48 protein-coding genes and 1 other RNA gene are annotated in these 50255 nt (G+C 60.1%); 20 read left to right on the top strand and 29 right to left on the bottom strand.

What is annotated here, in order from left to right; genetic code table 11:
* Positions 1–924 precede the first annotated feature (924 nt).
* Together BV034_RS25485 and BV034_RS25480 are read left to right on the top strand one after the other, a co-directional pair.
* Positions 925–1446 carry a DUF4142 domain-containing protein gene (locus BV034_RS25485; protein ID WP_081888107.1) on the top strand — a complete coding sequence of 174 codons (522 nt, stop codon included), beginning with the start codon at positions 925–927 and terminating at the stop codon, positions 1444–1446.
* A 149-nt stretch (positions 1447–1595) separates the two neighbouring features.
* Entirely contained in the window at positions 1596–2393 is a 798-nt protein-coding gene (locus BV034_RS25480; protein WP_050029778.1) for an SDR family NAD(P)-dependent oxidoreductase, read from the top strand.
* Between the two features lie 55 nt (positions 2394–2448).
* Here BV034_RS25480 and BV034_RS25475 read toward each other — a convergent pair whose 3' ends face one another.
* From BV034_RS25475 to BV034_RS25455, 5 genes are all read right to left on the bottom strand, one after another.
* A complete protein-coding gene (locus tag BV034_RS25475) occupies positions 2449–2829 on the bottom strand; it encodes a hypothetical protein (RefSeq protein WP_050029777.1) in 381 nt (126 codons plus the stop codon).
* A gap of 222 nt (positions 2830–3051) precedes the next feature.
* On the bottom strand, positions 3052–3837 hold the full coding sequence (locus tag BV034_RS25470) for a creatininase family protein (protein WP_050029776.1): 786 nt from the start codon (positions 3835–3837) through the stop codon (positions 3052–3054).
* Positions 3838–3875: 38 nt separating this feature from the next.
* Entirely contained in the window at positions 3876–4613 is a 738-nt protein-coding gene (locus tag BV034_RS25465) for an amino acid ABC transporter ATP-binding protein (protein WP_050029775.1), read from the bottom strand.
* Between the two features lie 38 nt (positions 4614–4651).
* Positions 4652–5416, bottom strand: a complete 765-nt coding sequence (locus BV034_RS25460) for an amino acid ABC transporter permease (protein ID WP_050029774.1) — start codon at positions 5414–5416, stop codon at positions 4652–4654.
* Between the two features lie 49 nt (positions 5417–5465).
* Entirely contained in the window at positions 5466–6431 is a 966-nt protein-coding gene (locus BV034_RS25455; RefSeq protein WP_050029773.1) for an N-acetylmuramoyl-L-alanine amidase, read from the bottom strand.
* Between the two features lie 79 nt (positions 6432–6510).
* Between BV034_RS25455 and BV034_RS25450 the strand changes: the two genes are divergently transcribed.
* Positions 6511–8043, top strand: a complete 1533-nt coding sequence (locus BV034_RS25450; protein ID WP_050029772.1) for a LysM peptidoglycan-binding domain-containing protein — start codon at positions 6511–6513, stop codon at positions 8041–8043.
* 184 nt (positions 8044–8227) lie between these two features.
* Here the strand turns inward: BV034_RS25450 and BV034_RS25445 are convergent, their stop codons facing one another.
* The 4 genes from BV034_RS25445 to BV034_RS25430 form a co-directional block, all read right to left on the bottom strand.
* Complete coding sequence (locus BV034_RS25445) at positions 8228–9229, bottom strand: DUF1080 domain-containing protein (protein WP_050029771.1); 1002 nt, start codon at positions 9227–9229, stop codon at positions 8228–8230.
* Positions 9230–9323: 94 nt separating this feature from the next.
* On the bottom strand, positions 9324–10223 hold the full coding sequence (locus BV034_RS25440; RefSeq protein WP_050029770.1) for a transglutaminase family protein: 900 nt from the start codon (positions 10221–10223) through the stop codon (positions 9324–9326).
* Entirely contained in the window at positions 10220–11302 is a 1083-nt protein-coding gene (locus BV034_RS25435) for an alpha-E domain-containing protein (protein ID WP_050029769.1), read from the bottom strand. Before BV034_RS25435 ends, BV034_RS25440 begins: the two co-directional genes overlap by 4 nt.
* A gap of 87 nt (positions 11303–11389) precedes the next feature.
* On the bottom strand, positions 11390–12841 hold the full coding sequence (locus BV034_RS25430; protein ID WP_050029768.1) for a circularly permuted type 2 ATP-grasp protein: 1452 nt from the start codon (positions 12839–12841) through the stop codon (positions 11390–11392).
* Positions 12842–12955: 114 nt separating this feature from the next.
* Between BV034_RS25430 and eboE the strand changes: the two genes are divergently transcribed.
* The gene (gene eboE / locus BV034_RS25425; RefSeq protein ID WP_050029767.1) at positions 12956–14122 is read left to right on the top strand and encodes a metabolite traffic protein EboE; all 1167 of its coding nucleotides are present in this window, start codon (positions 12956–12958) and stop codon (positions 14120–14122) included.
* A gap of 205 nt (positions 14123–14327) precedes the next feature.
* Here the strand turns inward: eboE and ruvC are convergent, their stop codons facing one another.
* From ruvC to BV034_RS25390, 7 genes are all read right to left on the bottom strand, one after another.
* Positions 14328–14852: a crossover junction endodeoxyribonuclease RuvC gene (gene ruvC, locus BV034_RS25420; protein WP_050029766.1), complete on the bottom strand. Its 525-nt coding sequence runs from the start codon at positions 14850–14852 to the stop codon at positions 14328–14330.
* A gap of 173 nt (positions 14853–15025) precedes the next feature.
* Positions 15026–15490 carry a DoxX family protein gene (locus tag BV034_RS25415; RefSeq protein WP_050029765.1) on the bottom strand — a complete coding sequence of 155 codons (465 nt, stop codon included), beginning with the start codon at positions 15488–15490 and terminating at the stop codon, positions 15026–15028.
* A 34-nt stretch (positions 15491–15524) separates the two neighbouring features.
* Entirely contained in the window at positions 15525–16193 is a 669-nt protein-coding gene (locus BV034_RS25410; RefSeq protein ID WP_265593464.1) for an SLBB domain-containing protein, read from the bottom strand.
* Between the two features lie 99 nt (positions 16194–16292).
* Positions 16293–16514 carry a hypothetical protein gene (locus BV034_RS25405; RefSeq protein WP_009960066.1) on the bottom strand — a complete coding sequence of 74 codons (222 nt, stop codon included), beginning with the start codon at positions 16512–16514 and terminating at the stop codon, positions 16293–16295.
* Positions 16515–16538: 24 nt separating this feature from the next.
* Positions 16539–16739 (bottom strand): hypothetical protein, encoded by a 201-nt coding sequence (locus BV034_RS25400; protein WP_156345905.1) that lies wholly within the window; start codon positions 16737–16739, stop codon positions 16539–16541.
* A 158-nt stretch (positions 16740–16897) separates the two neighbouring features.
* On the bottom strand, positions 16898–17794 hold the full coding sequence (locus BV034_RS25395) for a sugar phosphate isomerase/epimerase family protein (RefSeq protein WP_050029763.1): 897 nt from the start codon (positions 17792–17794) through the stop codon (positions 16898–16900).
* 42 nt (positions 17795–17836) lie between these two features.
* Complete coding sequence (locus tag BV034_RS25390; protein WP_050029762.1) at positions 17837–19045, bottom strand: Gfo/Idh/MocA family oxidoreductase; 1209 nt, start codon at positions 19043–19045, stop codon at positions 17837–17839.
* 523 nt (positions 19046–19568) lie between these two features.
* On the opposite strand from BV034_RS25390, the gene BV034_RS25385 reads away from it, so the two are divergent.
* Positions 19569–19850: a DUF2164 domain-containing protein gene (locus BV034_RS25385; RefSeq protein WP_063768901.1), complete on the top strand. Its 282-nt coding sequence runs from the start codon at positions 19569–19571 to the stop codon at positions 19848–19850.
* Positions 19851–20298: 448 nt separating this feature from the next.
* Positions 20299–20814, top strand: a complete 516-nt coding sequence (locus tag BV034_RS25380) for a hypothetical protein (protein WP_050029760.1) — start codon at positions 20299–20301, stop codon at positions 20812–20814.
* Positions 20815–21011: 197 nt separating this feature from the next.
* Here BV034_RS25380 and BV034_RS35185 read toward each other — a convergent pair whose 3' ends face one another.
* From BV034_RS35185 to BV034_RS25365, 4 genes are all read right to left on the bottom strand, one after another.
* Positions 21012–21302, bottom strand: coding sequence for a hypothetical protein (locus tag BV034_RS35185; RefSeq protein WP_081888106.1), 291 nt, complete (start codon positions 21300–21302; stop codon positions 21012–21014).
* On the bottom strand, positions 21299–22147 hold the full coding sequence (locus tag BV034_RS25375) for a thioredoxin family protein (RefSeq protein WP_050029759.1): 849 nt from the start codon (positions 22145–22147) through the stop codon (positions 21299–21301). Before BV034_RS25375 ends, BV034_RS35185 begins: the two co-directional genes overlap by 4 nt.
* Before the next feature lie 153 nt (positions 22148–22300).
* Complete coding sequence (locus BV034_RS25370; RefSeq protein ID WP_050029758.1) at positions 22301–22792, bottom strand: SRPBCC domain-containing protein; 492 nt, start codon at positions 22790–22792, stop codon at positions 22301–22303.
* Entirely contained in the window at positions 22773–23135 is a 363-nt protein-coding gene (locus BV034_RS25365; protein WP_050029757.1) for a metalloregulator ArsR/SmtB family transcription factor, read from the bottom strand. The genes BV034_RS25370 and BV034_RS25365 overlap by 20 nt, the downstream gene beginning before the upstream one ends.
* Before the next feature lie 131 nt (positions 23136–23266).
* Here BV034_RS25365 and BV034_RS25360 point away from each other — a divergent pair, with 131 nt between their 5' ends.
* Positions 23267–23584 carry a hypothetical protein gene (locus tag BV034_RS25360; protein WP_265593463.1) on the top strand — a complete coding sequence of 106 codons (318 nt, stop codon included), beginning with the start codon at positions 23267–23269 and terminating at the stop codon, positions 23582–23584.
* 208 nt (positions 23585–23792) lie between these two features.
* A complete protein-coding gene (locus BV034_RS25355) occupies positions 23793–24242 on the top strand; it encodes a VOC family protein (RefSeq protein WP_050029755.1) in 450 nt (149 codons plus the stop codon).
* Positions 24243–24432: 190 nt separating this feature from the next.
* Here the strand turns inward: BV034_RS25355 and BV034_RS25350 are convergent, their stop codons facing one another.
* Positions 24433–25233 (bottom strand): NmrA family NAD(P)-binding protein, encoded by an 801-nt coding sequence (locus tag BV034_RS25350; protein ID WP_050029754.1) that lies wholly within the window; start codon positions 25231–25233, stop codon positions 24433–24435.
* Positions 25234–25305: 72 nt separating this feature from the next.
* Between BV034_RS25350 and BV034_RS25345 the strand changes: the two genes are divergently transcribed.
* The 5 genes from BV034_RS25345 (at position 25306) to BV034_RS25325 (ending at position 28750) form a co-directional block, all read left to right on the top strand.
* On the top strand, positions 25306–26229 hold the full coding sequence (locus BV034_RS25345; protein ID WP_050029753.1) for a LysR family transcriptional regulator: 924 nt from the start codon (positions 25306–25308) through the stop codon (positions 26227–26229).
* A 239-nt stretch (positions 26230–26468) separates the two neighbouring features.
* The gene (locus BV034_RS25340; protein WP_050029752.1) at positions 26469–26903 is read left to right on the top strand and encodes an SRPBCC family protein; all 435 of its coding nucleotides are present in this window, start codon (positions 26469–26471) and stop codon (positions 26901–26903) included.
* 57 nt (positions 26904–26960) lie between these two features.
* On the top strand, positions 26961–27332 hold the full coding sequence (locus tag BV034_RS25335; RefSeq protein ID WP_265593462.1) for a hypothetical protein: 372 nt from the start codon (positions 26961–26963) through the stop codon (positions 27330–27332).
* 7 nt (positions 27333–27339) lie between these two features.
* Positions 27340–27774 carry a DUF4279 domain-containing protein gene (locus BV034_RS25330; protein ID WP_050029751.1) on the top strand — a complete coding sequence of 145 codons (435 nt, stop codon included), beginning with the start codon at positions 27340–27342 and terminating at the stop codon, positions 27772–27774.
* 274 nt (positions 27775–28048) lie between these two features.
* A complete protein-coding gene (locus BV034_RS25325; RefSeq protein WP_050029750.1) occupies positions 28049–28750 on the top strand; it encodes a hypothetical protein in 702 nt (233 codons plus the stop codon).
* Here BV034_RS25325 and BV034_RS25320 read toward each other — a convergent pair.
* The 3 genes from BV034_RS25320 to BV034_RS25310 all read right to left on the bottom strand — a co-directional run bounded on the left by BV034_RS25320 (position 28732) and on the right by BV034_RS25310 (position 33656).
* Positions 28732–29697, bottom strand: coding sequence for an FAD:protein FMN transferase (locus BV034_RS25320; RefSeq protein ID WP_063768898.1), 966 nt, complete (start codon positions 29695–29697; stop codon positions 28732–28734). The genes BV034_RS25325 and BV034_RS25320 overlap by 19 nt on opposite strands.
* 120 nt (positions 29698–29817) lie before the next feature.
* Positions 29818–31533: an FMN-binding protein gene (locus BV034_RS25315; RefSeq protein ID WP_050029749.1), complete on the bottom strand. Its 1716-nt coding sequence runs from the start codon at positions 31531–31533 to the stop codon at positions 29818–29820.
* A gap of 359 nt (positions 31534–31892) precedes the next feature.
* Positions 31893–33656 (bottom strand): glycine--tRNA ligase, encoded by a 1764-nt coding sequence (locus tag BV034_RS25310; RefSeq protein ID WP_050029748.1) that lies wholly within the window; start codon positions 33654–33656, stop codon positions 31893–31895.
* A gap of 108 nt (positions 33657–33764) precedes the next feature.
* Between BV034_RS25310 and BV034_RS25305 the strand changes: the two genes are divergently transcribed.
* A complete protein-coding gene (locus BV034_RS25305; protein ID WP_081888104.1) occupies positions 33765–34634 on the top strand; it encodes a carbon-nitrogen hydrolase in 870 nt (289 codons plus the stop codon).
* A gap of 337 nt (positions 34635–34971) precedes the next feature.
* Positions 34972–36033 carry an agmatine deiminase family protein gene (locus BV034_RS25300; protein WP_050029746.1) on the top strand — a complete coding sequence of 354 codons (1062 nt, stop codon included), beginning with the start codon at positions 34972–34974 and terminating at the stop codon, positions 36031–36033.
* A 134-nt stretch (positions 36034–36167) separates the two neighbouring features.
* Here BV034_RS25300 and BV034_RS25295 read toward each other — a convergent pair whose 3' ends face one another.
* Positions 36168–37568 (bottom strand): replication-associated recombination protein A, encoded by a 1401-nt coding sequence (locus tag BV034_RS25295; RefSeq protein ID WP_081888103.1) that lies wholly within the window; start codon positions 37566–37568, stop codon positions 36168–36170.
* Between the two features lie 115 nt (positions 37569–37683).
* On the opposite strand from BV034_RS25295, the gene BV034_RS25290 reads away from it, so the two are divergent.
* Both BV034_RS25290 and ssrA read left to right on the top strand, forming a co-directional pair.
* Positions 37684–38097, top strand: a complete 414-nt coding sequence (locus BV034_RS25290) for an Rrf2 family transcriptional regulator (RefSeq protein ID WP_050029745.1) — start codon at positions 37684–37686, stop codon at positions 38095–38097.
* A gap of 195 nt (positions 38098–38292) precedes the next feature.
* Positions 38293–38648: a transfer-messenger RNA gene (ssrA, locus tag BV034_RS34270) on the top strand.
* Between the two features lie 1276 nt (positions 38649–39924).
* Here ssrA and BV034_RS25285 read toward each other — a convergent pair.
* Both BV034_RS25285 and BV034_RS25280 read right to left on the bottom strand, forming a co-directional pair.
* Positions 39925–42396: an Amuc_1098 family type IV pilus outer membrane protein gene (locus tag BV034_RS25285; protein WP_050029744.1), complete on the bottom strand. Its 2472-nt coding sequence runs from the start codon at positions 42394–42396 to the stop codon at positions 39925–39927.
* Positions 42397–42514: 118 nt separating this feature from the next.
* Entirely contained in the window at positions 42515–43273 is a 759-nt protein-coding gene (locus BV034_RS25280) for a hypothetical protein (RefSeq protein ID WP_265593461.1), read from the bottom strand.
* 576 nt (positions 43274–43849) lie between these two features.
* On the opposite strand from BV034_RS25280, the gene BV034_RS25270 reads away from it, so the two are divergent.
* Together BV034_RS25270 and BV034_RS25265 are read left to right on the top strand one after the other, a co-directional pair.
* The gene (locus BV034_RS25270) at positions 43850–45037 is read left to right on the top strand and encodes a histidine kinase (protein WP_081888102.1); all 1188 of its coding nucleotides are present in this window, start codon (positions 43850–43852) and stop codon (positions 45035–45037) included.
* Positions 45034–45789: a LytTR family DNA-binding domain-containing protein gene (locus BV034_RS25265; RefSeq protein ID WP_050029740.1), complete on the top strand. Its 756-nt coding sequence runs from the start codon at positions 45034–45036 to the stop codon at positions 45787–45789. The genes BV034_RS25270 and BV034_RS25265 overlap by 4 nt, the downstream gene beginning before the upstream one ends.
* Before the next feature lie 490 nt (positions 45790–46279).
* On the opposite strand, the gene BV034_RS25260 is transcribed toward BV034_RS25265, so the two are convergent.
* Both BV034_RS25260 and BV034_RS25255 read right to left on the bottom strand, forming a co-directional pair.
* Positions 46280–48472, bottom strand: a complete 2193-nt coding sequence (locus BV034_RS25260) for a TonB-dependent siderophore receptor (RefSeq protein ID WP_050029739.1) — start codon at positions 48470–48472, stop codon at positions 46280–46282.
* Positions 48473–48604: 132 nt separating this feature from the next.
* On the bottom strand, positions 48605–49684 hold the full coding sequence (locus BV034_RS25255; protein ID WP_050029738.1) for a hypothetical protein: 1080 nt from the start codon (positions 49682–49684) through the stop codon (positions 48605–48607).
* A gap of 208 nt (positions 49685–49892) precedes the next feature.
* Here BV034_RS25255 and BV034_RS25250 point away from each other — a divergent pair.
* The coding region (locus tag BV034_RS25250) for a hypothetical protein (RefSeq protein WP_265593460.1) at positions 49893–50255 on the top strand (363 nt) is incomplete at its 3' end.

Here is a 50255-nt window from a genome sequence, read left to right as displayed (position 1 = left end):
TTGAAGGAGCGTAGCGACTGACACCTCCGGATGATCAGCATAGGAATTGCATCCCGGAGCGGATGCCAGCGACGTCCCTTTGCAGGCGCCTATGGCTGTCACCCCTCCGGGGTGAACGCGAGGTTGTTGCTTTCCGGGGGTATCGCTACGCTCAACCCCCGGCTAAGGGCTGGGATGCCTCCGGCATCCAATTTCCCTGTCACACTGTTCCGATCGTAATCGGTTAAGCGAGTCAACGTTGGGTGCCTTGCGTAGAGAATGGTCGGGTGGGGAAAGCCCACAGCATCCGCTTCCTCCCCAGCGCCATCAACACCTCCACGTCAGTCCCCCCGAGGTTCCTTGGCAGGCACTAGCTGAAGCGTCTGCAAGCTTCGCCTCCTCGCCGATGTCACCAAGTTTCGACAGGCTCTGGTCCTCCACGCGCAGGACGCTGGAGCAGGCTACTTCCCAGGTCACTGCTCCGATTTCAATCAGTTATCGACGCTGAAGGGGATATCTACCACAGCCCAGTGTTGGACGAGTCCTAGACAAGTCAACTCTGGGTACCTCCGCGGAGGACAGTCAGGTGGGAAAGCCGACAGCATTCGCCTTCTCCCCACCGCGATCAACACCCACGTCTGGCGAATGCGATGTCGCGCACTGCATGCGCTCCCCAAACTTCCCCGGCACAGGCTATTCTGAGGAAGCGACAGACTACTGGCAGGAGGTGGAATACACGTCGGACTTTTCCCTGAGCCGGCCATCAGGTTAAAGGAATTGACGAATATAAGTTGATCAAAGACTCCGTTCGCGGGGGCATCTATTGTGGCTGGCAACCAATAAGCCTCGCTCAAAAAAATGTGGGATAGATCCATCCATGCGGAGGCAAGAGGGCGATCCCCGGGTGTTGTCGATGACGTCAACAACACCAAAACAGACTGACCCATGAAAACACTGACCCTACCTACTATCGCCGCAGCTATGCTTGCCGGCTTTGCCATGCTCGCCACGGCTTCTGCCGACGAGAAGAGCGCGCTGAACGCTGCTGACCAGAAATTCGTGAAGACTGCCGCGCAGAGCGGTATGAGCGAAGTGAAGGTTGCCGAATTGGGCGTGAAGAAGGCGGAACATGCCGATGTGAAGGCCTTCGCCGAGACGCTGATCAAACATCACACCGCCGTGAACAACGAGTTGACATCTTTCGCCGAGAAAAAGGGTGTACAGCTCTCTGCTGCCGCCCCGGCAGATGCCTCAGACAAGGTGCAGGGCTTGGAGAAACAAAGCGGCAAGAACTTCGACAAGGAGTTCCTCCAGGGCTTGATCTCGAGCCACAAAAAATCCATCAAGAACTTTGAGAATGCCTCCGCAGACTCCAAGGATGGTGAGCTGAAAGCCTGGGTGGACAAAACCCTCCCGACGTTGAAGTCGCACCTCGAAGAAGCTCAGGCACTGGAAGCGAAGCTTTAACGCTTCCTCAGAGTCTGGCGATATCGCCAGGCTTCCGTAGATAAAATTCCCCGGCCCCCTTGCTGATCTGCATAAGTGATTGGTGAGGGGGCTTTTTTTTGCAGCGAGGACAGAGTACTCACGAAAGGCAAACTTGACCCACTGAGACTATGGTCATTCCAGCAGACAGCTTGAAGGGAAAAGTCGCCGTGGTGACGGGGGCCGGTTCCGGACTGGGCAAGGCCGCCGCAAAGATCCTGGCACATGCCGGGGCCAGAGTGATGGTGCTGGGACGCACCCCAGATGAGATTCAGTGTACGGCAGAGGAGATTCTCCACAATGGCGGCGAGGCGGTGCCCATCGTGGCGGACGTGGCCAAGGACGCGGAAGTGAAGGCCGCCATGGCTCAAGCGGCAGGGATGGAGGGGCGGATTGACGCGGTGTTTGCCAACGCCGGAATCAATGGCGTCTGGGCACCCATTGAGCTGATTGAGGAAAAGGAATGGGACGAGACCCTGGCGATCAATCTCAAGGGGACCTTCCTGACGATCAAGCATGCGGTGCCCTTCATGAAGCAAGAGGGCGGGTCCGTGGTGGTGACGGCGTCGATCAACGGCACCCGTATTTTCAGCAACTCCGGAGCCACGGCCTATGCGTGCTCCAAGGCGGGGCAGGTGGCGCTGGTGAAGATGCTGGCGCTGGAGCTGGCGCGGCACCGCATCCGGGTGAATGTGATCTGCCCCGGAGCTATTGAGAGCAGGATCGATGAGTCAACCGAGAAGCGGGAGCTTGAAGGGATCCATCTGCCGGTCGAGTTTCCGCAGGGGAGTGTGCCGTTGACAGGAGGGGGGGCGGGTTCTGCGGGCCAGGTGGCGGAGCTGGTGTGGTTTCTAGCCTCGGATTTGTCTTCCCACATTACGGGGACGGAGGTCTATATTGATGGGGCGCAGTCGTTGTTGCAGGGGTGAGGGGGAATTAGAATGATGAATTAGGAATTAGGAATTAGGAATTAGGAACGAGGGGCTAGCTAAGGCTGTAGAATGTGATTTCGTGACCGTCAGGGTCGGTGGCTTCAAAGCATGAGTAGCCGTGTGGCCAATGAGTGATCTGCGCCACGGAGGGATGTTCTGACAGTTTGCAGGCGTTGTGGAATGCTTTCACGTCAGAAACGTGAATCCGAAACTTTTGAGGTGAGATCTTGTTGTAAACCTCTTTGAGTATGATGGTGATTCCGTGGTGAATGAGGGTGTGGTTTTCCGTGATGTAGCCTGTTCTCATCCAGGCACCTTGGTGCTCCGGCTCAAGTGGGCTATCCAGCTTGAACGACAGCAATTGGTAGAATTCCACTGATCGAAGGAGGTAGGAGCATTGAATGGTCGGTTCGATGGAATAGAAGATAGCCATTGTGCCTGATCGGGTGGCTGGAACAGTGGAAATGCGGGGGTGGTTGTTTCTCAGACACCCTCGACGCACTCGCGATGGGTTCCAGAGTTTGTCAGGATCGGGAGAATATGTTGTCGGCCTCCACACCTGACGATGTGCGGTGGGCGGTACCCAGGGTAGACTCGCTTAGGGCTCGTCCAACCCTGGGCTGCGTTAAATATCCCTTTCAGGGATAACGGCGCCTCACCGCTCATACAAATCCGCCGCATCCGCCGCGGCGAGTTCGACTAAATAACTCGCAAGACGGCTGGAGAGCAGGGCGGCGTATTGGGCGCCTTTTCCAGCGGTGGATGCCGCAGGAGTGCCGCTGCCGGTGTCGTGCGTGGCCTGGGTCCAGGCGCGTTGGGCCCAGGCCCACTTCTCCTTCATGGCCTGGAGCTTCCAGGCGTTGGCCTTGCCGTCGCCCCAGGTCTCTTTGGGCAGCACCAGCTCGGGATGAAAGTGGAGCATGAGACTGGTCTCGCGTTCGTCGGCGTGGTCGCCCAGCACGTCGAAGATGCCGGCGCCGCTGTCGATGTTGGGCCAGAAGACGGTGCTGAGGAAGATCTGGGGCCACTTGGCCTGGAGTTCACGAAGCATCTGCTTGAAGTCATTTCCACCGTGCCCGTTAAAGACCACCAGCTTGGGGATGCCTACGCCGACCAGCGAGGCGATGACATCGTTCAACAAGGCCAGCTGGGTGCTGGGATTCATGTTGATGCAGAAGGGGATGTCGAGCTGGCCGGTCTGCACGCCGAAGGGGATGTTGGGCAGGATGGCGACGCGAGCGCCTTGTTCCCAGGCCTGTCGACCGGCTTCAGAGCAGAGGGCGACGTTCTGATAGCTGTCGGTTCCGTAGGGAAGGTGCCAGTTGTGGGCCTCAGTGGCTCCCATGGGGAGGACGGCCACTTCATACTTGGTGGACTGGACCTGCTTCCAGTTGGTCTCGGCGATGATCCAGGGGCGGGGGGCGGAGGATGAGGTGGACATGGCGGGAAGAGCGTGGCGGACCGGAGGGCTGTGAGTGCCTACCGGTATCGGGTCAGGGATTCGAGGAAATGACGAGCCAGGTCGGTTCCGGGCTGGTCGAAGAACTGGCTGGCAGGTGCCGACTCGACGACAACACCGTGGTCAAGAAACACCACCCAGTCTGCAACCTTGCGGGCAAAGGTGATCTCATGCGTGGAGAGCACGGTGCGCTGGCCGTCTTCCGCCAGGCGGAGGATGAGGTCGAGAACCTCCTGCGTCATGACCGGATCGAGCGCGGAGGTCGGTTCATCCAGCAGGAGCAGGCCGGGCTTGGGAGCGATGGCACGGGCCAGGGCGACGCGCTGCTGCTGGCCGCCGGACATTTCTGCTGGCCGCTTCTTCACATGCTCGGCCAGGCCAAACTTTTCGAGCGTCTCATGGGCCTGGTGAAGGGCCACCCGGGCGTTGATATCGTGAACCTCCCGCAGCGGCAGGGCGACATTTTCCTCGGCGCTGAGGTGGGGAAAGAGGTTGAAACTCTGGAAGACGAACCCATTGCCGCGTCGCTGCCTGAGCATGGCCTCGTCTGTCCAACCCAGGGCGGTTCCGTTGATGTGGATGCTGCCCGAGTCGGGAGTGAGCAGCGAGCCGAGCACTCGAAGCAGGGTGGACTTGCCGCTGCCGGAAGCCCCCAGCAGGACGAGGCAGTCCACATCAGCGGGCACCTCAAAAGAGGCCCCGTCGAGAGCGACGTGGCTGCCGTAGCGTTTGACGAGCTGGCTGACCTGAATGTGCATGCAGCGAAAGGTGGTGGGTCGGGAGCGGCGAGCGGGACCTAGGTTTCAAACTTGTAGCGTTCCTCGATCCGACGGGTCCACCAGGAAAGGGGGATGGTGAGCAGGATGTAGAGCACGGCCAGGGGGATGAACCCCTCCAGCGCCGTGTAGGCCTGGGCGTTGGCGGCACGCACCATTTGCGTTAGCTCCTCGACGCCAATCACGCTGAGCAAGGAGGAGTCCTTGATGAGCGAGACCATCTGGCCGGCGGTGCCCGGCAGGGCGCGGCGGAAGGCCTGGGGAAAGATGACAAAGCGCCAGGTCTGCTGCTGATTGAAGCCGACGGCGCGAGCCGCCTCCAGCTGGGAAGCGCCGATGGACTCCCAAGCACCGCGGAAGATCTCGGAGAGGTAGGAACTGTGGAACAGTGCTAGGAGGCAGACCCCGGGCAGCCAGGGCTTGGCGATGCCGAGAGCATTGGCCACCCCATAATAGCCGATGAGCAGCAGCACGAGCAGCGGGGTGCCACGCACCAGCTCCACACATCCCCGGCAGGCCAGTCGCACGGGGATCCACCGGCTACGCTGCCCAAACATGAGGAGCAGCCCCAAGGGCACACTGACAATGAGGGCCAGTGCGGAGACCACGACGGTGGCACCCCAGCCACGGAGAATGAGCCACCGCCACTTCCACAGCGATTCCCAGTGCCAGTTGTACTTGATGGCGTGGAAGACGAACCAGATTCCGAGGAGCATTCCCAAGCCCAGAAGGAGGTTCCAGAAAACCTCTGCGAGAAGGGTTCGAGGTTTGGTTTCTGGGCTCATGAAGGAAGGCGGGCCACGGTGAAGTTGGCCCGGCGGATGGTCAAGCGATTCAAGGGGGCGGGGGCTCGGGCACCGGAGAGGCACCCGCTGCCACGGGGGGCAACGCCCCTGGCGAAGGGGTTCCTTCTGGCGGGGACACCGGCGGTTCCGGCGTAGCGGGGTTTTCTGGATCAGGTTTGGGCTCCGGTTCCATGGCGGGGTCTCGTTCGTCCACCAGTACAGGTGGGGGCTCGAACCGCAGTCCCCGACGGGGATTCATCTGGATGGCGCGCAGGTACTGCACGACGCCGCTGGCGACGGCCCCGATCACGCCGTCTTTGTACCCGTTGTCCGTGAAACAGAGCGACTCTGCCTGATTGGTGAGGTAGCCGCACTCCACGAGGATGGCGGGGCATTCCGTCTGCATCACCACGATGAACTGGCTGTCCCGCACATTCCGATCCGGCGCCCCGGTGGTACGGCAGACCCGGCTGTGAACCATTCCGGCGAGCCATTCACTGCGCACGTCTCGCACCGGGATGTCATGCCTCAAGCCCAGAAGCTCTCTGAGAGGGGCCATGCTGCCCAGCTTTTTGCGAGAACTGTAGTAGGTCTCGACGCCGTGAGTCTCGTCCGACTTGGGATCTGCGTTGAGATGCAGACTGACGAAAACTGTTGCCTTGGCCTGGTTGGCCACCTCGCAACGCTGCTCCAGGGTGAGGTAGGTGTCATCTTTGCGGGTCATGAGCACCCGACAGCCCGCCTCCTGCAGGAGTTTCTCCAGGCGGAGCGCCAGATCCAGGGAGATTTCTTTTTCCAACTGGCCAAAGCCCTGGGTGCCCCCGTCATTCCCACCGTGGCCTGCGTCCACCACGACCAGAAAGGGCAGAGGATCCGCCGCTGCGGCCTCGCTCAGCTGCTTTACCAGTCGTTCCTGGTCCCGGTCCCAGCTCTGTCCCACCATCCACAGGCAGGCAATTGCCCCCAGCAGAGCGCTGGACGACAGGATCAGGCGGATGACACCACGGGGTGACATGAAGGGGGAAGACTTAAGCGCGATGGGAGCTTACAAAATTTCCGGTGGATTTGATGATTAAATTTTATAAAATGGTCCCATGCGTCCGCCTGGTCTCCACCTTTGCGGCATCGTGGCTCTGGCGTTCATGGTCAGCCCGATTCATGCCGCCAGCAAAAGCTCCTCTGCCAAACCCAAAACCCCGGCAAAGAGCAGTACGGTGAAGGCCGATACCGCGAAGTCGAAGTCTGGAAAGGACTCCGACGCGACGGAACATGTCGTGAAAAAGGGGGAGACGCTCTGGAGCATCTCCCAGAAATACAGCACCAGCGTGGGCGAGGTGATGGAGCTCAACAAGCTGCCCAAGGAGTACGTGCGGGAGGGCATGAAGCTCAAGATTCCGCCGAAGGGGGGGCTGGTGGATCCTCGCACAGAGCGGCGCAAGGTCCACGTGGTGGATGATGACGAGACTTTTTGGAGCATCGCGGGGACCTACAACGTCACCCCAGAAGCTCTGGCCAATGCCAATCCGAATGTGAACCCCAACCGGCTGCACCCGGACATGGAGCTCATCATCCCTCCTTCCGACGGGAGCAAAACGGCCAAGCCAGGCACACCCCTGAAGCCAGCGGTGACCCTCAAAGATCCCGATGGCGAGAGCCCGGCAGACAAGTCACCCGTGAAGCCTGGTGAGGTCAAACCGACGGCCAAGCCTGCCAGCACGGCGCTGGCGAACTCTTCTCCGGCATCGGGCAAGGAGTACGTCATTGAGGAGGGCGACACCTTCTACGCTTTGGGCCGGAAGTTCGGAGTCTCCATGGAGGCCATTCTGGCGGCCAACCCCCAGGTGGATCCCCGCCGGATGAAGAATGGCACCAAGATCGTGATCCCTGACAAGGTGGACAAGCCGGTCAAGTCTCCCACAGGGACTGCGCCAGCAGAGGAGGGGCACGCGGGCTCCAAGCCTGGTACTGAGCCCGCCTCAGTTCCGGCCGCCAAGCCCTCCGCTCCCGCGCCGACGACGGTGGCCAAGATCACGAAGCCACTGCCGTCCATTCCAGCGCCGAACACATTGCCGATCCCCAAGCCGAAAGTGACTGCCCTGGCCTCTGAGCAGGTGAAAAAGCAGATCGTCAACCCGGTGAGTGACAAGAAGGGAACGAATGGGAACACCTCGCCCGTGGTGATTGCCGCTCCGAACGTGCCCCCGCCAGAGACCAAGCCGAAGGTGACGGTGAATCCGCCCGCATCAACTGCGGCAGACGCCCCTCCCTCCGCGCCGGTGATGGCCAAGGCTGACAAGCACGAGGAAAAGACTTCAGATGAGCATGCCCCAGTGGCGAACAAGGGAAGTGAAGCGTCGGCTTCATCGAACCCGCCTGCTCCAGTGAAGCCAGTCGCTGCCGCCAGTGCCCCCCATGAACTGGCTTCAGGCAAACCGCAGTCCAACACGGTCGGCAACGATGGCGTGATTCGCTCCTACATTGTGAGCGATGGCGAGTCGGAGGGCTCCATCTGTGAGGCCTTTGGCATCTCCAAGGAGCAGCTCTATGAATACAACCGCCTGCCCGCCACGGCGCGGCTGAAGGCCGGGGACGAGATCATGATCCCCCGGGTGGCGAAGATCCGGTGAGTCAGGGGTGGGGAGACGCTTCCCCAGACAGGATTAACAGGATTTTGAAGGATTAACAGGATTGGGATTTAGGAGATGGCTGGAATGAAAAGGCCCTGAGTGCGGCGGCGGAGTTGCCGAGCACCCAGGACCTCAGGTCTTGAGTCTTGGGTCTTCCTGTCTTGTGTCTCCCGCGCAGCGGGTCCTACTTCTTCACGACCCAGATGTTGCGATAGCGCACGGGATCGCCGTGGTTTTGCAGGTGGAAGGGGCCGGGATTGGCGTCTTCTGGGAGCTTGGCTCCGCCGGTGACTTTGGGAAGCTCCTGGTCTTGGTGAATGACCACGCCGTTGTGCTTCACGGTCATTTTGGCGTTGGCGGTCTTGTTGCCAGAGGCGTCGAACTTGGCGGCGGTGAAGTCGATGTCGTAAGTCTGCCAGGTCAGCGGAGGGAAGCACATGTTCACCTTGGGCTTGGCGATCTTGTAAAGGCCACCGCACTCGTTGTCTTCACCGCTCAGACCGAAGCTGTCTAGCATCTGCACTTCGTAGCGATGCTGAAGGTAGAGGCCGCTGTTGCCACGCTTTTGGCCGCGACCAGTCGGCGTGTAGGGCAGGCGGAACTCAATGTGGAGGGTGAAGTCCTGAAACTTCTCGGTGCTGGTCACGCCTTCCATGAGCAGGCCGTCTTCCGTGACACGGGAGCCTGCGAAATCGTTCTTGTCCTTGCCGCTGAAGAGCACTACGGCACCGGCGGGTGGGGCGGCTTCCAGCGTGGGGGAGGTGCGTTGCACGCGGGAGAGTTCGAACACCTTCTCACCGTCCTTGGAATACACGGTGATGGAACTGCCATCCACGGTGCCGCGCACGTCGCCGTCCTTCGCCTCGAAGGTCACGGTGTTCTGCCCTGCTTCACGCTGACCGGAAGTGCGGCTTACCTTCGTGGTGTCACCGTCCCAGCCGTCGCCAGGCAGGCCACTGGGATAGCCGACGGCTTCGAATTTGCCATCACCCAGAGCAATGATCTGGGCTCCGAATTTCTTGCCATCATGTTCCCCGGCGTACTCGCCCTGAATGGCGAAGTCCTCATCCGTTTTGTCCGGATCCGCATAGGCCTTGGGCGGCGGCGGCTTGGGAGCGTCTTGCTTGGGGGCTTGGGCGTGGAGGGGCAGGGCGACCAGGAGGGATAGGATGAACGTCAGGCGCATGGGAGGAAAATGAAGGGATAAGGGAAAAGGGTCAAGGGTTAAGGGATGGATGAAAATCGCAGTTGTTTCCTGCTTATCCCTTATCCCTTGGACCTTAACCCTCTCTCCTAATCTGTACCTCTACACGGAGTTCCCTCGTCCCTTTGCCGCGGAAAGTGCCGCTCACGGGCTTGATGTCCCCGTAGTCACGACCGACGGCGAGTTTCACGTAGCGGGTGTCGGGGATGCGGTTGTGAGTGGGGTCGAAGCCCTTCCAGCCGTAGCCGGGGAGGTAGACTTCCACCCAGGCGTGGCTGGCCTCGATTTCGTCGGGCAGCCGATTGGGGTTGAAGAAATAACCGCTGATGTACCGGGCGGGAATGCCGTGACTGCGGCACATGCCCAGCATGACGTGGGCGAAGTCCTGGCAGACGCCGCGGCGGCTCAGCACCACCTCTGCGGGACGCGTGTTCACCGTGGTGGTGAACGGGGTGTACGTGAAGGTCTTGTAGATGTGGCGTCCGACGGTGAGCGCGTCCTGCCACAGGTCGCTCACGCCATTGGGCAGGGCATCGATGGATTCACGCCACACTTCCTTGTCCAGGGAGACGAAGTGGGAGTCGTTGAGGAAATCGAAGTAGTCCTCCACCTCAGAGTGGTTCTGCAGGGCGGAGGGGGGATTCACCGCGGGGATGGAGCCGCGGGTGTCCGCACGGGTGGCGACACGGGAGATGGCCTCCACCTCGAGCCGGGCATGTTTCTGCGGCACGTCAAAGTAGTGCACACAGTTCCCGTAGAAGTCAGGGTAGTCCCGCAGGCTGGTGGCCGTGGGATCGACCCGGAGATGGAAATCCTGACACTCCTGGGCGGTGTCGCTGACCGGCTGGAGGCGAGCTTCATTGAAGCTGTCCCAGACGTCATCGTGGTAGTCGTAGCGCGTCAAATGACGGACACTCAGCAGTAGAGGGTCCGTCCATTCATAGTCTTGGGTGCTGCCTTCGGCGGGATCACTCATGCCGCCGGCTGTTGCTGCTGCTGCATCTCCTGCTGATGCAGCCGGATCTCCGCCTCCATGTCAGTGGGGGGATGGTACATGAACTCCTGATAGATGAAGTCATCCAGATGGTCGATGGTGCGCTGGATGTTCCCGAGGAACTCGTGCAATCCGAGATTGAAAACGTCGTCGATGCTGAGCGTCCGCATGTCGCCGATGAGTTTTTCAAAGGCCTCCTCTTCAGGGGTGTTGCAGACGCCGTTCTCCGTCTCCGTGAGGAGATGGAGGTACTGGTAGAGCCGCTCCAGGCTGTAGCGGATGGAGCGGGGGAAGGAGGGGGAGAAGATGAGGAATTCCGCCACCTTCTTGGGCAGGATGTCCGACATGTGGAAGCGGCGATACGCCTCCAAAGCGCTGGCAGAGCGCAACACGGCCTGCCACTGGGCGGCATCCACGGCACCACCGACATCCGACACGCTGGGCAGCAGGATGTGGTACTTGATGTCCAGGATGCGGGTGGTCTTGTCGGCGCGCTCCAGGAACTTGCCAAACTGGATGAACTCGTAGCCTTCATTCCGGGAGAAGGTGGAGTTCGTGAGCCCCTGGAAGAGGTGGGAGTACTTCTTGATCTGGTCGTAGAACTCGTGGGCACCGCTGTCCCAGATCTCACGGGCATTCTTCGATTTCAGGAAGAGGTAGCACTCGTTGAGCGCCTCGAACATTTCCAGCGAGATCTGATCACGGATCTGACGGGCGTTCTCGCGGGCGGCAAAGAGGCACGAGATGACGGAGTTGGGGTTCTCCTCCCGGAAGGTCATGAACTCCGTGACGGTGCGGCTGTTCGCCACCGTGTAGTGCTTGAAGAACGTCTCTTCATCTCCGGCGGAGCGGAGAATCGGGAGCCAGTGCTCCTTGAGTTGCTCATCATCCAGATGGGAGAAGTCCAACATGAGCTGGAGATTCACATCCAGCAGGCGCGAGATATTCTCGGCACGCTCGATGTAGCGGCTCATCCAGTAGAGAGAGTTGGCCACCCGCGACAGCATGATTTCGCTGCCGCGATGTGCGGTGACAGGGAGCTGGGAAAGGGGGAGGGACATGCGAGGTGGTGAAGCGCTGGGGAAGGCGGGAGATTCAAGACCTGGGCAGACAGGTCTTTGGTAGCGGAATGGAGGTCGGGGTCAATCTTATTCGTTGTCGTGGAGGACCCAGGTGTCCTTGGAGCCGCCCCCTTGGGAGGAGTTCACCACCAGCGACCCCTTGCGCAGGGCCACCCGGGTGAGACCACCAGGGGTCACCTTGATTTTCTCGCCAAAGAGGATGTAGGGGCGCAGGTCCACGTGCCGACCTTCGAAGTCATCGCCCACCCAGGTGGGGTGGCGGGACAGGGAGATGGGAGGCTGCCCGATGAAGTTGCGGGGATTGGCGATGATGTTCTTGCGGAACTCCTCGATCTCCTCCTGCGTGGCCCAGGGGCCCATGAGCATGCCGTAGCCGCCCGCTTCGTTGGCAGACTTCACCACCAGCTTCTCCAGATTCTCTAGAATGAATTTCCGGTCCTGGGGCTCGCTGGCCAGGTAGGTCTCCACATTGGGCAGGATGGGGTCCTCGCCCAGGTAGTACTTGATGATCCGCGGGACGAAGTAGTAGATGACCTTGTCATCCGCGATGCCGGTGCCGATGCTGTTCGCCAGGCTCACGTTGCCAGCGCGGTAGGCATTGACCAGCCCCGGCACCCCCAGCAGGGAATCCGGACGGAAGACCGAGGGATCCAGGAAGTCGTCATCGATGCGGCGGTAGATCACATCCACCGGCATGAGGCCGGCGGTGGTGCGCATGTACACCTTCAGATCGCGGACCAGGAGGTCGCGACCTTCCACGATCGGGATGCCCATTTGGCGGGCCAGGAAGGCGTGCTCGAAGTAGGCGCTGTTGTACACGCCGGGGGTGAGCAGCACCACGTTGGGCTTGTCGCTCCCGATGTTGTCCGGGGTGACGTAGTTGAGCACCTTCCGCAGATCGGCGGCGTAGTTGTCCACCCCACGAACACCGGCGGACTGGAAGAGATTCGGGAAAGCGCGCTTCAGCGCGGCGCGGTTCTCCAGCATGTAGGAGGCACCGGATGGGCAGCGGAGGTTGTCCTCCAGCACGAGATATTCGCCATCGCGACCGCGGATGAGATCGGTGCCGCAGATGTGGACGTAGATGTCCTTGGCCACATTGCAGTTCATGAACTCCCGCCGGAAATGCTTGGCCCCTAGGATGTAGTGGGGCGGGATGACGCGGTCGCGCAGGATCTTCTGCTCGTGGTAGATGTCGTGCAGGAACATGTTCAGCGCCTGGATGCGCTGAATGAGGCCCTTCTCCACGCGCTCCCACTCAGCGGCGGGAATGACCCGGGGCATGAGGTCGAAGGGGAAAATGCGCTCGGTGCCCTGGTTGTCATTGTACACCGTGAAAGTCACGCCACCGCGCATGAAGGCGAGGTCCACGGCCGTCTGCCTTCGATGATAGTCCCCCGGCTCCAGGCGCTGCATGCGATCCAGCACCTTGCGGTAGTGAGGTCGCACAGCGGCTTCCTCGTCGAACATTTCGTCAAAAAAATTATCCTTATCGTAGCTGTCCAGCAGCATGGGCATGGGAGGAGGGGTGCGGGTTAAATGTATTTAACGGAAAGCAAAAAAGGGGCCAAGTCCGAAAATGGATGTCTGTTCAGATCTTGAGCGGCGGGACTGACTGGCTAGAGTGAGGGGATGCACCTCCAACACGGCATCCACCTCGGCTACTGCACGAACATTCACCGCGGCGAAACTTGGGCGCAGACCTGGCGCACCCTGGAGGACTATACCCTGAGGGTGAGGGATCGCGTGGCCGGGGGCAAGCCCTATGGCATTGGGTTGCGTTTGGGGGAGCAGGCCTCCCGGGAGCTGGCCGAGCCCTGCCAGATGGCGGAGTTTCAGGAGTGGCTGGAGAAACACAATTGTTATGTCTTTACGATCAATGGATTCCCCTACGGCAATTTTCACGGGGAGCGTGTGAAGGAGCAGGTCTTCAAGCCGGATTGGACCTCCAAGGATCGGCTGGAGTATACCAACCGGCTGTTTGACATCCTTTCCCAGCTTCTGCCCAAGGGCATGAGCGGCAGTGTGAGCACCCTGCCGGGTTCACACAAGGAATTTGGCATTGGCATTGATGAATTGGAAGCAATCTTCGCGAACCTCAAGGCCTGCAGTGAGCACATTCAGAGCATCTGCGACCGCACCGGGCAGGATCTGCATCTGGGCCTGGAGCCTGAGCCGCTGGGGCTGGTGGAGACGAGCGGGGAGCTGCTGAAGTTCTTTGGCCTGTATGTGGACCAGTACCCAGGCGATCGTACTTTCCTGAAACGCGTGGGGGTGAACTATGACTGCTGCCACCTCGCGGTCGAGTTCGAGGAGGCAAACGAGGCGCTCAGCCGCATCCACGATTCCGGCATCCGCCTGAGCAAGCTGCATCTGAGCTCAGCGCTCAAACTCAAGCCCACGCCGGAGAATCTGGCCCGCCTGAAGAGTTACGATGAGCCGGTGTATTTCCACCAGGTGATCATCCGCGAGGGCGACACGCCCCTGCGCCGTCTGCGCGACATTCCGAATGCCATGGAACTGGCCGCGAGCATGCCGTATGAGATCGGCGATGAATGGCGCGTGCACTTCCACGTGCCGCTCCATGCCGAGCCGAGCGGCGGGTTCTCCGATACCAAGGACCACATTCTCGATGCGCTAGACTGGCTGGCGAAACACCCCACCGCCTGCCAGCATCTGGAAATGGAGACCTACACCTGGGAAGTGCTGCCCGAGGAACTGCGCACCGGCGATGTGGTGGACCAGCTGAGCGCGGAGTATGCGTGGACGCTCGGTGAGCTCGCGAAGCGAGGCTTTTGAGCCAGTGCGTCGGTGCGTCAGTTCGTCAGTGGTCAAGGTGTTGGGAGTCTTGGTGACTCGCGCCTTTCACTCGCTTGCTGATGCGGTGCGTGCTCCCGGCGTCCCGCCGGGTGGACCGGATGACATGGCAAGCCGACGCCACCTACGATCTTGTTGGACTGACCAACACCTTGACCACTGACGCACCAACGTACTGACGCACCGGCTAAGCCCGCTCCCTCTCCCGTCCCACGCTCAAGGCCCCCGCCGTCGCTTGAATGTGCGCCAGGCCCACGGCCAAGGCATCGGCGGCATCGGAAGGGGGTGTTTCGCGGAGGCGGAGCATGGAGCGCATCATGAAGGCGACCTGTTCCTTGGCGGCAGCGCCTTTGCCCACGGCGGCCTGTTTCACTTCGCGAGGAGCGTAGTCGTAGATGGGCAGACCGTGTTCGGCGGCAGCGATCAAGACCGCACCACGGACGCTGCCGAGGGTAATGGCGGTCTTGTAGCTCTGCACGAAGATGGTGGACTCGATCGCGCAGGACGTGGGGCCAAACTTCTTGATGACCTCGCTCAACTGTTCCCGAATCGCGACAAGGCAGCCGGAAGTGAGGAGCTTGGCGTGGTTCTGGATCACGCCATAGGCCAAAGCCGTGGTGGTGCGCCCTTCATGCTGGAGCACAGCCCAGCCGGTATTGCGAAGCGCAGGGTCGACCGCGAGAATGCGGACGGGGACGGCTGGGGTGGACATGAAGACAGTGGAGGAAATCCCAAGCGAAACAGGAAGCTTGGGGAGATCTTTTAGACAGAATTCACAGAATTACCTGATCCAAGGCAACTCTCGTTTGAACAGGAAGGCACGGGGAGTTGGACAGGTCCACACCCCATGCGCAAGTTCTAGGAAAAGACAGAGACCGTTGCCACTCAGAGGTAGATCGCCTTGCGCTGTTTCTTCCCGCGGGAGAAGAGCGCGTCCACGGAGAGCCAGCCGGGTCCCTTGATGATGAGCGTGATGGCGATGAGGAGGAAGAGGATGCAGGACTCGGCACCGAAGCTCTGCCCCACGCGATTGCACACCCAGAGGGCCCCGAGGGTGACGGGGATGAAGGCGACGGAGGCGAACCGGGTGAAGAACCCCAGGATCCAGCACACGGCGGTAAAGATGGCCACGCCGGCGGCGAAGGCGGCGAGAACTTTTGGCAGGGGGAGGCCTGACTGCTCCACCACGCCGATCACTTCCCAGGGCTCCTGGTGCCAGACGGCGCGCCACGCCAGGAAGGCGTGCTGCCAGGCGTGCATATAGAGGAGGGTGAGCCCTGCGCCGATGCGCAGAGGGATGACGTCGATCAATGGCTGCTCAGGGCTGCCGGGGGCGGTTTCGTAGGGCATGCCGAAAGGGGTGGAGGTTGCGCAGAGATACGGATCAGAGCGAGTCTGAGAACGTCACAATATCGCCTGGCTCCAGCGGGATCTCACTGTTCAAGTAGTTCACGTGAAAGGCACGCTGGCCGTTGCGAGTGACATACACGGCTGTGGCCGTGGGATCGCCGGTGCGGCCGCCAGCGTGGCGGAGCACTGAGGCAGGGGTGGCGCCATCAACGAACTGGATGATGCCGGGCTGCTTCACGGCGCCGCGCACGCTCAACAGAGGGAGGCCTTCCACCCTGATGATCTGCACGTTGATCAAGGATTGACCGCGATGGCGGCGGAAGGCGCTCTCAAGGGGAAGGAGTGCCTCATGCAATTTCAACCCACCCAGCTTGACCATGCCATACTTGCCAAGGTCTGCCTGGCCTTTGTCATCCACCATGACGCGGCCTGCGAACATCTTGCTCGGTGAGATTTGCCCGGCGTAGGCGGCAATCTCCAGGGTGTGGCCCGTCTGGAGTGGCTCGTTGAGGCGGAAAGGAACGATATCTGGATCGTTCGAGGGGGCGGTGCTGTCATCGCCGACGAAGGGTACTTTGACCTTCATGTCGGGCAGCTTGGGCATGGAGACCTTGGGAAGCTTTTCCAAGGTGCCACAAGCGGAGAGGGCGAGTGCCAGCGGCAGGCTGAGCAACGAGAGCGGAGAGAGGGGGCGAAGCTTCATGCGGTCCGTCATCATGGACAGACTTCCCCAGGTGACAAGCAGAACTGTGCACCCCGTTTCCGCTCGGGGAATCACAGAACAGGCGGATCAAATGGGGGATCAGGCGCGGGCGAGCTTTTCCATGCCGAGCTGCATCAACTGGGCAGCGAGCTCCGGAGTGTAGCGCAGGATATCGTGGGCAAGGATCTCGAGGTCGAACATGCTCGGCTCGCTCTGGAGACGAGGCTCGAAGGTGAGGTCGGCAGCAGCCAGCATGCCTGACTCAACTTCCGGCGTAAACTGAAGCACCGGAGGAAAGGGGGAGCAGAGTTCCTTGTTCATGAGTGTGGTGGTGATAGGGGAAATTTAAGCGCTCGCGATCTGCACCTTGCCTTCACCCGTGGAGACCCACTCTTTCGGTTTCAGGAGCCCTTTGAGGACCAGCTCCTGAATGGAGTTGTTCAGCAGGTGTTTTGCAACGTCCTGCGGACTTCCCCCACCGAAAATACCCTGCACGGAAAGCACTTCGAGGTAGTGCTTGAGCTGGGGCGTGACCGAGATGGTCATGCTTACCGTTTCAACCGTGTTTGCGGGCCGCGCCATGAGTTAAGGCCGGTAAAAACCGGATATTAACCGTGTTTTTACCAGACCTGCGGAATTCCGCAAGTATTAATGGCGTTTAAATGGGGATAATACCGGTCCTTTGGGAGGTTTAAACGGGGTTCTTAACTGGGGGCTGTTTTTGAAAGTCGTTCAGGCTGAAAGATGGATCGCAGATGGCGAAGGTCAAACTGCATGTCCTGGACCACGCCATGGGGGATTTTAATCCCTTCCATATGAATCCAGCCGCGGTAGTTAATTCCGTCCAGCGCCTCTTTCACCCGGGTGAAATCCATGCTGCCTTTGCCATATAAATCGTCGTAGTCCTTGGCGTGGACCTCGCAGATGCGCTCCCGGCCAAGGCGGAGGATGGCGGCGTGGACGTCCTCGCTCTCCTTCTGCATGTTCCCCACATCATAGTAGACCTTGATGGTGGGGGATTTCACGGCGTCGAGGATGCGTTCCAGATCGGCGACCTTGAGCCAGGACTCGATTCCGTAGGTGATGCCAGCGGCTTCGGCCTTGGGGGCCAGGGTCTTGAGCCGTGCGATGGTGGCGGCAATGCCGGCCTCATCCTGGCGGAGGTCCCCTTTTCCGAAAAAGGCGAGCAGAACCACCGGGGTCTTGAGCTTCACGGCCACGGGCACGCTGTCCAGCACCCACTTCTCGGCGCTGGCCTCGCTCTTGTAGGCGATGGAATTGAGCACGCCGAGGGCGAGGGAGGGGATGGCAATCCCCGTGGCTTGCGATTTGGCGAGAAATTCCTCCTGGAGCTTGGGATCGTGCAGCGGGAGAGAGCCATCTGCCGCAGGCGTGTGGCCGAAATCCACCTGCACGCCATCGAGACCGATCTCCTTGGCGACGTCGAGTGAGGCGGGATTGGCCGTTTGGCGCAGGGTCCAGTCGCACGCACCAATGCCGGTGAGCTGGCATTTGCCGCCTGGAGCGGCGACACCGTGGGCATTCCAAGCGCCCAAGACGGGCAGCGTGGCAAGGCTCTGGACAAAGTGACGGCGTCTCATCCTTGAGATGGTCTCTAGTTACACCACAACGGGGCGCGGTCGTCAATCCTTTAACAAACCTTTAAGATCTGGGGTGAGGACCTCCTTGTCCGCCAGGAGTTCCTGCCAAGTGACCGCGTGGCCCTTGTACGCGGCGCTGCGCACCAGGAGGGAGGTGAGGTTGCTGGTGAGGCTGGGTTCCAGCGTGGAGTTGGTGAAGTCGCCCTCCGTGATGGCCTTGTGGAAGGTGGTCATGTTCTCGCTGATGCCGGTGCGGTAGAGTTCCCGGTTCTCGCCACCCCGGTAGAAGGTATCCGCCCCGCCGCGGATGATGACGTTGCCGCCGTACTCGCTGAGGAGGGCTCCCTTGCTGCCGTAGAGGTCGAACTTGATCCCCTCTGGGGCACCCTGGGCATCGAACTGGCGGGAACTAAAGGTGACGCCGACCTGATTGGGGTACTCCAGCAGCCCGCTGAAGGTGTCGTTGGCATCGCCCACATCCACCCGGACCCGGCGGGCGCAGGTGGCCGTGGCCTTGAGCGGACCGGTGTTGCCGAAGGCCCAGGACATCATGTCCAGGGTGTGGATGTTCTGCTCCACCACGATGTCGCCACTCAGGGCCTTGTCGAAGACCCAGTTGTTAAGGCGATCTTCCGGTGTGGTCCCGGTGCCTTTGGGCTTGAGGCGGCCAGCATGGTAGCGGGCCTCGCCGAAGGCAAGGTCGCCGAGCGCTCCGGCTTGCACGCGCTTCATGGCCTCCATGAAGAAGGAGTCGGTGCGGGTCTGGAAGTCGATCAGGAAGACGCGCTTCTTGGCGCGGGCCTGCTCACCGCTGGTGCGCACGCTCTGGATGCCGGGCACATCTACGGCGACGGGTTTGGCAAGATACACATGGAGCCCGGCATCAACGGCGGCCTTGGCCTGGGCAGGGTGGAAATAGGGCGGGCTGATGATGGCGATGGCATCCAGCCCGCCCTTGGCGACCATTTTCTCTGCGCACTCGAGGCCGGAGAAGGCGCGGTCGGCACCGAGTTGATAAGCGCTGCCCAGCTTCTGAGCCTTGTCCGCGAAGTAGTCTGCGGTACCGCCGATCTCAAAGTAGCCGTTCTCGACAAACATCTTGGCGATCAGTCCGCCGCGTCCGCCACAGCCCACCATGCCGACCTTGATGCGGCTGTTCGCCTGCGAGCCAAAGGCGGTGCGTGCGCTGATAGTGGCCGCCAGAGCGGTGGTGGAGGTTTTGAGGAAAGCGCGGCGGGTGGGCGAATTCATGGGGGAAGGGGAAACGTTGGCGATTGATGTCGGATGACTACGAACGTGCGGGAGCGGTTCTTGTCATGGGGCACGGTAGGGCAACCTCATGCGGGATCGGCTGAGCATATAGTGCATGCTCATGGGCGATTCAGTTTTTCCATGAGAGGCAATTGGTCGCTGGACGGGGCGTTGCCACAGGGCATAGTTTATGAGCCTATCCACATCATGAAAGCGACAGGGAAATGTCCGAAATGCGCCAGTGAGTCGATCGTCAAAGATGCTCAGGTCCATGCTCGTGGGTCTGGAAGCTGGAGACAGCCTCTAAAAGTCGAAACCATGGGGAATCCAGACGCGCTGATTTTCAAAGAGGATGTAGAAACAACGGTGTCCGCATGGATTTGTGCTGACTGTGGGTTCACGGAATTCTACACGCATCAGGCATGGCGGTTGCCTCGGTCGTAGGAGGGTGAGGGATGCTTGCTGGATTTTATTGCATCGCGTCACACGCTGAATGAGCATGATTGGAAAAATATCCCCACCCATGGCTCTCTCACTGACCAAAGAACAACGGGCAAAAGTCGTCGATTCCCTCCAGCGATTTGCTGGTGATCACCTGGACCAGGATATGAGTGATCTGCAGGCGGGAGCTTTTCTTGACTACATTCTCAAGGAGATCGCTCCCTTTGCCTACAATCAAGGGGTGGAGGATGCGCAGAAGAGCTTGCTCCGGTTCTCCGAAGATCTCTCGGGTTCCTGCTTTGAGGAGCCTATGACCTATTGGGATGAGCGGGGCGCGACGCGGGTGGTGAGGCGCAAGCCGTGAGGGGTGAGAGAAGATAGGGCGGGCGATGCGATTCCTTCGCTCAACCGTATTGTGAGGGGGCGTCGTACCCGGCTACAAAGCGGTGTCGAGCCACCGGCACTCCAAGACGCTGGCGCGAATTTGTGGATGCGATTGGGGAATGGTAGTGCCTAGAACCTTGGGGGCAAGGTGCTGGTAGATGGGAAGGTTGGTTGACGATTGTCATTGAGTGACATTGCTGAATGGCACGCCCTTGCTTCACGACAGTGTCTTGGAGTGCTGGTGGCTCGACACCGCTTTCTCACCGTCATCGTGCATCTCCAAGCTGGACGTATGAGCGAAGCCCACTTCAACCGCTCGCGCTTCCCCCAGCCTTCATCAAACCTTCACGTGCAATTCATACTTTGTGCATTGCTGGCAAAACACTGTCGACGCATGTTCCTTTCGAAGCAAACCAACGGACCTGCCTATGACTCCAGCCACTGCCATCCGCCGTTTTCGCATCGTTCTTGGCCTTTTCATCGTGGGGTTGATCGTGAGCGGCGTCACTGCTTTTCCGCTGCTCACGGAAATGAAGTTGCTCGTCAACTGGCTGGGGGTGGGGGATGCCGTTTCCCCGGCGGGGCACGACGGCCTCACGTTTTGGATCCTCACGGTGAAGTGCGGACTTGAAGACATGTATGGCCAGTATCCCTGGATCGCCTATGGCACGGACTGGCTGGCGTTTGGGCACATCGTGATCGCCATGTTCTTCATCGGCCCCATGATCAAGCCGGAGGAGGCTCGGTCCGCAATCTGGACGGGCATCGCGGCGTGTTTTCTGGTGATCCCGCTGGCGCTGATCTGCGGCCCGGTGCGGGGTATTCCATTCTATTGGCGGCTGATTGATTGCTCGTTCGGGGTATTCGGTGCGGTGCCGTTGTTCTATTGTTTGAGTTTGCTGAAGCGAATCGATCCCGCGCTTGAGGGGCAAAGGGACGATTAGAGCGCAGACCGCCGTAACTCCTTCGGAGTAGAGTTCGTCATGCATCAACCCGACGTAGACTCGCTCAAGGCTCGCCAACGTCGGGCTTGTAGCCCTATCCTCTTCGAGGAAGAGCTTCGCAGTTCTCAGCCTCAATAGGCTATGCAGGCTCGCCGTGCAGTTTGTCAGACCAATGTTAAATAGTCAGGGCGCGGCTTTCACCGACGGATCACTGCCGCTCTTGCCGCATTCAACCGCCGAACTCTCCTGACCGCCAGGAACGCCAGAGAAACCAGGCAAAGGGCGATCAGGCTGCCTCGAACGAAGCTGGCAGTGGGCAGAGAGATGCCAATGCCGGTGGCGAGGGCCACGTACCCCGCCACACAGGCGGGGCACTTGGGAATGAGGGCCAGGGTGGCCGTCGGCAACAGCCAACTGGCGATCTCGCGTCCGCGTCTCCACTTGGAGGCCGGGGCTTTATCCCGGCTGCAACAAGAGGAGGCTTTCACGCCTGGGATGGGGTTGCGCAACCACAGCCAGTGGCGCGGGTGGATCCGGTGGCGACCTCTGGCCAGTAGGGCTTGTCGGAGTCGGCGAACTCTTGCTGGCTTGCCTCATAGCGGTCATGGTATCGAACCCAGTCCATCGCAAAGGGAAGGTCGTCTTCATCGCGACCTTTTGGCATCATATCGAGGATGCGGTAGGTGCCGAGAAGCTGGTCCAGCCCGCGACCGTAGGTGGAGTAGGTGTGGTAGATGTCGCCGGCGTCATCCTTGTAGAAGACGCTGAGGCCGGGGCCTTCTGCGCTGGGGAACTCCTGCTCGGTGTAGTTGTAGTACACCTTGCCTTTGGCCTGTTCCTCCGGTGTGAAGGAGACATGGAAGTCGGTGTTGAAGTCGCTCTCATAAGCCGACACCCAGTTGAAATGCCAGCCCATGCGTTTTTTGAAGGCTTCGAGCTTGGCGAATGGCGCGTGCGAAATGGCCACCAGGGTGGCATCCCTCGCGGCGAGATGGGGCAGTGCGGCATCATTGTGGTCTGACACGTAGGAGCAGCTCGGGCAGCCTTCCTGCCAGTCGGTGCCAAACATGAAGTGATAGACGGCGAGCTGGTTGCGGCCGACGAAGAGGTCTGCCAGGGTGACCTTGCCGGTGGGGCCGTCAAACACGTAGTTCTTCGTGATCTTCACCCAGGGCAGGTTGCGGCGCTGCTCGCTGAGTTGATCGAGGAGGCGGGTGGACTCCTTTTCTTTCTTCAGCAGTTCCTTACGGGCGGTGACCCATTCGCCCTGGGAGACGATGCGATGTTTGTCCTTCAGATTCTGCGGTCTGGATGCTGTGGCAATGGTGCTCATGGTTTCCTTGGGTTGTGGGCATGGTGGTCCCTTTCCAGAGGGCCTGCCCTTTTCTGGTTATCTTGCTTGGTTCACAGGCACGACGAACGGGCAGTCAGCGCCCGGACAAGCGCACCTGAAATATTTCGGGTATAAGTGGGGCTGCGGTCTGGATTAGGCCTTCTCGAGGAAGTCTGCCAGGCAGTCGATGATCCTGCCCCAGCCACGCGAATGGCTGTCCCGGCTTTCCACACTGGCGAACAGGGTGTGCATGAAGATCATCTCGGTGCGTTCGCCCCGCTTGATGAACTCCACCGTGACCTGGGTGGTCTTGCCTTCCAGTTCACCAAATTCTTCGCCGCTGCCATCTTTCTCCCAGTCCCAGCTGTAAACGAGCTTTTCCGGTGGTTGTACCTCCTGAAAGACACCTGCGGCCGTGAAGTATTCGCCATCTGGGTTCAGCATTTGAATGCGGAATTTACCACCTACACGCACATCCATCTTTGCGGAGGGGATGGTCATGCCGGGTTCGGGCTGCATCCAGTGCTGGATGTGCTCCGGGGAGGTCCACACTTTGAAGGCCAGCTCCTGTGGCGCGTTCAGCACCCGGCGGAGGATGAGGGTGGCGTCATCAGGCTTCTGCAATTCATTGGTCTGCGTCATCATGTTTGGGCTCCTGTTTGTGTAGTTTTTCCAGGTAAGTGGCAAAGCTGTCCAGGTTGGCATCCCAGAACTTCCGGTACTGGTCGAGCCAGGCCTGCGCTTCCTGCATGGGCTTGGGATCCAGCGTCATGGAATGGACCCGCCCGTTGCGCTGACGCTTCACGAGTCCGGCCTTTTCCAGAACGCCCAAGTGCTTCGATACTGCCGCCAGCGACATGGCGTGGGGACGCGCCAGATCGGTGACACAAGTCTCTCCGGCCGAGAGTTGGGCCAACATCTGCCGTCGGGTTGGGTCGGCCAAGGCGCCGAAGGTCCGGTCGAGCAGTTCTGAGCTATATTCAACCATATGGTTATATATTGCTGGAAGCTGTCGAAAGCGCAAGAGTAATATTCAACTATTTGGTTGAGGATATGGGTGCGGGAGATTTTGGGGTAGTCGAGCATTGACGTTTTCGGCGGCTTGGGGGAGCTTTTCCCATGCGCAGGATGCTTTGGACGCTCGCATTGATTGTGGTGGTGGGAGCGGGGCTGGGCGTCTCTGCCTATAGGCACTCCCGCGCCTTTCTGCTCACTGCGTCGGATGACCGGTATCAACTCTGGATGGCAGCCTTGAAAGGGTTCAGCGGAACACCTAGCTACGTGGGGAGCATCGGAGACCAGTCTTACTTCCGGGTGGGGGATCTGTTCGTCTCCTGCTACAAGGCGCCCACCGCGAGGGTAAACTTGCCATCCATTTTCCCGGTGGGCCGCGGTGAGCCTTATCAAGTCAGTGCAGCGATGGTGCCTCCTGAATGAGGCCGGGCTTTCAGCCCTGAGCAGGTTGTTGTTTCTTTAAACCTGAGGCGTTGCCCAGGCTGGTATGAAGCCGGGCCTTTGGCCCTCAGTATCCAGTGGTCTGTTTTACATTTCAATTCTGGTGTCGAAGGCGTCTCTGCAATCTGACCTGGAATCTTGACGGAGGTCGCGACGGCGTGAAAGTGGTGCGCGCTCCTTTTTCACGGCCATGACTTCAACCGTTCGACAATCTCTTGGGCTCGTCTCGCTGGTCGTGCGCGACTACGATGAGGCGTTGGCCTTTTTCGTTGGTAAGCTTGGCTTCGAGCTCATCGAAGACAAGCCGGTGCCGGAGCAGAACAAGCGCTGGGTGGTGATCTCGCCTCCCGGGTCCAAAGGATGCGGCTTGCTGCTGGCCCGCGCTTCAGCCCCGGAGCAGGAGTTGCACATCGGCAATCAAACGGGAGGGCGGGTGTTTCTGTTCCTCTACACGGATGACTTCTGGCGGGACTACGAGCGGTTCCGCGCGCAGGGCATCGAGTTTGTGAGGCCGCCGAAAGAAGAGGTGTATGGCACCGTGGCGGTATTCAAGGATCTGTATGGCAATCTGTGGGATTTGCTGGAGCCGAAAAAGCAGGTTTTGTCCTCGAACCAGAGCGTAGAGGCGGTGCCGAAGTGAAAACCGGTTCGGCAGCTGCGCGAGGACCTACAATGGATTTTCCGAAGCGGACGTCTCTGGCATCCCTTCAGGATGCGATTCCCTACCGCCAACCGGGGGTGTCAGTCGCTATGTTTCCTCGACCCCCGGCTACCCTCTGTGATGACTTCGGCATCTCTGGCATCTGCCGAGTTGTTGTGGGCAGGCCTCATTAACGGGCAGGCGCCGTGCGGCTCAGCCAGTCGGCAAAGGAGGTGACGCCGAGATGCGGGTTTTCTCCAGGGGTGAGGCTCTGGTCATTCACGGGCGTGCCGAAGTAGCCCGCGGCTTCGTCGGCCACGACCTTGCGAGGATCCTGATGGGCAGTGAGGAAGATCTGAACGATCTCATGGATGGGTTTTGCCTCCGGGCCGGCGACTTCCACGGTGCCGTTCAGGGGCTGGGCGAGGGCCGCCTCGGCCACTGCTTCTGCCACATCGCCGGAGAAGATGGGCTGCATGAGAGCCGGGGAGAGACGCACGGTGTCGCCGCTGGTGGCCGACTGGGCGATGCTGCCGACGAACTCAAAAAACTGGGTGGCGCGGACGATGGTGTAGGGGATGGGGGAGGTCTTGATAAAATTCTCCTGCACCATCTTGGCGCGGAAGTACCCGCTGGCGAGGAGACGTTCTGTGCCCACCACAGAGAGAGCGACGTGATGCTGCACGCCTGCGGCGACCTCGGCGGCGACGAGATTGCGATTGGAGTTTTCAAAGAACTCCATCACGGCCTTGTCTTCAAAGGAAGGGGAGTTGGACACGTCCACCACGACGTTGGCGCCGGTGAGAGCTTCCTGGAGGCCTTCGCCCGTCACGGCGTTGATGCCGAGGGAGGGCGAGGCGGGAGTGACTTCGTGACCCTGAAGGCGGAGGAGGTTCACCACCTTGGTGCCGATCAACCCGGTGCCGCCGATGACGACGATCTTGAGTTTGCCGTTGGTGGTGGAGTTGCTGCTGGATGTTTGGTTTTTCATATGGCACCAGCATGCCATGAGGCTTGGAAATCGGTAGCCACAGCGTGTCTCTATCAGCTATACAGATTCTGTATGACCGCCTTTGAAGACCTCTCCCTGCTGCGTGCTTTCATCAGCATCGTAGAATGCGGCAGCATCTCTGCAGGGGCGCGGCGGTTGCGCATCACCCAACCTTCCCTGAGCCGGCACCTCAAGACGTTGGAGGAGCGTTGTGGCATGGCCCTGCTGCGTCGTGATACGCACCAGATGAGTTTGACTGAGGCGGGACATCGGGTGCTCGCAGATGCCCATGCTTTGCTGACGCAGGTGGAGGCGGCCGACAAGCGATTGCGGGAAAGTCACACCACGCTGTCTGGGCACTTGAGGCTCTTTGCGACGATCGACTTCGGCCAGTTCGGAGCGACCCGGATGATCAGTCAGTTTCTCCTGGCTCATCCCAAGGTGAGTGCCTCCCTGGCGCTGACGAATCGGCCCCTGCACATGATCCAGGAGGGGGCGGATGTGGGCGTGCTTCCTGGCAAGGTCACGGATGAAAGCGTGATTGCCCGTCGGGTCGGGGCTTTCTCGCTGATTTTGGCCGCCTCTCCTGCCCTCGTAAAACGTCTGCCGCCGGCAAAGAAGCCGGAGGATCTGATGCCCTGGCCCTGGATCGCGCTGGCGGGGGCTCAGTTCTGGAACGCACGGGAGCTGGCGTTGCTGGGCCGATCAGGCAAGGAGCACACCTTGCGCCTCTCCCCGGTTTTCACCTCAGAGGGGGTGACAAGCTGTCGGGAGGCTGCGCTTGCTGGAGTGGGAGTGACGGTGCTGCCACGATGGATGATCGAGGGGGACCTGCGGGAGGGCAGTCTCGTGCAAGTGCTCCCTGACTGGAAACCCGAAGACCTCCCTGTGCATGTGATTTACGCCGGGCATCGGTTGCTGCCGGTTCGGGTGAGCGCATTTATTGATTTTGCGGTCAAGTATTTTTCCAGTGGAGGCGTTGGAGTCATTGGGTGACGGGTTCTAGGAGGTAATTTGGACCGATGTCAGGAAAGTAGCTGCGTTCGTGAGAACGTGGAAGGGGTGGGGGGACGTTGGTGGAACAAGTCCCGCTGAAGGTGTTGGGGGCGAAACCCGCATTCTCACGGATACAGCTACAAGCTTGTGGGAGGTTGCCATTCTTGGCGAAACGTAATTTGCGCCGAGGGCACTGTAAGCTTGCCCTGCCGTGATTCACCCGCTTCAATGGCGCACCTATGAGTTCTGAAGTCGAATACATCACCGTAGCAACTCGTGTCGAAGCGCCTGTGGCGAAAGTTTGGGAATGCTGGACGAATCCAGATCACATCGTCCAGTGGAATGCTGCCTCAGACGATTGGTGCTGCCCCCGGGCCTCGAACGATGTTCGCGTGGGCGGGGAGCTGAACAGCCGCATGGAAGCCCGCGACGGCAGCATGGGGTTTGATTTCTCCGCCATCTATACCGAGGTGGAGCCCCATGCCCTGCTGGCCTTCCGTATGGGAGAGGAGGAAGAAGCGCGCGGCGTGCGGGTGGAGTTCAAGGAGGACGGCGACGGCACGGTGGTGACCGAGACCTTCAAACCCGAGAACACTTTCCCGATCGAGATGCAGCGCGCTGGATGGCAGAGCATCCTGGACCGCTTCAAGGCGCACGCCGAGAGCAGCAAGTAAGTTCGTCGCTTCTGCTGTGCTCAGGACAAAAAGCTGATGGAGCCGGAGAGCCAGGCCATGAAACCATGTGACGTCGGCTCCATCACCACGTCGCTGCTGGGTGCATGGTGCTATCCCGATGGTGGGGATGATGCCAGGCTCTCTTACATGTGGTTCGGAGATCACGGGCAGGCTTTCGAGGCGATTTACAATGCCCACCGTCCTGCGCTGCCCCTCTTCGCCTTTCTACTTTTTGAAGTAGAGTCCCCAACTGAATTTCGCATCCGCACAAGAATAGGCTCTGAAGGCTTGGTGATCAGCTTTCGGTGGGAAGGGGATGAGTTGTGGTTTGCCAATCGTGGCAAGACGTTCCACTGTCGCCGGGTGGCAGATGACGAGGTGCCGGAGTGGTTTCCTCAGTTAGCCGAAAAGTGGAAGATGCGTGAATGAGGTTCCAATGTCTGATCCGACGGCCTACGCCTATTTTGGATTTAAAGGGGACTTCGATCCGTTGGAAGCCTCACGAGCTATTCCAATTCAGCCTGATGAGTGCATCGCGAAGCACTCTCAAAATCCGGAGCACGAAGTGCCCCGGATTTCCATTTTGCGCTATGCTGAGGTCTCCACTTACGACCCTCTGATTGACGCCTACATGCTTGCCGAGAAAGTGGTGGAGAAGTTGGAGCCGCACCAGGAAGCGCTTCGAGGAATGATTGTCGCCCACGGTGGCGACGCCGTGCTTGAGGTGGTACGGTACCTTCCTGAGTCAGAGGACGTTTCTCTTCCCATTTTGGGGTTTTCCCAGCGGGTGATTCGCTTTCTGGCGGCAACCGGGGCTTCTATCGATGTCGATTGCTATCGAGGTGGAGAAGCCCCATCTATTGCGGGTTGACTCAAGAAGCTGGCGCTTCGAGGCATGTCCTGTGAAGTAGGCTCATGCGAGGTGTGGCCAGCGGAATGACGGCAGGCTAAAGCCTACCGCTACACTTGGTGGCTCGACGTACTTGGAGTGCTTGGCGATTGAGGTGCCAGCGAAGCGCGAAGCAAAGTAGTCACAGGCTTCAGCCTGTTCAGTCGAGCGTCCAGCGCTTGGAAAATAGGAAGGGCATTTTGTGATTTCCAATCCTGATCCTCTATTGTGAGATTGGAAAAACCTATTTTGCGGTATGCCTTCAACCTCCAGCAAACTCAAAGCGCTCCAGAAAAAATCTGTGGAAAAGGGCCAATGGCAGGTGGTTGCGGCCATTTCCGCGCTGATGGCGGATGAGTCCTCGTTGGATGCTCGCATCAACCTCGTCGGTGCGATGCACGAGGTGGGGCTGCTCTCCAACAGCCTGGAGCCGTGGTGGAAGGAATGGCGTTCTGACGACCAGATCACCGCGGAGTGGGCCGGACGTTGCCTGGACCGTCTCAAGTCCGTGGACACAGACTACTGGGCGCTGACGGGGTTGCTGGGCCTCCCGCTGGAAGCGGCAACTGGCGCCCTGGCTGCCAGGAACTATCATCTGCTGGCGATCCGGTTTGCCACGACCTACAAGGACGGTCGGTGGTTGATCGCGACGTTCTGCTTACAGCGTCCCTCACCCATGTCCAAGGTGGCTTCCCCCATCATCGAGGTCGGCTGGAGTGAAGGCGTGGTGACGGAGGCCTCCCGGTGGCGTGCAGTGATTCTCTCTGAGCAGAGCGAAGTGGCTGGAAACCTCTTTGGAAAGGGCAGTGGCACCTACTATCTGCGAGCCAAGCTGCCTTACGGTTGCTGGCGCATTGCCGAGGATGTCTTTGAGCTGCGCGAAGACTGGATGGTGCCGAAGGCAGAAACGCCACTAGCGGACTATCCGTTTTTTAACGATCACTTTTCCTCAAGATAAAACGCATGCAGCCCAAGGCGCTTGGCCAGGGGTGTTCCCTCCTTGGGGCCTAGTGCAAGCAGGGCGGTGGACCAGGAGTCGGCCTGAAAACAGGTGTCTGCGACCACGGAGACGGATACGGCGCGATGCGTGACCGGGCGACCGGTGCGGCCATCCAGCACATGCGCATAACGGTGCCCGCCTGTTTCATAGTACTGGCGGTAGGTGCCTGAGGTGGACAGGGCTTGATTCACCAAAGGCATGCGGACCATGGCCTCGCCTTTCACCGCGTCAGGTTGCTGTATGCCCACTTGCCAAGGCGAGCCATCGGCTTTGTTCCCCCGGGCGACCAACTCGCCACCGACATCGAGGAGAAAGTCGTGACATCCGGCAGCCTCCAGCTTGCGCACGATGTCGTCTGCGGCGTAGCCCTCCACCAGGGCGGAGACATTGATCTGTAGGTCAGGGTGCGTTTTCCGAAGCTGGGGAGGATCGAGTTTTACCTCCAACCGTTGCCAGCCACACTGGCTCTGGGCCTGGATGATGGCGGCTTCATCTGGCGGCGTGTCTCGACGGCCTTTGGCTCCAAAGCCCCAGAGATCAATGAGCGGGCTCAGAGTGATGTCGAAGGCTCCACCGGTCTCCTGGCTGAGTTTCTGGGCCTGCGTCACCACCTCGGCGAGTTCTTTAGGCACGGTCTGCCATTCAGTGCTGGTGGACTGATTGAACTTGGAGACAGGAGAGTCAGGCTTCCAGTTGGTGAAGAGGGATTCCAGTTCATCGAGTCTACCTTGAATGAAGCTGGTGGGCGTGGCCGACGATGCCTGACTTGGCGCGTTAACCAGTTGGATGCTCCAGGTGGTGCCCATGGTACGACCTTCTGCATGGACTACCTGCGGGCCGCGGTCACGACAGGCAGTCAGTGACAACACAAAGGCCAGGAGGATGAGGCAAGGCTTGGTGGTCATGGGCAGATGGATTTATTCTCACACAAGGGCACGAAGGCACAAAGTTTTGAAATGCCTCACTGCTCCAGTCGGCAACGCTACGGAGTCATTTCTTTGTGCCTTCGTGCCTTTGTGTGAGGATTACTGAACGAACGGCAGGATGTGCGCTCGTTGCCAGAGGAGTACTGCAGCGAGGGCTACGAGAACCAAGGCAGCAATGTCGCGCTTGCCGAAGCCATCGCCATGACCGGCGTAGCGGAGGAACTTGAACAGGGCGCCGGTGGGGCAGCCGTATTTGCAATAGGCCATGGGGATGAAGAGGGAGGCGACGAGACCGACAATGGCGACGGTGAGCGTGCCCCAGCCGGCCACGCGGATGAGCCAGGCGTCAAAGGGCTCCAGGGCGTTCAGGTTCACATTGAGCCCCAGCATGGAGATGATCACCACGGCCACCAGGAGCGTCCAGGGGATGCGCTCCAGCCAGCGTGCCAATTTGGGCGGGATGTGAAAGCGCACCTTGGTGCCGAGGCGGTTGGCCAGCACCATCTGGAGCGTGCCATGAGGGCAGTAGTGATGGCAGTAAAACTGACGGCGGAAGAAGACGGGGATGGAGAGCGCCAGCGCGGCCAGCAGCACCAGCATGGGGGCCGTCTGCCAAGGCACGCCGTGACGGGCCCAGCCCACGAGCAGTCCCTGCGAAAGCATGGCCCCGCTGAAGGCACCCGCGTAGCCGATGAGCACGGCATGATGCAGCCAGCGCAGCCACTTCTTCCCACGCCAGGGGGAGAAAGTGAGGATCGCGGAAAGCACCAACACCGCCAGCAGCCCCCAGTCGGCTGCTTTCATGGAGATGCTGGAGAACGCATCGGTGGCCTGAGGGCGCGGGACGCTCAGCACAGCGGCGCGCTTCTTGAGTCCTTCAGCTACGGACCAGCTGGTCTCGGTGGCGCCTGACACCCCTTCGATGTGGGACTGGGCGAAGTCGATCTTGCCCAGCTCGTCCAGCGTCTTGCCATTGAAGAGATTTAGGAAATAGCTGTCGTCCGTGACATAGCCCACATAGTCCTTGGTGTCGAAGCTCTTCCGCAGGCGGATGCCGGTGACTTTCTCCCCGGCGGCGTCCAGCATGACGAGGGTGTCAGTGGGGCCCTTGTAGCCGATGATCGTATCCGCAGAAGGGGAGGTGCGCGTGACGTGGGCGATGCGGGTGCCTTTCTCATCCAGCACTTCCAGGATGCCGGCGCGATCCGCCAGGGGACGGAGGGATGCAGCACCCTCAACGAGCGGCTTCACCTCCTCCAAAGTAATTTCCTGGGGGAATCGCAGGGACTTGCCCTCCTGGCCCAGGCGTCGGCGCACGCCATCCGCGATCGCGGTGCTGGTGAGGGTGGCCCCGCTCACGGCGTCCACCTTGAGCTGTGCGTCGTGATCGCCTAGCTTCAGCCCTTTGAATGCCTCAAAGAATGGGCGATGGCGAATGATCTCCGCCAGATGGTCCGGGGTGTCATCGCTGTGGAGGATGCGCAGGCCGATGACCTTCTTTTGAGCATCGCAGACAATGAGGGAGTTGGTGGGGCCGGCGTAGCCAAGGATCTTGTCAGAAATCGGGGCCGTCTGGGTGACCAGGCCCAAGACGCTGCCGGACTCGCTGAGCACCTGCTGTACGCCGGTCTCGGGATCGCGGGGGCCCATGGAGACGGCATCAGGGAAGAAGTCCTTCACCTTTGAGACCGGGATCGTGGCCTCCCGCTGCGCCTTCATCCACTGGTGCTGGTTGTGCAGCAGCCAGACGATGATGGCCAGCACCCCTACACGGTAAAGACGGATCAAAATCGGGGTGACGCGGGAGGTGGACATGGGCGATTTGAGCGGAAATCTAAAAACGCAGACTGGTGGAGGATTTGGACGGGAAAAGGATCTGGGGAAGCAGAGATGCGGAGGTGATGCCGGTGACAGGTTGAGTCCGGTAAATGTCCGGATTGGACATGTGGTGATGCCGGTGGCGTATCTTATTCTCACTCGACGGCATAAAGGCTCGAGGAAGTAGCGAGGAGGAGCGCGTTGCTTGGGCGCCACGGGTGAGGTGAAATTGCAGAACGGTTCCCGGAAAGATGCCAGGAACAGCACACAGGATGCGTGCGCTCCCCGAACTTTAAAACACAAAACGCCCCGGGGATGGCTCCACGGGGCGTTCTGGAAGTTCTTATGGGGCGGCCTTAGGCGAGGCGCTGAAGCAGCCAGCCGAGGAGTTCGCTGATCTTCACGCGGTGCTGGGCGTTGCTGTCACGCTCGCGCACGGTGACGGTGTCTTTGAGCTCGTCGCCTTTTTCGCCGAGGGTCTCGAAGTCGATCGTCACGCCGAAGGGCGTGCCGGCTTCGTCCTGGCGGGCGTAGCGGCGGCCGATAGCGGCGGTCTCGTCGTAGAAGCAGTTCATGTGCTTCTTGAGCAGGTCGTACACTTCGCGAGCCTTGCCCACGAGTTCCGGCTTGTTCTTCAGCAGCGGGAACACGCCCACCTTGATGGGGGCGATGCGTGGGTGCAGACGCATGATGGTGCGCACTTCCGTCTTGCCGTTGACGTCGGCCTTCTCCTCCTCTGTGAAGGCCTGGGCCAGCACAGCGAGGGCGAGGCGGTCGAGACCAGCAGACGGCTCGATGACGTGGGGGACGTAGAAGCCCTTGAAGAGGCGGTCGAACCAGGCGCGGACTTCGGCCTCTGTGAGAGGGGTGCCCTTGGTCTTGGCGGCCTCGAAAGCGATGCGCTTCTGGATGAGGGCTTCCTTCTGCCCGTCCGTGAGCTTGGCGGCGGCCACCTTGAGCTCGTCGTCGAAGAACTCCTGCGGTTTGCCGCTGTGCTTCTGGTGCTGGCTGAGGTCGAAGTCGCCACGGGCGGCGATGCCTTCCAGCTCCTCGGTGCCGAAGGGGAACTTGAAGAGGATGTCCACGCACGCACGGGCGTAGTGGGCAAGGTCGTCCGGGCCCTGCCAGTAGTAGTCCAGCACATCGGTGCCCAGGCCGATGGAGTTGTAGTACTCCACGCGCTGGCTCACCCAGTAGCGGTGCCACATGTCCCAGCCCCAGTTGGGCTGTGGGGTGGAGAGGTCGGCCCCTTCCGACCACGTGACCACGGAGCCCGCAAGGATTTCGACGGCCTCGTCGGGCTTGATGAAGAACTCGAGCTCCATTTGCTCGAACTCACGGGAGCGGAAGGTGAAGTTCTTCGGTGTCACCTCGTTGCGGAAGGCCTTGCCGATCTGGCAGATGCCGAAGGGCACCTTCACGCGGGAGGAGTCCACCACGTTGCGGAACTGGGCGAAGATCGCCTGGGCGGTCTCCGGGCGCAGGTATGCCACGTCCTTCTCCGTGGCCGTCGGGCCCACGTAGGTCTTGAACATGAGGTTGAACGGCCGCGGCTCAGTGAGCTGGGCACCGTTCTCGGGATTGTAGGCGCGGGTGTTTTCCACCTTCTCGCCCTGCTCGCCGCCGGTCGGCTCTGGCGTCTTCACACCACGGGATTCGTAGAAGAGCTTGGCCACCTTCAGGGCGGATTCCCGGGGCTTGCCGAAGGGGGTGAGGACGGCAAAGGGCACATCGCTCTTGGTGCTTTCCTCACCGGTTGCGCCGGTGAAGTGGTACACCATGCCACTCTGGAGGTCCACGTGGTCGGCGCGGAAACGCTTCTTCGTGAGCAGGCAGTCTGCCATGGGGTCGGTGAAGGTGTCCACGTGACCGCTGGCTTTCCAGATCTGCGGGTGCATGATGATGGTCGCGTCCAGGCCGACGACGTCTTCACGCTCGCGGGTCATGGCACGCCACCAGGTGTCGCGCAGGTTGCGCTTGAGCTCGGCTCCCAGAGGACCGTAGTCCCAGAAGCCGCCGATGCCACCGTAGATCTCGCTCGACTGGTAGATGAAGCCTCTGCGCTTGCAGAGACTGACGAGCTTTTCCATGGAGGACGTGTCTTTCTTGTCGGTGGACATGCTGGGGTCTGGGTTGAAAGGGACCGCGAAGAAGCCACCTTTCGGGGGAAAAGCAAACGGGCTTTTGTTTGCTTGCAGCGCCCGCCAAATCCGTACAGTTCAATGACAATGAGCATCGTAAACCTCGGACTGATCCAAACCCACGCCACGGATGACAAGGCGGACAACCTGCGTCGCACCCTGCAACTGATCCGGGACGCGGCCGCGAAGGGCGCGAACATCGTGTGCCTGCAGGAGCTGTTTTTGACCCCCTATTTCTGCAAGCGCGAGGACACGGATCTCTTTGATCTGGCGGAAGATGTGCCGGGCGACACCACTGCGCAGTGCCAGGCCCTGGCCAAGGAGCTGGGGGTGGTGATCATCGCCTCCCTCTTTGAGAAGCGCGCCCCCGGTCTGTATCACAACACGGCCGCGATCATCGACGCGGACGGCACCTACCTGGGCAAATACCGGAAGATGCACATCCCCGAAGATCCGGGCTTCAACGAGAAGTTCTACTTCACCCCCGGAGACTTGGGCTACCGGGTCTGGGACACGAAATTCGGCCGCATCGGCGTGCTGGTGTGCTGGGATCAGTGGTACCCGGAAGCGGCCCGCCTCACGGCCATGGCTGGGGCGCAGATCCTTTTCTACCCCACCGCGATCGGCTGGCTGAAGTCGGAGAAAGACTCCCTGGGCACCTCCCAGCATTGCGCCTGGGAAACGGTGCAGCGTGGCCACGCCGTAGCCAATGGCTGCTACCTCGCGGCGGTGAACCGCGTGGGGACGGAGGAGGAGACGGAGTTCTGGGGCCAGTCCTTCGTGGCCAGCCCGTATGGGGAATTCGTGGGCAAGGCTTCCTCGGACAAAGAGGAGATCCTCATCGTGCCCTGCGACCTGAAGGCGGTGGAGGACTTCCGCCGCATCTGGCCGTTCTTCCGCGACCGGCGGATTGATAGCTACGAGGACGTGACCAAGCGGTGGCGTGATCGGGATTGAGCGCGGCCTTTTAGAGACAGGATTGACAAGATTTTTGAAGGATTAACAAGATGGGATCCGGATCCTGATTCCGAGGGTTGGTTTAGACAGAATTAACAAAATCTACGGAATTAGGGTTTCCTGATTCGGTCCATGTTGGAAGGGGGGAATTCGGAGCCCTACTTCCTCCAGCCTGCGAAGCGGGCGTCTCAACGGCCAGCTTGCGGGCCCCTCAACCAACGAAGTGTCTCAACCAGCGCAGCGTCTCAACTACCTTCCCCAGCGGGGATGGTATGTGGCGAGGTTGCCAACAGAAAGGGATTGAGTCGAGCCTGATTCTGGCTTTGGAAGGGGGACAATGTCTGCCAGCAACGCTACTCCCGATTCAAGCGAGAACTATTACATGCCTGCCGAGTGGGCGCCACAGGAGGCCGTATGGCTTTCCTGGCCCGCCAATCGTGACAGTGCGCCGGAGACGCATGAGGTGCTGCAGGCGAAGTTCGGGGAGATCGCGGCCGCAATCACGAAGTTCGAGCCGGTGCGGATCAATGCGGCAGGGGACTGGCACAAGCGCATCTGGGCCGCGATTGAGGCGCAGAAGGGTGACATGTCCAAGGTGGAGCTCTATGAGCACCCGACCAACGATGTGTGGTGCCGGGACCACGGACCCATCTTTGTGAAGCACAAGGAGATGGGCAAGCTGGCGCTGACGGACTGGCAGTTCAACGCCTGGGGCGGCAAGTTCCCGCCGTGGAATCTGGACAACGAGGTGCCGGAGCGGGTGGCCAGGGCGCTGGACGTGCCGCGTTTCTCCTCGCCCATGATTCTGGAAGGCGGTTCCATCGAGGTGAACGGTGATGGCGTGTTGCTCACCACGGAGGCCGTGTTGCTGAACAAGAATCGCAACCGCGACTGGTCGCGCAAGGAGATCGAGGCGGAGATCAAACGGCACCTCGGGATCAGCAGTATCTTCTGGCTGCGTGAAGGCATCGAAGGGGATGACACGGATGGGCACATTGATGACATCACGCGCTTCATTCGTGAAGACGTGGTGCTGACCATGGTGGAAAAGCGCCAGAGCGATGCCAACTACCGGATCCTGGAAGAGAACCGCGAGAAGCTGGCGGATCTGCGCACTACCAAAGGGGGCAAGGTCGAGGTATTAACCCTGGAGATGCCCGAGCCCCTGGTGCCCAAGGCAGGCTGGCGCCTGGATCGCCTCCCCGGCAGCTATGCGAACTTCCTGATCGTGAACGGCGGCGTGTTGGTGCCGGTGTTTGATCAAGGCAAGCGCGATGATCATGCCCTGGGCTTCATCCGCGAGTGTTTCCCGGGTCGCGAGGTCATTGGCATTGAGTCCTCGGACATCGTGTTCGAAGGCGGCGCGCTGCATTGCATTTCCCAGCAGCAGCCCAGGTAGAGGGGGCTTTTTTAGACAGGATTGACAAGATGGGCTTCGGGGCATTGGTTTAGACAGAATTAACAGAATTGGGGCTTCTGAATTCAATTCTGTTAATTTTGTTAATTCTGTCCAAATCCTCTCCCTGAGGCGCGTCAACCTTTCTTGCTTTCCTCGAACTGCTTTCTCCAGTATTCCAGGCGTTCGCGCACGCGGGCTTCCATGCCGTTGTCGCTGGGCATGTAGTAGATACGGCCTTCGCCTTCGGGCAGGTAGGACTGGGGGACGTAGCCGCCTTCGTAGTCGTGGCTGTACTTGTAGCCCTCGCCGTGGCCGAACTGCTTGGCCCCTTTGTAGTGACCGTCACGCAGGTGCTTGGGGACGGGGAGGGTGCGGCCGTTTTTCACATCGTCCATGGCCTTGCCAATGGCGACGGTGGTACGATTGCTCTTCGGAGCGGTGGCGAGGTACACGGTGCAGTGGGCGAGGATGTGGGCGGCCTCAGGCATGCCGATGAACTCGGCGGCGTGTTGGGCAGCCACGGCCACACGTAGGCCGTTGGAGTCGGCCATGCCGATGTCCTCGCTGGCGGAAATGACGAGGCGGCGGCAGAGAAAACGGATGTCCTCGCCGGCGTAGAGCATCTTGGCCAGCCAGTAGATGGCGGCATCGGGATCGGAGCCGCGGATGGATTTGATGAAGGCGCTGATGGTGTCGTAGTGCGCGTCTCCGTCGCCGTCATACACCACGGTCTTCTGCTGCACGGACTCCTCTGCCACGGCCAGATGGATGTGCACCTTGCCCTCGGCACCGGCCGGGGTGGTGAGAGCGGCGAGTTCGAGGGCATTCAGGCACTTGCGGCCATCGCCATCGCAGACCACGGCGAGATGGCGTTTGGCCTCGGGGGTGATTTCCACATGCAGTTTGCCCAGGCCTCGTTCCTCATCCGCAATGGCCTGGTCGATCAGGCGCTCCAGGTGCTCGACGGTGAGGGGTTCGAGGGTGAACACCTGGGACCGGCTCACAAGGGGGCTGTTGATGTAGAAGAAAGGATTGTGCGTGGTGGCCCCGATGAAGCGCAGGGAGCCCCGCTCCAGATGGGGGAGCAGCACGTCCTGCTGGGATTTGTTGAAGCGGTGGATCTCATCGACGAAGAGCACGGTGCCGATGCCATTGAGGCGCTCCTCCTTCTCGGCGGCGTCGGCCACCATGCGGATTTCTGCAACGTTGCTCTCCACCCCGCTGAGGGTGACAAAACGGGAGTGCGTCTCGTTGGAGATGATGGTGGCCAGGGTGGTCTTGCCCACCCCGGGAGGCCCGTAGAAGATGAGGGAGGAGAACCGGTCCGCCATGATGGCCCGGCGCAGGAGTTTGCCCTCCCCGAGGATGTGCTCCTGCCCGACATACTCATCCATGGACCGGGGCCGCATGCGGGCAGCCAGCGGGGCGTGACGGGAGAAGACGGGCTTGCCCTTCGTCGGCATCTGGCCGCGAACTTTGCGAGGGGGTTCGTCGTCTTCGGGGTTGAAAAAGTCGGCCATCGGAATCGAAAACATCGCCTACGGGGCAGGGGAGGGCAACGGCAAAGCAAGCCGCCCGCCTCGCAGAAAAATCCAGACAAAATTGATAGGGAATCTTGAAATGTATCCCTGTCAGCGCTAACGACGGAAAGTGAAAATTTCGAAGAAAGCCGAATACGCCCTCCGTGCGGTGCTGGCCATGAGCCGCAGCGCTACGGGCACGATCTTCTCCATCCAGAGTCTGGCGGAAGAAGAGCGTATTCCCCTGAAGTTCCTTGAGCAGATTCTTCTCATTCTTCGCAAGGGCGGCATCATGCACAGTCGCCGCGGAGCCGGTGGGGGCTATCAACTGGTACGTCCCGCCACCCGGATCACCGTCGGCGAGATTCTTGAGCTTGTGGATGGGCCGATCGAACTGCTGCCCGACGGCAACTCCCTGTCCCCAGGCTTGACCTCAGCTTTCCAGGAACTCCAGGGGGAAATGCAGGCTTGGCTTACGAAGATGACGCTGGCGGATGTGATGCAGCGGGAGCAGCTACGTGGAGCGGTGAGCTTCGATATTTAGGGAGTTTAAGGAGTCGAGACGCCCGTTCCGGGCTGGTTGAGGGGACCGCAAGCGGCCTGTTGAGACGCGTTGCTGGTTGAGACGAGCTACGCCCTGGAAGGGGGCATCGAGATCAGCGACGGGAAATGTGTGAAGTTGCTGTATCCCCTTGCTTTTCTGTCACATGGCGTTATGATCAGTCAGTGACTTTCACTTGGGGGCGTTCTGGTTTCGACGGATTGCTAGAAGTGGAGGCTGCATGCCGCGGATGATTCGTTGGCCGCGTTACCAATTCGGATCAAACAAACTAAATGCGAACTCTAACGAGCTTGCCCTCGCCGCTTAATTGACGGTGACGTTCCTCCAGTGAAGTCTGTGAATTGGAGGGGCGACTACTTACAGGCTGGCCAAAAGAGCGGGCGACCGGCTCCGAGGCGAGATCTACAGGCCGCTGGTTGGACGGTATCCTGGCAGTAGGAGACTGGACATCGAGATCAAATTATTGCCTGAGCATGGAGACGCTTTCATGGAAGGTGGTTCGGACAGGGGTTCAACTCCCCTCGCCTCCACCAAGTGAAGATCAGCCACTCGCCTAAGTAGGGAGTGTGTAGGTGGTTCTGGAAAATTGCACGTGATAGGGTGCCTTCCAGATTACTCAAGCAGTCCTACCGAGTCAGCTCGATGTTGATCCCTAATCGGGAAACAGAGGTCTTAATCGGCAATGAGCGTGCTCTTGGAGCCGGACATCCGATACAGGCAGCAAAGGAGCCTGGGCGGCGAGAGCCTCTGCACAACGCTTTCAGCGTTGATAATACTGTCCATTACACCCAACGTTGACTCGCTGGAAGCTCGTCCAACATTGGGCTGTGCTACAGATCCCCTTCGGGGATTGAGTTCGGACTCGCGCATCCATTCCCACCTGCAGGTGCTTGATTCCCAACCGTCCAGTACCCTTCAGTTGTTGACGTGCTGAGAACTGACAATCGCGCATCGGGGCGGCCACCAAGGGATCTATTCAGTCGAAGCTGTTCCTCGAAGAGGATGTGGCTACAAGCCCAATGTCGACGAGCCTCCTGCGAGTCTCCCCTGCCAGACATCAAGGCGAGTATTGAGACCTCACGCATTCGATCACCTTGTTTAGAATTGCCGGTCAACCTCCAGCGGATCTATTCTGTCTCAGTGCCCCAACTTGCCTGATTGCGTACTCAAGTTCATCTGCGATGAGATGGGATTCAATGGGCTGGGGGGGCAGGTTGGCGGGGACGCAGAGTCCCTTTTCGTGAGCTCTGCATGCTAGGTAAAGGTGAATTCGGCAATTACGTAGGAAAAATAGAGCATGAATAGTTGGTGAAGAGACCCAGAATGCTTGTATTCTAAACGGCAGATGGAACACGTCCTATTCGAACAAAATGTGGTTACAGTCACCACCGCAAGATTCATCGTGCGAGGGCAGACGTATGCCGTGCGAAACATAACTTCAGTGAAGCCTGTCAAGTATCCACCTAATCGTATTACACCAGCGGTTTGCCTATTATTCTGTGGCGCATTGGCCACGCTTGCCTTTGCGTATGATACTATTGAGCTAGCCATTTGTGCGATGCTAGCAGTCGCTGCATGCGTTTGCTGGTTGGTTCGGCAGAGATCGGTATTCGCGGTTATTCTAGTCACCTCAGGTGGAGAGGTGCGAGCCCTGGAGCACTATAAGTGGCCCTTCATTGATCGTGTGGTTGTTGCGCTAAATGAGGCCATAGTATCGCAGCATTGACCCTGGTGGATGCCTGTTTGGTTGTAGTCAGAAAAATGCGGTGGGCCAGAGACTCCTGCTGACCCACCGCACCCTTTGCTCTCTCACGGGTTCACCGCGGGCAACAGTCCCGGGCCGCCATCCAGGCTGACGGGAGTGGTGCTCGCTCCGCCAGACACGGGCGCTGTGGGGGCAGGCGCGGGTTTGCGGACGGGCTCGCCGGAGGGATCAATCAGTTTGGCAGTCACGAAGATCATGAGGTTGCGCTTGAAGTGGTCTTCGGCCTTGCTCTGGAACAAGCGGCCTAGAAAGGGCAGGTCGCCGAGGATCGGCACCTTGTCCTCCACATCCTGCACGTCTTCGCGGATGAGGCCGCCCATGGCGACAGTCTGGCCATCCCACACTGTCACCGCAGTGGTGACCTTGCGGGTGGAGAAGACGGGTTGCTCGATCTTGTTCTCTGTGAGCGTTACGGTGGTGGGGTTCCCCAGCGCATCCGTCGAAGCGGTGTTGATGGGGCTGCCGTAGTTGATGAAGCCCTCGAATTCGGTGACCTCGGGAGCGAGGTTGAGGTCGATGGTATAACCATCCGGGCCAATCACGGGATCCACTTCCAGGCGGACGCCGACGGGGCGCATCTCAAATGCGGTGGGCGTCGTGGGGGTGACGGGGAAGGAGGAGGTGGAGGAGGTGCCAGTCGTGGAGGTGGAGCTGGTGGCGCCGAAGTTCTGGGGGATCTGCGGCGGATCGAACTCTGTGGGATAGATGAACTCACGGATGACCTCCACGGTGGCGCGCTGACCTGAGCGTGTGGTCACGCTGGGGGCGCTCATCAGATCCACCCCCTTCTTCTGACTGAGCGCCCGAATGGTGACCTGGAACTGGGGATCAGTAAAAACACCGGCCAGGGAGAAAATGCCCGGAGCCACGCTGGAAGCGGCGCTCTGGCCGGAAATAAGCCCGTCGATGGAATCGGACGCGATTGCTGAGGAGCCCGATCGGTTGCCTGAGGTGATAGAATTCTGTCCCACAGGGGTGCCGTCCTGGGTGAAGGCATAGTCAGTAGAGGTGGCGGAGGTGCCCCCGGAACCGAAGGTGCGACCGCCAATGTCAAACTGCCCTAGGAGCCAGTCAAAGCCCAGCTCGTCCGTGTTCTTCTGACTCACTTCCACGAACTTGGTGGTGATGTAGATCTGCTGTGGAACGGCCTTGGTGAGCCCTTCCACAAAGGCTTCCACCTGGTCCAGATTGGGCTGGGTGTTGCGCACAATGAGCTGGGAGGTGGCGGCCACGAAAGTGGCGGAGGAACCTTCCGGGAAATTGATGCCGTTGTTGCGCAGAATCTCCAGGGCGGTGGCCTTGGGCTTGAGCGCGGCTGCGGCGGTGGACGTGCCGCCGCTGGCGAAGGGATCGGGCGCAGTGGCGGGGGACGCCGCAGAACTGTCCTGACCCAGGCTCAGGAAAGATGGCGGCACCTTGAAAGTGCGGGTGTACTGCTCCGTGCCCACATCTGACAACGGCACCACCACCACGGCATAGGGCTCGATCTTGTACTTCATGCCCGCGAGTTCGGTGATATAACGGAGGGCCTCGACCATGGGCACATCTTTGAGATCCAGGCTGATTTGTGCGGTGGAGGGCGAGGCGCCCGCTTTGAGGATGAGGTTGACTCCCCGCCGGCTGGGGTCGCGCTCCACCGTGTCGTAGTCGCGGCTCTTGATGCGCATGAACTCGATGGCTTCATCAATGCTGGCGCCTTGGAACTGTACGGCGGGAAAGATGATGCGCTGCATCTTCTCCGTGTAGTACCGGGAGGCGTCGGGGCCACCGGTGTAAACATCGGTGACGGTGGAGGTCACCGCCGCTGGGACCTGGTCCTCCCAACCGGCGTTCACCGCGTTGAGCATCTTGGCGCGTTGGTGATCGCGGGCGGTGTCGTAGTACTCGGCACGCTTCTGCTCAGCGCGCTCCATGCCGCGACGTGCGGCACCGTTGTACTTGTCGATCCGCAGCGCATCTTGAAACGTGCGAATGGCGGCGTCGTAGTCGCCAATGTTGTAGTAGCTGTAACCCATCTGCAACGTGGTCTCCACCTGAGCGACGTTCTTGACGTGCTCTGGTGTGAGGGCGGGTTCGTGGCGGGCGGGGTCATCGAGATCAGCCAGGAGCTTTCGCGCCGACTCAGAGGGGGAATTGAGTTTCAACACTCCCTCCAGAAGGGCGCGTGCCTCCGCATAGCGTCCGTTCTTGGCACGCTCCCTGGCAAGGCATACGGCGGCATCGCCATATCGGGCCATGGCCTCCTCCCTGAGAGCCTGGGTTCTAGGAGCATCGGGGAGGAGGTCGATGGCCGCCTGATACTCCCGGGCTGCGGCTTCACAATCTGCGTCCTTCATGAGGGCGTCCCCCCGGGTCAGGCATTCCCGGGCCTCGGACTCTCGCTGCATGCGTCGGGCGAGTTCTCGCTCGGCCAGGCTGGTGGCTCCTCCCCCAGCATGGGGAGCGCCGGCCATGGCGGGGGCCAGGGCGCAGCAGCACAGGAGGGAGGTGTGACAAAAGATGAGGGCGGGATTCATGTGGGGAACGGGAGATGGTAAGTCAGAAGCAGATGGAGCGGTGGGCGCGTTTCATCGAACCCGCGGCCGTGTTGCGGCCGGGGCGGGATCGATGCGTGGGACTGGGGCGGTAGAAGAGCTAGCGGGAGGACAGGAAGTAGCGCCGGGAGCCCGTCACGGTCATCTTGATGGATTCGGAGCTTTCTGATATCTCGTCGATGGTCTTGGGGGTGATGGCGGCAAGAAAGTCCGGATCGCTCAAGAAATCGAAGATGTCTCCCACTGCCACGGTGCCGTCTTCACCGGCGCTGATATCGGCCAGGCTTTCAGCGATCTGCTGGGCCAGGCTGGCGATGATGGACTGGGCGTCTGGGTTGATCAGGGTCAGCTCCCCGGTGCCGCTGAAGCGGAGCTGGGGATAGGTCTTGGTGATCTTGGCCACAAAGTTGCCATTGGCCACGAAGCCACGACCGCCGTTGTTGACCACGCTGCTGGAGGCATTCACCGAGGAATTTGATGTGGTCTGTGAGCTGGTGCTGGATTGTTCATCCAACGTCACTTCTGACTGTGAGTTGAACACACACGTGACCTCTTTTGCCTCCATGTCCGACATGCCCGTGGCATTGCCAAAGAACGCCACCCCCTTGTAATACAAGACTGCGCGATTGAGATAGCTGCCTACAGATGAGGCGGACGTGGTAGTCGTGCTGCTGGATGAGGAGGAACCGGACGAAGCTGAAGGGCCGAGGTCTGCGTTGTTGGCCCATTGTACGTAGCCGCTGCCGTTCGTGTAGCGGATGGAGGCCTGATAGACGCCCTGGTCATCGAGCGTCGCGCTGTAGTCTCCGTTGTCGAAGGGCCCTCCTACCCAGGCTTGAGCCGAGGTGTGACTAATCAAGAAGAGTAGGCCTGCCAGGAGGCAGGCAAAGGAGGATTTCCGATGGGGTTGTTGGCGGGGGTTCATAGTTGGGTTGTTGGGGCTTATTGACATGGCTGGGACGAGCGAATTCCGGAGGCGGGTTGCAACTGACCTGCCCGTTTGGTGTTGTGAATGGGTGTCAGTCAGTTTTCCGGCCTGCCAGAAGGCTTCGCTCGTTGCGGAGAATGATGGAGGGTATCAACGAGGTCGAACCTCTTGGTACCAAGCCGGGGAATGATGTCGCAGACGCCTCGAAAATGATGACGAACCAAACTCCTCTCCGCTGGCGGCAACGCCGTCCCAAGCACATCCCGGGCGGGATGGACGGTGCAGGAATCATAAGAAAGCTGTTGCACCGAGCCGATGGAAACGGCTTGATATCCGAAGTCGGCACGGGAGTGCGCTGGACGGATCGGACAGGAAAGTGCAAATCGCATTCGCTCATGCTCGGGGGCGGTTCACGAGATAGCGTCGCCCACGTTGCACTTTGTCTGTGACAGAAAGTAAAACGGAACATCCACCCGCTAAGGCTGGTGGAAACATAAAACGTATTTCATGAACCCTGATGCTTCTGCCAGTGTTGCGATGGTGTCTGGTGGAGATCCCGGCCGCCCTAATCCAAGAGCTCAAGTGTTGGACGATGACCTCAGGTTTGAGCGGACGACCAGGGTGGTAAATATGATACTCTGGCCGATGCTGGCGGTGCTGTTCGCCACGCAGTTCAAGTTTTCGGCCGCACAGTCCTGGACCTTTGCGCTGCTCTTCGGGGCCATGCTCTGGATGCCGTGGATGCTTTTGACGCCGGTCATCGTCAGAGGGGTGAAGCGCTGGTGCACGACGCCCCATCACCTGGCGATGGACATGCTCGCCTGGATGGTGGGCATGGTGCTGTGTGTGGGATTCTACGCGGTGGTGGCAGAAGCAGGCATGGATGAGGCGCGGGACAAGGCGCGGGATCTACGGCGTCCGCCGCCCTCGTCCTGGCGGGAAAATCCGCCGCCCAAACCACCGATGTTTGTCCCGCAAGTATTGGTGGGGATGCCTGTCTATCTGGGGATCACCGCGTTTGCCGTGATGTCGGTGGCCAGGGTCAAGATGCGGGAACGGGAGCGTCGTGTGCTGCAAGCCACTGCGGAGCTGCACCGCTCCCAGTTGGAAATGCTCTATGCACAGCTGCGGCCGCATTTCCTGTTCAACACGCTGAACACGATTGCCTCACTGGTGCATCGTGAGCCGGAGGTGGTGGATCGTATCGTCACCTCACTGGGGGTGCTGCTGCACGAGACGCTGGAAAGCGACTTTAACCGTGAGGTGACCTTGGAGCACGAGATCGAGCTCGTGGAGATGTATCTGAAGATCGAGCGTGCGAGATTTGGTGATGGATTGAAACTCACGACGGACATCGGGGCGGACTGTCAGATGTGGATGGTGCCGGTGTTGATCCTGCAGCCGGTGGTGGAGAATGCCGTGCGGCATGGACTGGGACCTCGCAAAGGCGTTGGGACCATCGCCATCAAGGCGCGGCTCGAACCCGAGCTGAAGATGCTGCGTCTGGAGGTGCGGGATGATGGAGTAGGCATCAAGGAGCCGCTCCGCGATGGCATTGGCCTGGAGAACACCCGCGCCCGGCTGCGGGCGGCGTATGGTGATCTGGAGGGGCTCGACAAGAGAGTCACGGTGCTGCCCTGCGAAGAGGGAGGCTCCATCGCCGTGATTGAAATTCCGCATGGGAGGTGCCTATGAAGAGCTGGAATCTGCTGGTGGTTGAAGACGAGACGCCTGCCCGGGACCGGATGCGGCGACTGCTGGCCGCTCATTCTGACATGGAAGTGTCGGAGGTGGAGGATGGGGCGCAGGCCATGCGCTGGCTGGACAGTCACGAGGTGCACATCATGCTGTTGGACGTGCAGCTTCCTGATTTGAGCGGGCTCGAGATTTTGCAAAGGATGAAGAACGTGCAGCCACCGGTGATCATCTTGGTGACGGCCTCTCGTGCGCACGCCCTGGACGCCTTTGAATTCAGCGCGATCGACTACCTGCTCAAGCCGGTCGAGAACCGGCGTCTGGATGTGGCGCTGGACAGGGCGAGGAAAATACTCACTTCATTGCAGGATCAGCCCGTGAAACCGGCGCTGGAAGCCGCACCAGGAACTCTGCCCCCATCGCTGGCAAGGATCCTGGTGCGCTCTGGCATGCGCGAGCAGATCGTGAGGGTGGAGCATATCCTGTGGGTCGAGGCCGATGGCAACTATGTGAACTTGCATTGTGTGAAGGAGAAGCATTTCATCCGGGAAAACATTGGCAAGCTGGAGCAGATGTTGCCGGCCTCGCAATTTGTGCGTGTAAACCGTTCCGCGCTGGTGAACATCGAGAGCATTGTGGAGATTCGCCATTCCGGGAAGGCGGCACGAGCGGTGTTGACGGATGGGAGTGAACTGCCGCTGACCTGTGCGATGCGGGAGTTGAGGGACCGGATGCAGTTTGGAGGAGGGTAGGGCGGTGGCTCAGTAATTCAGTAATTCAGTAAATCGGTTGAACGGTGCGTCAGTGCGTCAGTGCGTCAGTGCGTCAGTGCGTCAGTGCGTCAAATTGCGAGTTATCTCATGAACCCGGAGGGTTCGCCATGCGTAGCCATGGGTCGGCCGATCCCGCAAGGCGGGAGAGGACTACCCATGGTATGTCCTGGGGTGGATTCTACCGCGGAGCGGTAGGCCAGCGGATCCAAATGACGTGCGGCGTGAGTTGTGGGATGATCGTCTGGGGCGGGCGATGCGATGGGCCTACCGCTGCGCGGTAGAGCGGCAGGCGGGCGTCCTGGGGTAGCCCTCGCTATGCTCGGTCGACCCCAGGCTATTCATGGTGAACCCTCCGGGTTCGGGGATCGCGAATGCGGAAAGCGGAGTGGTGGAGTGGGCAGATGCGTTCCCACAAAAAAGCCCAGGACGGCGTGGCCGGTCCCGGGCTTGAGGAGGATGGACTGTTTTCCTAGAACTTCCAGGTCACGCTGGCGGAGACGTTGAAGGGCTCGCCGGGGAGGATGTAGAGTTCGTCATAGGAGCCAACAAAGTGGCGCTTGTCGAACACGTTGTTGAAGTTCACCTGCACGCGGTAGCTGTCGCGCTCGTAGTAGAGGGCGGCATCCACCAGGCCGTAGCTGGGAAGATTGAAGGTGTTGTAAGTGTCGCCGGACTGGCTGCTGTAGTAGCGGCCTCCCAGACCCACGCCGAAGCCCTTGAGCGGGCCGTCCTGCACGGTGTACTTCAGCCAGGCGCTGACGGTGTGATCCGGTACGCCGAGGAGCGGGGTGCCGACTGGGATGTCGTTGTCTTCGGTGACCTCGGCGTCAAGGTAGGTGTAGGCAGCCGTCAACTTGAGGCCGGGCAGGAGCTCGGCGGCGGTCTCGAACTCGAAGCCGCGGCTGCGCTGCTCCCCGCTGACAGTGGCATCAAACGGATTGGCCGTGGCGAGGTTGCTGGTGGCCACGTTCTCACGGGTAAGGTGGAACACGGAGATCAGCCCGCTCAAGCGGCCGTCCAGAAGGTCATACTTCAAGCCGCCTTCCCAGTTTTCACCCTCTTCGGGGGCCACGGGAAGATCGCTGTCGTCACGGGAGCCCCACTGGGGTTTGAAGGCGCGGCTGTAGTTGGCATACGCGGCAAGTCCGGGGATGAGTTCATAGGTGATGCCGGCCTTGGGGGTGAAGGCGTCGTCCTTCACATCCGCAGGCACGCTGCCATAGGACCCGGAGTCATCCAGCCAGAGCCACTCATAGCGTCCACCGACGGTGAGCGTCAGCTTGTCAGTGAGCTTCGCGTGATCCTGGATATAGACGCCGAAGTTGTCCTCACTGGAGGTGAAGGAACCTTTGATTTTCGGCTGGGGGATGCGCTGGTTGTAGTTGGGGCGGAAGAGATCGATGGCCACGTACGAGCCGGGGAAATCATCGTAGTTGATCTCGTGGTAAGTGGTGTCCTGCTCCGAATGGAAGTAGTCGGTACCGATGGTGAGAGAGTGTTTGATGGAGCCGGTCTCAAAGCTGAAGTCCACCGCTGTGTCCACCATGATGCGCTGGTGCACCCCGCTGTTGTAGTCATACGGGTTTGCATAGAGCGTGCGGAGGTCATCGCTGAGGACGGAGTTGTAAAGGATGTTGTCCCAGTTCTGGTCCACGCGGTAGTAGCTCAGGTTCTGGCGCACGGTGGCGGTGTCGTTGAAGCGATGCTTAAACTCATAGCCCAGGCGCAGCGTCTCGATGTCAATCTTGCCCGACTTGCCGGGAATGCCGATGAAGCGGTTCACCGGGATTTCTCCGTTGGGGTTCGGCAGCACGGTGCCACGGGCCGGCAGCGGCATGGCAAAGATGCCGTCGTCCTTCATGTAGTGGGTGAGGAAGGTGAGGCTGGTATCCTGGCCCCACTCGAAGGTGAGGGAGGGGGCGATGAAAAGACGATCGTAGTCATAGTAGTCAACGAACGAGCCGCTCTCCTTGTAGAGGGCATTGAGGCGGAGATAGATGCCCAGGCCATCGCTGGAGACGGGAGCCACCGGGGCGACGTTCTTGGCGTCCTTTCCTGAAACCGGTGCCATCACTGGCGCGGGCGTGAGCAGGGGGATGTTCACATCCAGCGTGCCCTGGTAGAAGTCCCACATGCCACCGGTGAAGCCCACTTCACCGCCGAACTCGCGCTTGGGCTTCTTGCTCACGAGGTTCACGATGCCACCCAGAGGAGCCTGGCCGTAGAGTGCTGAGGCTGGGCCTTTGATCACCTCCACACGCTCCAGACCGAACGTCTCGGCACCGGTGCCATCGTAGTCGCCGCGCAGACCGTCTTGATACGTGGTGAAGGCCGCGTCAAAGCCGCGGATGCGGTAGTAGTCCCACTCGGAGTAGTAGCCGCCTGGGGTCACGCCGGCGACGTTCTTGATCACATCTTCCAGATTTCTGGCACCCTGATCCACAATCAGATCTTTGGTGACGATAGAGATGGCCTGGGGGGTCTCAAGCAGCGGCACCTCAGTTTTGAGGCCACTGGTGATGACTGCGGGGGCAACGTAGCCATTGCCTTCCGAAGCTGCGGTCACCGTGACGGTGTCCAAGGTGGTGACTTGAGCCACGACTGCGCCGGGAGTGAGCGCGCCGAGCAAGAGTGCGGGGATCGCACGAGCTTTGAGTTTCATTGAGAGTCGAATGGTTGAATTTCGGCCGGGTTCATAGTGCAATTGATTCTGAGAAGCAATCGCAAATAGTGGGCGAGTTTTATTCCCTGCCTCGCATCCATAGGCCGAAGTTTGGCCAGGAAGGGGCTCTCCTCAGTCGTGGGAAACGGTTGCGGCTGCTGCTTGGGAGCCCGCGGCCCACTCCAGCAGGCCGACGACCGCCCAAGCGGTGCCCCAGTAGGTGGAGGTGGGAATGGGCTTGTTTTTGTCACGGCCGCGGGTGCTGGGTACGAGCCAACTGCCATCGGGCCGCTGCGTATCGTTCAGATAGCGGATCGCCCGTTGTGCCGCCTCTGAAGCGGCGGGATCGGATTGGTTGGAACTCTGTGATTTCGCGAGAGCATAGAGGGCCAGACCCGTGCCATAGGCGTCGCCAGGTTCCGCAACGAGCCAGCCCCAACTGCCGTCGGGATGCTGGAGCTTGAGCAGAGCGTCCCGTCTGGATTCGTCCTCAGGGTGAAGGAGGAGGCGGGTCGCATACCATTCGATGCTCTGCCCAGAGGCGGCAGTGGCGAGGAAAGTGTCTGCCCGTTTCTGGGCGGAGGTCAGCGTTGGATTGGTCGAGGGCTTGGCGGTTCCTGGTACGGGGAGGGGCTCCAGAGCGAGCAACGCCCACATGGTGGACACTTCATCATTCTCCCGGGCGGGGCGCTTGCTGAGAGGAAGCTGGCCACCAGCCTTCCACGAGCCGTCCTTTTGCTGATGTTCCAAGAGGAGAGCGCGAAACGAGTCCGCCCAATGCTGCGAGCCAGTCGAGGAGTCAGCCGCTGCGGGAAGCTCGGATGGAAGGGCGAGCAATAGAAACGCCATCGTGGCGGTGTTGGCGGCGGCAACTTTCTGCAGGCCTTCTTTGTCGCCGGACTGGTTCCAGTTCTTCCAGTCTACCGCCCACTTTGAGGTTTCTTCCAGATGCTTCTGATCCACCTGTAGCCCTGACTGCGCTGCCCGATGCAGCCCCCAGAGCATCGACGGTACCTGGTGACAACTGACGCAACCGCGGTCATCGATCCAATCTTGGCCTTTCTCCTTCAGGAAAGGCAGGCTGCGCGCGGTAATGGCTCTGGGAGATGCAGGCGATGGACCAGGATGGGGCGCGGGTTCCGCAGCGATGCCGTGGAGATGGAAGCTCCCGGCCATCATCACCAGAACAGTAAGGCGGCACGCGGCATTCATGATGCGGTGGAGGTAACGAAGGGAAATGCCGTGTCTTGCCTGATACGTGAAGAGGTGAGGTTCTTAGGCGCGCCTGATTGGCACAGTCCGAACCCCCATTGGACCCCTGTCTGGATCGAGATGCGCTTCACCCATGGCATCGACAAGATGTATAGGCACGCGCCAGTCTGGACGGGCTACGCTTCTAACCCCGTAAACCTCCTCTATCATGAAAAACCGCTTCTTCCCAGGTCGCAGTGCCTTCGCCTTCGGCTGCCTGCTGACTCCTATGCTTGCTCTTTCGGCTCTGGCCCAGAGTCCAACGACACCCACTGCCACCCCTGCCGACCCGGATGCTCCTCGACTTGAGGTGCAAACGCCGGCGGAAGGGTTCACGCTTTTTAATGGAAAAATGTATCGGATTAGCAACGGCCAAGCCGTGCCCGTGACCGAGGAGAAAACGCTGCGCATCAGCAGCAGCGGGGCGACTGACTTCACCGGGCAACCCCTGAAGATTCCGGCGGGATCCATGCTCACCGTGGATGGTCGGGTAGTGCCCATGCCGGGCGGTATTCGTTTTACGGACGGATCA

The organism is Verrucomicrobium sp. BvORR034 (assembly GCF_000739635.1).
Lineage (GTDB): Bacteria > Verrucomicrobiota > Verrucomicrobiia > Verrucomicrobiales > Verrucomicrobiaceae > Verrucomicrobium.
Note: the sequence above shows the minus strand (reverse complement) of the source record. Positions and strands in the feature narration are given on the sequence as shown.

Excerpts from the sequence above, each read along its gene's own strand:
- BV034_RS25485 (WP_081888107.1), top strand. The coding sequence starts at position 925 with ATGAAAACACTGACCCTACCTACTATCGCCGCAGCTATGCTTGCCGGC.
- BV034_RS25480 (WP_050029778.1), top strand. The coding sequence starts at position 1,596 with ATGGTCATTCCAGCAGACAGCTTGAAGGGAAAAGTCGCCGTGGTGACG.
- BV034_RS25475 (WP_050029777.1), bottom strand. The coding sequence starts at position 2,829 with ATGGCTATCTTCTATTCCATCGAACCGACCATTCAATGCTCCTACCTC.
- BV034_RS25470 (WP_050029776.1), bottom strand. The coding sequence starts at position 3,837 with ATGTCCACCTCATCCTCCGCCCCCCGCCCCTGGATCATCGCCGAGACC.
- BV034_RS25465 (WP_050029775.1), bottom strand. The coding sequence starts at position 4,613 with ATGCACATTCAGGTCAGCCAGCTCGTCAAACGCTACGGCAGCCACGTC.
- BV034_RS25460 (WP_050029774.1), bottom strand. The coding sequence starts at position 5,416 with ATGAGCCCAGAAACCAAACCTCGAACCCTTCTCGCAGAGGTTTTCTGG.
- BV034_RS25455 (WP_050029773.1), bottom strand. The coding sequence starts at position 6,431 with ATGTCACCCCGTGGTGTCATCCGCCTGATCCTGTCGTCCAGCGCTCTG.
- BV034_RS25450 (WP_050029772.1), top strand. The coding sequence starts at position 6,511 with ATGCGTCCGCCTGGTCTCCACCTTTGCGGCATCGTGGCTCTGGCGTTC.
- BV034_RS25445 (WP_050029771.1), bottom strand. The coding sequence starts at position 9,229 with ATGCGCCTGACGTTCATCCTATCCCTCCTGGTCGCCCTGCCCCTCCAC.
- BV034_RS25440 (WP_050029770.1), bottom strand. The coding sequence starts at position 10,223 with ATGAGTGATCCCGCCGAAGGCAGCACCCAAGACTATGAATGGACGGAC.
- BV034_RS25435 (WP_050029769.1), bottom strand. The coding sequence starts at position 11,302 with ATGTCCCTCCCCCTTTCCCAGCTCCCTGTCACCGCACATCGCGGCAGC.
- BV034_RS25430 (WP_050029768.1), bottom strand. The coding sequence starts at position 12,841 with ATGCCCATGCTGCTGGACAGCTACGATAAGGATAATTTTTTTGACGAA.
- eboE (WP_050029767.1), top strand. The coding sequence starts at position 12,956 with ATGCACCTCCAACACGGCATCCACCTCGGCTACTGCACGAACATTCAC.
- ruvC (WP_050029766.1), bottom strand. The coding sequence starts at position 14,852 with ATGTCCACCCCAGCCGTCCCCGTCCGCATTCTCGCGGTCGACCCTGCG.
- BV034_RS25415 (WP_050029765.1), bottom strand. The coding sequence starts at position 15,490 with ATGCCCTACGAAACCGCCCCCGGCAGCCCTGAGCAGCCATTGATCGAC.
- BV034_RS25410 (WP_265593464.1), bottom strand. The coding sequence starts at position 16,193 with ATGAAGCTTCGCCCCCTCTCTCCGCTCTCGTTGCTCAGCCTGCCGCTG.
- BV034_RS25405 (WP_009960066.1), bottom strand. The coding sequence starts at position 16,514 with ATGAACAAGGAACTCTGCTCCCCCTTTCCTCCGGTGCTTCAGTTTACG.
- BV034_RS25400 (WP_156345905.1), bottom strand. The coding sequence starts at position 16,739 with ATGACCATCTCGGTCACGCCCCAGCTCAAGCACTACCTCGAAGTGCTT.
- BV034_RS25395 (WP_050029763.1), bottom strand. The coding sequence starts at position 17,794 with ATGAGACGCCGTCACTTTGTCCAGAGCCTTGCCACGCTGCCCGTCTTG.
- BV034_RS25390 (WP_050029762.1), bottom strand. The coding sequence starts at position 19,045 with ATGAATTCGCCCACCCGCCGCGCTTTCCTCAAAACCTCCACCACCGCT.
- BV034_RS25385 (WP_063768901.1), top strand. The coding sequence starts at position 19,569 with ATGGCTCTCTCACTGACCAAAGAACAACGGGCAAAAGTCGTCGATTCC.
- BV034_RS25380 (WP_050029760.1), top strand. The coding sequence starts at position 20,299 with ATGACTCCAGCCACTGCCATCCGCCGTTTTCGCATCGTTCTTGGCCTT.
- BV034_RS25375 (WP_050029759.1), bottom strand. The coding sequence starts at position 22,147 with ATGAGCACCATTGCCACAGCATCCAGACCGCAGAATCTGAAGGACAAA.
- BV034_RS25370 (WP_050029758.1), bottom strand. The coding sequence starts at position 22,792 with ATGATGACGCAGACCAATGAATTGCAGAAGCCTGATGACGCCACCCTC.
- BV034_RS25365 (WP_050029757.1), bottom strand. The coding sequence starts at position 23,135 with ATGGTTGAATATAGCTCAGAACTGCTCGACCGGACCTTCGGCGCCTTG.
- BV034_RS25360 (WP_265593463.1), top strand. The coding sequence starts at position 23,267 with ATGCGCAGGATGCTTTGGACGCTCGCATTGATTGTGGTGGTGGGAGCG.
- BV034_RS25355 (WP_050029755.1), top strand. The coding sequence starts at position 23,793 with ATGACTTCAACCGTTCGACAATCTCTTGGGCTCGTCTCGCTGGTCGTG.
- BV034_RS25350 (WP_050029754.1), bottom strand. The coding sequence starts at position 25,233 with ATGAAAAACCAAACATCCAGCAGCAACTCCACCACCAACGGCAAACTC.
- BV034_RS25345 (WP_050029753.1), top strand. The coding sequence starts at position 25,306 with ATGACCGCCTTTGAAGACCTCTCCCTGCTGCGTGCTTTCATCAGCATC.
- BV034_RS25340 (WP_050029752.1), top strand. The coding sequence starts at position 26,469 with ATGAGTTCTGAAGTCGAATACATCACCGTAGCAACTCGTGTCGAAGCG.
- BV034_RS25335 (WP_265593462.1), top strand. The coding sequence starts at position 26,961 with ATGAAACCATGTGACGTCGGCTCCATCACCACGTCGCTGCTGGGTGCA.
- BV034_RS25330 (WP_050029751.1), top strand. The coding sequence starts at position 27,340 with ATGTCTGATCCGACGGCCTACGCCTATTTTGGATTTAAAGGGGACTTC.
- BV034_RS25325 (WP_050029750.1), top strand. The coding sequence starts at position 28,049 with ATGCCTTCAACCTCCAGCAAACTCAAAGCGCTCCAGAAAAAATCTGTG.
- BV034_RS25320 (WP_063768898.1), bottom strand. The coding sequence starts at position 29,697 with ATGACCACCAAGCCTTGCCTCATCCTCCTGGCCTTTGTGTTGTCACTG.
- BV034_RS25315 (WP_050029749.1), bottom strand. The coding sequence starts at position 31,533 with ATGTCCACCTCCCGCGTCACCCCGATTTTGATCCGTCTTTACCGTGTA.
- BV034_RS25310 (WP_050029748.1), bottom strand. The coding sequence starts at position 33,656 with ATGTCCACCGACAAGAAAGACACGTCCTCCATGGAAAAGCTCGTCAGT.
- BV034_RS25305 (WP_081888104.1), top strand. The coding sequence starts at position 33,765 with ATGAGCATCGTAAACCTCGGACTGATCCAAACCCACGCCACGGATGAC.
- BV034_RS25300 (WP_050029746.1), top strand. The coding sequence starts at position 34,972 with ATGTCTGCCAGCAACGCTACTCCCGATTCAAGCGAGAACTATTACATG.
- BV034_RS25295 (WP_081888103.1), bottom strand. The coding sequence starts at position 37,568 with ATGTTTTCGATTCCGATGGCCGACTTTTTCAACCCCGAAGACGACGAA.
- BV034_RS25285 (WP_050029744.1), bottom strand. The coding sequence starts at position 42,396 with ATGAATCCCGCCCTCATCTTTTGTCACACCTCCCTCCTGTGCTGCTGC.
- BV034_RS25270 (WP_081888102.1), top strand. The coding sequence starts at position 43,850 with ATGAACCCTGATGCTTCTGCCAGTGTTGCGATGGTGTCTGGTGGAGAT.
- BV034_RS25265 (WP_050029740.1), top strand. The coding sequence starts at position 45,034 with ATGAAGAGCTGGAATCTGCTGGTGGTTGAAGACGAGACGCCTGCCCGG.
- BV034_RS25260 (WP_050029739.1), bottom strand. The coding sequence starts at position 48,472 with ATGAAACTCAAAGCTCGTGCGATCCCCGCACTCTTGCTCGGCGCGCTC.
- BV034_RS25255 (WP_050029738.1), bottom strand. The coding sequence starts at position 49,684 with ATGAATGCCGCGTGCCGCCTTACTGTTCTGGTGATGATGGCCGGGAGC.